Source organism: Otoolea muris, from assembly GCF_943193115.1.
Taxonomy (GTDB): Bacteria; Bacillota; Clostridia; order Lachnospirales; family Lachnospiraceae; genus Otoolea; species Otoolea muris.
In genome coordinates, this window is record NZ_CALPCY010000021.1 from 1 (window position 1) to 57,671 (window position 57,671).

General features: G+C 46.4%; 55 protein-coding genes and 1 pseudogene (1 of these 56 running past the window's edge). 54 read left to right on the top strand and 2 right to left on the bottom strand.

What is annotated here, in order from left to right; genetic code table 11:
* Positions 1 to 341 precede the first annotated feature (341 nt).
* The 20 genes from NFS31_RS13565 to pseG all read left to right on the top strand — a co-directional run bounded on the left by NFS31_RS13565 (position 342) and on the right by pseG (position 19,190).
* Positions 342 to 869 carry a transcription termination/antitermination NusG family protein gene (locus NFS31_RS13565; RefSeq protein WP_251495932.1) on the top strand — a complete coding sequence of 176 codons (528 nt, stop codon included), beginning with the start codon at positions 342 to 344 and terminating at the stop codon, positions 867 to 869.
* 459 nt (positions 870 to 1,328) lie between these two features.
* Entirely contained in the window at positions 1,329 to 1,895 is a 567-nt protein-coding gene (locus tag NFS31_RS13570) for a transcription termination/antitermination NusG family protein (protein WP_251495936.1), read from the top strand.
* Positions 1,896 to 2,164: 269 nt separating this feature from the next.
* Complete coding sequence (locus NFS31_RS13575; RefSeq protein WP_251495939.1) at positions 2,165 to 3,391, top strand: DegT/DnrJ/EryC1/StrS family aminotransferase; 1,227 nt, start codon at positions 2,165 to 2,167, stop codon at positions 3,389 to 3,391.
* On the top strand, positions 3,378 to 4,067 hold the full coding sequence (locus NFS31_RS13580; protein ID WP_251495941.1) for a sugar transferase: 690 nt from the start codon (positions 3,378 to 3,380) through the stop codon (positions 4,065 to 4,067). Before NFS31_RS13575 ends, NFS31_RS13580 begins: the two co-directional genes overlap by 14 nt.
* A gap of 50 nt (positions 4,068 to 4,117) precedes the next feature.
* A complete protein-coding gene (locus tag NFS31_RS13585; protein ID WP_251495943.1) occupies positions 4,118 to 5,104 on the top strand; it encodes a glycosyltransferase family 2 protein in 987 nt (328 codons plus the stop codon).
* Positions 5,105 to 5,116: 12 nt separating this feature from the next.
* Positions 5,117 to 6,208, top strand: coding sequence for a glycosyltransferase family 1 protein (locus tag NFS31_RS13590; protein ID WP_251495946.1), 1,092 nt, complete (start codon positions 5,117 to 5,119; stop codon positions 6,206 to 6,208).
* A 1-nt stretch (position 6,209) separates the two neighbouring features.
* Complete coding sequence (locus tag NFS31_RS13595) at positions 6,210 to 7,382, top strand: O-antigen ligase family protein (protein WP_251495948.1); 1,173 nt, start codon at positions 6,210 to 6,212, stop codon at positions 7,380 to 7,382.
* Positions 7,379 to 8,239, top strand: a complete 861-nt coding sequence (locus tag NFS31_RS13600) for a glycosyltransferase family 2 protein (protein ID WP_251495951.1) — start codon at positions 7,379 to 7,381, stop codon at positions 8,237 to 8,239. Before NFS31_RS13595 ends, NFS31_RS13600 begins: the two co-directional genes overlap by 4 nt.
* Positions 8,232 to 9,461, top strand: coding sequence for a CDP-glycerol glycerophosphotransferase family protein (locus tag NFS31_RS13605; protein WP_251495953.1), 1,230 nt, complete (start codon positions 8,232 to 8,234; stop codon positions 9,459 to 9,461). Before NFS31_RS13600 ends, NFS31_RS13605 begins: the two co-directional genes overlap by 8 nt.
* A gap of 7 nt (positions 9,462 to 9,468) precedes the next feature.
* Complete coding sequence (locus tag NFS31_RS13610) at positions 9,469 to 10,878, top strand: lipopolysaccharide biosynthesis protein (RefSeq protein WP_251495956.1); 1,410 nt, start codon at positions 9,469 to 9,471, stop codon at positions 10,876 to 10,878.
* Positions 10,879 to 10,924: 46 nt separating this feature from the next.
* Positions 10,925 to 11,926 (top strand): UDP-N-acetylglucosamine 4,6-dehydratase (inverting), encoded by a 1,002-nt coding sequence (pseB, locus tag NFS31_RS13615; protein WP_251495958.1) that lies wholly within the window; start codon positions 10,925 to 10,927, stop codon positions 11,924 to 11,926.
* Between the two features lie 47 nt (positions 11,927 to 11,973).
* Complete coding sequence (gene pseC / locus NFS31_RS13620) at positions 11,974 to 13,167, top strand: UDP-4-amino-4,6-dideoxy-N-acetyl-beta-L-altrosamine transaminase (protein ID WP_251495960.1); 1,194 nt, start codon at positions 11,974 to 11,976, stop codon at positions 13,165 to 13,167.
* A gap of 30 nt (positions 13,168 to 13,197) precedes the next feature.
* The gene (locus NFS31_RS13625; protein WP_251495963.1) at positions 13,198 to 13,866 is read left to right on the top strand and encodes an LbetaH domain-containing protein; all 669 of its coding nucleotides are present in this window, start codon (positions 13,198 to 13,200) and stop codon (positions 13,864 to 13,866) included.
* Entirely contained in the window at positions 13,866 to 14,564 is a 699-nt protein-coding gene (gene pseF, locus NFS31_RS13630) for a pseudaminic acid cytidylyltransferase (RefSeq protein WP_251495965.1), read from the top strand. The genes NFS31_RS13625 and pseF overlap by 1 nt, the downstream gene beginning before the upstream one ends.
* 1 nt (position 14,565) lies before the next feature.
* Positions 14,566 to 15,624 (top strand): pseudaminic acid synthase, encoded by a 1,059-nt coding sequence (gene pseI / locus NFS31_RS13635; protein WP_251495968.1) that lies wholly within the window; start codon positions 14,566 to 14,568, stop codon positions 15,622 to 15,624.
* Positions 15,621 to 16,109 (top strand): GNAT family N-acetyltransferase, encoded by a 489-nt coding sequence (locus NFS31_RS13640; RefSeq protein ID WP_251495970.1) that lies wholly within the window; start codon positions 15,621 to 15,623, stop codon positions 16,107 to 16,109. Before pseI ends, NFS31_RS13640 begins: the two co-directional genes overlap by 4 nt.
* 4 nt (positions 16,110 to 16,113) lie before the next feature.
* Positions 16,114 to 16,791, top strand: coding sequence for a formyl transferase (locus NFS31_RS13645; protein WP_251495972.1), 678 nt, complete (start codon positions 16,114 to 16,116; stop codon positions 16,789 to 16,791).
* Between the two features lie 43 nt (positions 16,792 to 16,834).
* The gene (locus tag NFS31_RS13650) at positions 16,835 to 17,539 is read left to right on the top strand and encodes a PIG-L deacetylase family protein (RefSeq protein WP_251495974.1); all 705 of its coding nucleotides are present in this window, start codon (positions 16,835 to 16,837) and stop codon (positions 17,537 to 17,539) included.
* A gap of 123 nt (positions 17,540 to 17,662) precedes the next feature.
* A complete protein-coding gene (locus tag NFS31_RS13655; protein WP_251495976.1) occupies positions 17,663 to 18,139 on the top strand; it encodes a formyltransferase family protein in 477 nt (158 codons plus the stop codon).
* Positions 18,117 to 19,190 carry a UDP-2,4-diacetamido-2,4,6-trideoxy-beta-L-altropyranose hydrolase gene (gene pseG / locus NFS31_RS13660; protein WP_275563892.1) on the top strand — a complete coding sequence of 358 codons (1,074 nt, stop codon included), beginning with the start codon at positions 18,117 to 18,119 and terminating at the stop codon, positions 19,188 to 19,190. Before NFS31_RS13655 ends, pseG begins: the two co-directional genes overlap by 23 nt.
* A 142-nt stretch (positions 19,191 to 19,332) precedes the next feature.
* Here pseG and NFS31_RS13665 read toward each other — a convergent pair whose 3' ends face one another.
* Positions 19,333 to 20,022, bottom strand: a complete 690-nt coding sequence (locus NFS31_RS13665; RefSeq protein ID WP_251495978.1) for a hypothetical protein — start codon at positions 20,020 to 20,022, stop codon at positions 19,333 to 19,335.
* Positions 20,023 to 20,284: 262 nt separating this feature from the next.
* On the opposite strand from NFS31_RS13665, the gene NFS31_RS26885 reads away from it, so the two are divergent.
* From NFS31_RS26885 to NFS31_RS13780, 23 genes and pseudogenes are all read left to right on the top strand, one after another.
* Entirely contained in the window at positions 20,285 to 20,410 is a 126-nt protein-coding gene (locus tag NFS31_RS26885; protein WP_275563893.1) for a hypothetical protein, read from the top strand.
* 698 nt (positions 20,411 to 21,108) lie between these two features.
* Positions 21,109 to 21,624, top strand: coding sequence for a transcription termination/antitermination NusG family protein (locus tag NFS31_RS13670; protein WP_251495980.1), 516 nt, complete (start codon positions 21,109 to 21,111; stop codon positions 21,622 to 21,624).
* Between the two features lie 173 nt (positions 21,625 to 21,797).
* On the top strand, positions 21,798 to 24,332 hold the full coding sequence (locus tag NFS31_RS13675) for a sugar transferase (protein WP_251495982.1): 2,535 nt from the start codon (positions 21,798 to 21,800) through the stop codon (positions 24,330 to 24,332).
* A 4-nt stretch (positions 24,333 to 24,336) separates the two neighbouring features.
* Entirely contained in the window at positions 24,337 to 25,815 is a 1,479-nt protein-coding gene (locus tag NFS31_RS13680; RefSeq protein WP_251495984.1) for a B12-binding domain-containing radical SAM protein, read from the top strand.
* A gap of 11 nt (positions 25,816 to 25,826) precedes the next feature.
* Entirely contained in the window at positions 25,827 to 26,987 is a 1,161-nt protein-coding gene (locus NFS31_RS13685) for a glycosyltransferase (protein WP_251495986.1), read from the top strand.
* A complete protein-coding gene (locus NFS31_RS13690; protein ID WP_331482646.1) occupies positions 26,972 to 28,201 on the top strand; it encodes a nucleotide sugar dehydrogenase in 1,230 nt (409 codons plus the stop codon). Before NFS31_RS13685 ends, NFS31_RS13690 begins: the two co-directional genes overlap by 16 nt.
* Positions 28,202 to 28,241: 40 nt before the next feature.
* The gene (locus NFS31_RS13695; protein WP_251495988.1) at positions 28,242 to 29,327 is read left to right on the top strand and encodes a glycosyltransferase family 4 protein; all 1,086 of its coding nucleotides are present in this window, start codon (positions 28,242 to 28,244) and stop codon (positions 29,325 to 29,327) included.
* A 13-nt stretch (positions 29,328 to 29,340) separates the two neighbouring features.
* Positions 29,341 to 30,507 (top strand): hypothetical protein, encoded by a 1,167-nt coding sequence (locus NFS31_RS13700; RefSeq protein WP_251495990.1) that lies wholly within the window; start codon positions 29,341 to 29,343, stop codon positions 30,505 to 30,507.
* On the top strand, positions 30,428 to 31,777 hold the full coding sequence (locus NFS31_RS13705) for a hypothetical protein (protein WP_251495993.1): 1,350 nt from the start codon (positions 30,428 to 30,430) through the stop codon (positions 31,775 to 31,777). The genes NFS31_RS13700 and NFS31_RS13705 overlap by 80 nt, the downstream gene beginning before the upstream one ends.
* Positions 31,778 to 31,805: 28 nt before the next feature.
* Positions 31,806 to 32,666 carry a glycosyltransferase family 2 protein gene (locus NFS31_RS13710; RefSeq protein ID WP_251495995.1) on the top strand — a complete coding sequence of 287 codons (861 nt, stop codon included), beginning with the start codon at positions 31,806 to 31,808 and terminating at the stop codon, positions 32,664 to 32,666.
* Complete coding sequence (locus NFS31_RS13715) at positions 32,663 to 33,301, top strand: PIG-L deacetylase family protein (RefSeq protein ID WP_251495997.1); 639 nt, start codon at positions 32,663 to 32,665, stop codon at positions 33,299 to 33,301. The genes NFS31_RS13710 and NFS31_RS13715 overlap by 4 nt, the downstream gene beginning before the upstream one ends.
* A gap of 56 nt (positions 33,302 to 33,357) precedes the next feature.
* Positions 33,358 to 34,638 (top strand): oligosaccharide flippase family protein, encoded by a 1,281-nt coding sequence (locus NFS31_RS13720; protein ID WP_251495999.1) that lies wholly within the window; start codon positions 33,358 to 33,360, stop codon positions 34,636 to 34,638.
* A 203-nt stretch (positions 34,639 to 34,841) separates the two neighbouring features.
* A complete protein-coding gene (locus NFS31_RS13725) occupies positions 34,842 to 35,597 on the top strand; it encodes an FkbM family methyltransferase (protein WP_251496001.1) in 756 nt (251 codons plus the stop codon).
* Positions 35,598 to 35,643: 46 nt separating this feature from the next.
* Positions 35,644 to 36,687 carry a polysaccharide biosynthesis protein gene (locus NFS31_RS13730; protein ID WP_251496003.1) on the top strand — a complete coding sequence of 348 codons (1,044 nt, stop codon included), beginning with the start codon at positions 35,644 to 35,646 and terminating at the stop codon, positions 36,685 to 36,687.
* A pseudogene (locus NFS31_RS27755) lies at positions 36,684 to 37,951 on the top strand (polysaccharide biosynthesis C-terminal domain-containing protein). Before NFS31_RS13730 ends, NFS31_RS27755 begins: the two are co-directional and overlap by 4 nt.
* The gene (locus NFS31_RS13740; RefSeq protein ID WP_251496005.1) at positions 37,948 to 39,144 is read left to right on the top strand and encodes a UDP-N-acetyl glucosamine 2-epimerase; all 1,197 of its coding nucleotides are present in this window, start codon (positions 37,948 to 37,950) and stop codon (positions 39,142 to 39,144) included. The pseudogene NFS31_RS27755 and the gene NFS31_RS13740 overlap by 4 nt, the downstream one beginning before the upstream one ends.
* Positions 39,145 to 39,146: 2 nt before the next feature.
* Positions 39,147 to 40,217, top strand: coding sequence for a hypothetical protein (locus NFS31_RS13745; protein WP_251496007.1), 1,071 nt, complete (start codon positions 39,147 to 39,149; stop codon positions 40,215 to 40,217).
* A 147-nt stretch (positions 40,218 to 40,364) separates the two neighbouring features.
* Positions 40,365 to 41,030, top strand: a complete 666-nt coding sequence (locus tag NFS31_RS13750) for a hypothetical protein (RefSeq protein ID WP_334303090.1) — start codon at positions 40,365 to 40,367, stop codon at positions 41,028 to 41,030.
* 54 nt (positions 41,031 to 41,084) lie between these two features.
* Positions 41,085 to 42,296, top strand: a complete 1,212-nt coding sequence (locus NFS31_RS27105; RefSeq protein WP_334303091.1) for a hypothetical protein — start codon at positions 41,085 to 41,087, stop codon at positions 42,294 to 42,296.
* A complete protein-coding gene (locus NFS31_RS13765) occupies positions 42,235 to 42,483 on the top strand; it encodes an acyl carrier protein (protein ID WP_331482651.1) in 249 nt (82 codons plus the stop codon). The genes NFS31_RS27105 and NFS31_RS13765 overlap by 62 nt, the downstream gene beginning before the upstream one ends.
* Positions 42,480 to 42,905, top strand: a complete 426-nt coding sequence (locus NFS31_RS13770; RefSeq protein ID WP_251496011.1) for a MaoC family dehydratase — start codon at positions 42,480 to 42,482, stop codon at positions 42,903 to 42,905. Before NFS31_RS13765 ends, NFS31_RS13770 begins: the two co-directional genes overlap by 4 nt.
* Entirely contained in the window at positions 42,898 to 43,650 is a 753-nt protein-coding gene (locus NFS31_RS13775; protein ID WP_251496013.1) for an SDR family NAD(P)-dependent oxidoreductase, read from the top strand. Before NFS31_RS13770 ends, NFS31_RS13775 begins: the two co-directional genes overlap by 8 nt.
* Positions 43,619 to 45,184, top strand: coding sequence for an MBOAT family O-acyltransferase (locus NFS31_RS13780; RefSeq protein ID WP_251496015.1), 1,566 nt, complete (start codon positions 43,619 to 43,621; stop codon positions 45,182 to 45,184). Before NFS31_RS13775 ends, NFS31_RS13780 begins: the two co-directional genes overlap by 32 nt.
* 72 nt (positions 45,185 to 45,256) lie before the next feature.
* On the opposite strand, the gene NFS31_RS13785 is transcribed toward NFS31_RS13780, so the two are convergent.
* Positions 45,257 to 45,985, bottom strand: a complete 729-nt coding sequence (locus tag NFS31_RS13785; protein WP_251496018.1) for an LptM family lipoprotein — start codon at positions 45,983 to 45,985, stop codon at positions 45,257 to 45,259.
* 335 nt (positions 45,986 to 46,320) lie between these two features.
* Here NFS31_RS13785 and NFS31_RS13790 point away from each other — a divergent pair, with 335 nt between their 5' ends.
* From NFS31_RS13790 to NFS31_RS13840, 11 genes are all read left to right on the top strand, one after another.
* Positions 46,321 to 46,572 (top strand): hypothetical protein, encoded by a 252-nt coding sequence (locus NFS31_RS13790; RefSeq protein ID WP_251496020.1) that lies wholly within the window; start codon positions 46,321 to 46,323, stop codon positions 46,570 to 46,572.
* A gap of 1,111 nt (positions 46,573 to 47,683) precedes the next feature.
* Positions 47,684 to 48,193, top strand: a complete 510-nt coding sequence (locus NFS31_RS13795) for a transcription termination/antitermination NusG family protein (RefSeq protein ID WP_251496023.1) — start codon at positions 47,684 to 47,686, stop codon at positions 48,191 to 48,193.
* Between the two features lie 172 nt (positions 48,194 to 48,365).
* Positions 48,366 to 50,111, top strand: coding sequence for an aldo/keto reductase (locus NFS31_RS13800; protein ID WP_251496025.1), 1,746 nt, complete (start codon positions 48,366 to 48,368; stop codon positions 50,109 to 50,111).
* A gap of 54 nt (positions 50,112 to 50,165) precedes the next feature.
* The gene (locus tag NFS31_RS13805) at positions 50,166 to 51,008 is read left to right on the top strand and encodes an NAD-dependent epimerase/dehydratase family protein (RefSeq protein ID WP_251496028.1); all 843 of its coding nucleotides are present in this window, start codon (positions 50,166 to 50,168) and stop codon (positions 51,006 to 51,008) included.
* Positions 51,001 to 52,056, top strand: coding sequence for a WaaS/CpsH family glycosyltransferase (locus NFS31_RS13810; RefSeq protein WP_251496030.1), 1,056 nt, complete (start codon positions 51,001 to 51,003; stop codon positions 52,054 to 52,056). The genes NFS31_RS13805 and NFS31_RS13810 overlap by 8 nt, the downstream gene beginning before the upstream one ends.
* Positions 52,057 to 52,079: 23 nt before the next feature.
* Entirely contained in the window at positions 52,080 to 52,664 is a 585-nt protein-coding gene (locus NFS31_RS13815; protein ID WP_251496033.1) for a DapH/DapD/GlmU-related protein, read from the top strand.
* Positions 52,665 to 52,673: 9 nt separating this feature from the next.
* Positions 52,674 to 53,867 carry a hypothetical protein gene (locus tag NFS31_RS13820; RefSeq protein ID WP_251496035.1) on the top strand — a complete coding sequence of 398 codons (1,194 nt, stop codon included), beginning with the start codon at positions 52,674 to 52,676 and terminating at the stop codon, positions 53,865 to 53,867.
* Positions 53,833 to 54,990, top strand: a complete 1,158-nt coding sequence (locus tag NFS31_RS13825; protein WP_251496037.1) for a glycosyltransferase — start codon at positions 53,833 to 53,835, stop codon at positions 54,988 to 54,990. The genes NFS31_RS13820 and NFS31_RS13825 overlap by 35 nt, the downstream gene beginning before the upstream one ends.
* A 37-nt stretch (positions 54,991 to 55,027) precedes the next feature.
* Entirely contained in the window at positions 55,028 to 55,939 is a 912-nt protein-coding gene (locus tag NFS31_RS13830; RefSeq protein ID WP_251496039.1) for a glycosyltransferase, read from the top strand.
* Positions 55,940 to 55,943: 4 nt separating this feature from the next.
* Positions 55,944 to 57,023 (top strand): glycosyltransferase family 2 protein, encoded by a 1,080-nt coding sequence (locus NFS31_RS13835; RefSeq protein WP_251496041.1) that lies wholly within the window; start codon positions 55,944 to 55,946, stop codon positions 57,021 to 57,023.
* On the top strand, positions 57,010 to 57,671 hold the 5' portion of the coding sequence (locus NFS31_RS13840) for a glycosyltransferase family 2 protein (RefSeq protein WP_251496044.1). It continues 265 nt past the right edge of the window; only the first 662 of its 927 coding nucleotides appear in the window; it begins with the start codon at positions 57,010 to 57,012; the stop codon falls past the right edge of the window. Before NFS31_RS13835 ends, NFS31_RS13840 begins: the two co-directional genes overlap by 14 nt.

Genomic DNA, 57,671 nt, shown 5'->3' on the forward strand with positions numbered 1-57,671 from the left:
AAGCCCAATGACAAGCTTGCTACTTTATGCTCTTTTTCCTAGAGTCAAACGGAAAGAATTAACGTCATTTACTATAAAAAACAGGGGCGGGCTCATTTCGTGGAATACGTGATTCTAAGAAATTTTTATCCATTATACTACGCTTTCCCGGTTATTTCAATGGGATTTTCTATCATAAATGTTTAAAAATATCAATTCATATCTTTATGAATTTCTTAATTTCTATTTCCAGATCAAAATATCAGATTTTAATTGAAATTTTCAAACTTCTTTTTTCGTAGAATCACGTATTCTACGAAATCCCCGGTCAGGGATAGTATGGGGGAAAGGAGTGGGTTCTGATGTGGTATGTGCTTCAGTGCCAAAGCGGGAAGGAGGAAACGGTTCTTCGCGCCTGCCGCAGGGCTGTGTCCCCGAAGGCGATGGAGGATGCCTTTTTGTTCCGCTGCGAGCGACTGTGGCGTTCGGGCGGGGCCTGGAAGCCGGTGATACGCATGATGTTTCCTGGCTATGTCTTTTTAGAAAGCAGCCGGCCGGAGCTTTTGTCGGCTGAGCTTGGGCGGTATGCGGGAACGGGACTTTACAGGCCCATGGAGGAGCCGGGCTGGCTGATTCCGGTTTATGGGGAAGAGGAAGAACGCCTGAGGGAGCTTTGCGGGCAGCGGCGCATCCTGCCGATATCCTATGGCTACCGGGACCGGAAGAGCGGGAGGGATCGGTTTGTGCGCGGGCCGTTAAAGGACAGGGCGGAACAGATTCTTAAGATCGACTGGCACAGGCGGTTTGCCAGGCTGGAGGTTCCCCTGGCGCGCAGGAAGGCTGTCATCTGGGCCGGGATTGCGGTACAGGAAGTTCATATAAATGAATGATTGTGCCTTTAATTATGAAATGAAACATTGATATAAGACAACGAAATCATGCAAGAAATACGACAGGGATAGGGAAACAGGCTGTACAGCTATGGAGGCATGCAGGCTGGCCGTATCCACATATGAAGGGGACGTTTGAGCGCTGCGTCTTACAACCCCGTATTTCCATTCCATACTGAAACAGGGCGCGGGAATGGGAATACAGGGAGGCAGTCGCAAAGATTTCCGGGCAGGCTTTGGAGACGTTTTGTTCTGCAAAGATGGCGAAGCCTGAGCTTTTTTGTGCGGCTCCCCATTTTGTGGCAGTTCAGACAGGTCTGCGCACCTGTTCCGCTGACTGTGCGAAAACGCGGCAAGCAGACGTCCGCCCCGCCGCGAAGAGCTTTTTATGGGCAGATGCCGTAGCAGTTTAAGTTGTCTGAGCTGTCACCCAATTGCAAAAGGAGTGTGGGAAACGCTATGTGGTATGTCATCCAGACCATGACTGGAAAAGAGGAGGATCTGCGCCTCCGGTTAAACTCTCTTCCGGGCAGGGATCGCTTTTACGACTGCTTTATTATCAGGGCCGAATGGCTTAAGCGGCTGGGAGGGAAATGGGAGACGCAGGTGAGGTCGCTTTTCCCGGGCTATGTGTTTGTAGAAACCATGCAGCCGGAGGAACTGTTTCTGAAGCTGAAGGAAACGCCGGGCTATGCCAGGCTTTTAGGGAACGGGCGGTATGAATTTACGGCAGTGGAGGAAGGGGAAGAAGATTTCCTGAAAACCATCTGCCGGATGGAACAGGAGGAAGACGCTTCCCCGGATCCCGGGAAGCGCTGGCTGGTGAGGCTGAGCTCAGTGCAGCCCGGGGATACAGGGGATGGCTGGAGGATCCGGGGTCCCCTGAAGGCGTTTGAGAAGCAGATAGAGAGGATCAACCTCCATAAGCGTTATGCGGTGGTGCGTGTGACCATGGGCCGCCGGGAACAGACTGTACTGTTTGGACTTGAGAGGAATGGCGGGACTGCGGATGGAGGGGGACAGTGAGGTTAAGGTTGTCATGGTGAGAAGGAAGGCAGAGACCGCGCTTCTGGAGATACGGCTGGCAGGAGACAAAGAGAAGGTGTTTCAATGATTAAGAAATAACGTTCGGAACCTGCTTGAACCGTAACATTCCGGGCGGGTCTGAGGCATTACGGTTCAGACAGGATAAACAATACGGTTAGGGAGCAACAAAACAGGGGATAAAAGGTAATGGTTCAGTTTGTCTGAACTGTTACGGAAAAAGAGGCTATTTTTAAAAGAGGAGGATTCACATGTTAAAGGTTCCATTTTCACCGCCGGATATTACAGAGGCAGAAATTTATGAGGTTCAGGAAGCGCTTCTCTCAGGATGGATTACAACAGGACCAAAGACTAAAGAGTTTGAGCGAAATATCGCGTCCTTTGTCCATGCGCCCAGAGCGGTATGCTTAAATTCCGCTACGGCCTGTATGGAGCTGGCTCTCCATTTTCTGGGAATTGGCCCTGGGGACGAGGTGATAACCAGCGCTTATACGTATTCAGCCAGCGCCAGCGTGATATACCATGTGGGAGCTAAGCCGGTGCTGATCGATACGGCCCCGGGTTCATATGAAATGGATTATGATAAGCTGGAGGCAGCGGTTACGGAAAGAACGAAGGCAATTATTCCGGTGGACATCGGAGGCGTGATGTGTGATTATGATCGGATTTTTGAGATCGTCAAAAATAAAAAGCATAAGTTTCATGCAGGCAATGAGCTCCAGGGCGCGTTCGGGCGCGTTATAGTGATTGCCGATGCGGCCCATGCTTTTGGCGCAACGAGAATGGGGAAAAATTGCGGCGAGGCGGCGGATTTTACGAGCTTTTCTTTTCATGCGGTTAAAAATCTGACGACGGCAGAAGGCGGCGCATTGGTGTGGAGAGAGATTCCGGGAGTTGATAATGATTGGATGTATCATCAGTTTATGCTGTTGTCCTTACATGGTCAGAGCAAGGATGCGCTCGCAAAAATAAAACCGGGAGACTGGGAATATGATATTGTTTCACTTGCGTATAAATGCAATATGACAGATATTGCCGCGGGGATCGGTATGGCTCAGCTAAAGCGTTATACAGAAATGCTGGGGAGGAGAAAGGAGATTCTGACACACTATGAACAGGCCCTGTCAGATTTGCCGGTGGAGATCCTGAAGCACGATGCGGATCATTATCATTCCAGCCGGCATCTGTGTATGGTCCGTCTTTTGGGAAAGGGACAGGAATTCCGCAACAGCCTGATCACGGATATGGCGGAGATGGGCGTGGCGGCCAATGTCCATTACAAACCGCTTCCCATGCATACAGCATATAAGAATTTGGGATTTGACATTCAGGATTATCCGAACGCATACCATCAGTTTGAAAATGAAATTACGCTGCCTCTTCACACCTGTTTATCAGACGAACAGGCCGGATGGGTAACCAATGTGTTTCAGAAATGTTATTTTAAGCTGGCCGGAGGAGCGCATGATACTTTGTAAATGGGAGGAACTGCCGGAGTTTATGCGGACAGAGGAAATCCGGCATTACTATCTTTTGCTGGGCAGACGCCAGCCGGAACTTGTGTTAAAACGGATATTTGATTTTACAGTTTCTTCTGTTATGCTGGCGCTTTTTGCGCCGCTTTTTTTATGTCTGGCGGTTATGGTCAAATGCGATTCCAAAGGCCCGGTTTTTTATACACAGGAGAGAGTAACACAGTACGGGAGGAGATTTTGCATTTATAAGTTTCGGACCATGGTTCAGAGCGCTGATAAAAAAGGCGGATTGATTACAGTCAGGGGGGACAGGCGGATTACACGAATAGGAAGAACACTCCGGAGATACAGACTGGATGAGATACCGCAGCTAATTAACATCTGGAAAGGTGAAATGACCTTTGTCGGAACGCGCCCGGAAGCGACGGAATATGTAAAACATTATAAGAAGGAGATGTTTGCAACGCTTCTCCTCCCGGCAGGCGTGACATCAGAGGCAAGTATCTGCTACAGGGATGAGAGCAGGCTGCTTGGCGCAGGCGGCAATACGGATAAGATTTATATTGAGCAGATCCTGCCGGAAAAAATGAAATATAATTTACGGGCAATTGAAAATTTCAGCTTTTGGAAGGATACGGGAATTATGCTTAAGACTGTGGCAGCGGTCCTGGCGAAGTAGCTGTGCGCACAGTTGGTGGCGCATACATAAACATGCAGAGAGGGGAAGAATTGGATTATTTAGAGGTATCAATAATTATCATAGCGTTAAATGAGGAGCGATCCCTCCCTGTGCTTCTGAAAAATCTGGAAGATCAGCTCTATGATCATAAGAAAACAGAAGTCATTCTGGTTGACGGAATCAGCACAGATAAAACCAGGCTTGTGATGCGGGAATTCGCCTCTGCAAGTGATTTTAAGAGGGTCGTATGTCTGGATAATCCTAAGATGATTCAGGCGAGCGGATGGAATGTCGCTTTATCAGAGGCTAGGGGCGATGTCATCATACGTTTGGATGCGCATGCGTCGGTTCCTCCGGATTTTATAGAAAAGAATATACAGTGTATTCTCAGCGGCTGTGATATCTGCGGCGGGAAAGTGAAAAACTATATTCCGGATGAGACACCGTGGAGCGCTGTCCTGAATGCAGCGGAAAATTCGATGTTTGGGGGAAGTATTGCGGCATTCAGGCATCAGGACAGACCGGGATTCGTGGATACATTAGCATTTGGGGCATACCGCCGCGAGGTATTTGAAAAGACAGGTGGTTTTAATGAACAGCTTTACAGGACAGAAGATAATGAAATGCATTACAGGATGCGGAAAGAAGGATACAGGTTTTATTATAATCCGGATATCGTATCATACAGGGAGACAAGGCCCAGTTTCAAAAAGCTGAGCGCCCAGAAGAACAGGAACGGCTATTGGATCGGAAAAACAGTAAAAATATGTCCGGGATGTATTTCGTGGTATCATATGATCCCATTCCTTTTTGTTTTTGCAGTTATGGCGACCTCTGCGCTGGCTTTTTTTGGAGTCTGGCAGATAGCGGCTGTAATGTGGGGATGCTATGTGCTGGTTACGCTTTTGATGACGGCAGCGGCTTGTGTAAAGGAAGAAAAAAGAACGGTTTTGTTTTTGGCGCTGCCTTTGTTATTTTTTGTTTTACATTTGAGTTATGGGATTGGAACATTGGGAGGCTTGGTATCTGCAGAATAAGGGGGGATTTTATTGAGAATATTGCAAATTGGAGTTTCGTTTTTGCCGGGAGGGATAGAAAGCTTTGTGATGAATTATTATAGGATATTGAAGCCTTTTGGAATACAATATGACTTTGTTTGTATGTATGAGCACCTTGCATATGAAGATGAGATAAAAAAAATGGGTGGAAACATATTTTACCTTCCGGACATCAAAAAAAATGCTGTCGGCTTTATCATAAAACTGTATAAGCTACTATGTAAGAATCATTATCAAACAGTTCATATTAATATGCTTTCTGCCGCGAATATTTTGCCATTGGTAGTTTGTAAAATATGTGGAGTAAAAAAAATAATAGCTCATTCTCATAATTCTAAAACAGAAGGGCTTACAAGAGAAATATTACATAAAATGAACAGAAGGCTTATTCTATATTTAGCTACTGATTTTCTGGCATGCAGTACACTTGCAGCCAAATGGATGTATCCTGAAGAGGTAATAAATCAGAACAGATTTAAACTAATACACAATGCAGTAGATACAGAAAAATATAAATACAATCAGGATATAAGAGACAATATACGAAAGGAATTAAGGTTGGAGAATAAATTTGTAATTGGAAACGTGGGACGGCTCACGGAGCAAAAAAATTTATTTTTTTTAATTGATGTATTCTTTATTATTGCAAGTAGATGCGAAAACGCTTTTTTGATTATTGCCGGTACAGGAGAATTGAAAGAAAAATTGAGAAAATATGTTTATCAATTAGGTTTAAAGTCCAAAATTTTGTTTTTAGGACAAAGAGAGGATGTAGAAAAATGGTATTCTGTATTTGATGTATTTTGTATGACGTCTTTTTATGAGGGATTGAGTTTTACAGCTATAGAAGCTCAGGCGTCAGGTGTTAAATGCGTTTTCTCTGATAAGATGTCTCCAGAAACAAAAGTTATTGAGGATGTAAAATTTTTGCCAGTTGATCATCCGAAACAATGGGCTGATGAAATTATGAAATGTAATATGACAGATAGAAGAGAAGAAGGCTTTATCAGACATGCTTTTGCAGCAAGAGGCTATGAGTTAAACAGACAGGCGGATATATTATTGGATGTGTACAGGGGATAAGATGAAAAGAACGGCTCATATTGATTTGCAGACAGTTATTTTTTCCATCTCTTTTTTTGGAATTCTTTTTAATCCTTTTGGCTGGTATATAATTGGGCATATGGCTCCTTTATATTGTATATTTTCTCTTTGGGCATTGATAAGAGGAAAAACAAATGGAAACCATTATAAAAGCGTATATATTTTATGTTTATTATTTCTTATATATGTGATTGTGAGCTATATTTTTATAGCACAGTATACAGGAACATTAAAAATATTTTTCTATTTTGTAGTGGCGGTATTGGTTTTTATAATATTTTCCAGCTATAAATTTAAACCCTTTGAGCTTCGGTTTATATTAAAGATGTATGTTGTATCCAGTTACTTTATCGTCTTACAGATGGCGGTACAGAGATTTAATCTGGAAAAGGATCCAAACAGATATACTGTTACATTTGCGGGTCAACAAATGGATCCTAATTTTTTAGCGGCCTCTCTTATAGTTCCATTAATAATCAATTTCTATCACTGTGAGTTAAACAGATTTAAATGCCGGGATATATTTTTTTGTTTAATTCCTTTGGCAGGCATATTGTTTACGGGCTCTCGCGGAGCATTTATTTCATCAGTTATAGCTTGCTTTATTATTCATTTTTATGAAAACAGACTAAAAAAAACAAGATATTTTGTGGTATTAAACATTTTACTTTGTCTTTTTATAATAAGCTTTGTTGTATTTTTACCCGATTTTATAACATCGAGATTTAATGTTAGAAATTTTTATGATGGAAGTAATAGCTTAAGGTTGAATTTATGGTTTACAGCAGTAAAGATATTTCTTACAAGCCCTATTACAGGACGTGGGACAAATAGTATGCTGGCCTTGGGAATGGAGTATGGGGCGCGTATTAATTTACAGTCACATAATGCCTTTTTAGATATATTAAGTGACTATGGTATCATAGGATTATTAACAATTGGAACGTCATTATTAATGCCGTTTTTTTTATCATGGAAAAAAAGATGTTCAATTGGACTGGCAATTTCTTTAGCCACTTTATGTTGCGCTTTTTTTCTTCCTTCTCTGTATAGTATTTTTTTATGGCAAAATATGATGATTGTTTTTGCATTATTAAAACTTCATTTAGAAACAATAGATAATGAAATAATAGGATATAGAGGTAAAAAATGAATAAAGTATCTATCATTATACCAATATATTTTGGAAAGAAATATTTATCTGATTTATATAGAATGTTAAATGAATCTATACAATGTTGTTTAAAGCATTTTAATGTATATTTTGAAATTATTATTATAAATGACAGCCCTGAAGAATCAGTAATAATTGATAAGAAAAGCAGCTCTTCCAATATTGAAGTGATTTATATTAAAAATGATAAAAACAGAGGAATACATTATTCGAGATGCAGAGGTTTGAAGGCGTCAACAGGAAATTATATCGTATTTTTAGATCAGGATGACAGCATAGCAGTAGAGTACTTTTATTCACAATTAACATTGATTAAAGATAATGGAGTTGTTGTGTGCAACGGGATCGATAATAGTTTTAAAAGAAAACTTCCCATTTATACATCTGCAAAAGCATTAGAGATGACAGGGAATATTAAGAGTTATGCTTTGTGGAATGAAATAATTTCACCTGGACAATGCATAATAAGGAGAGATTGTATTCCTTCATTCTGGATTAGTAATATCGTTAGAACGAATGGGGCAGATGACTATTTTCTTTGGGTACTTTTATTATCAGATAATATCAAATTTGTTTTCAATTATGAAAAATTATATTCACATAACAGAAATTATAAAAGTACATCAAATAATATTGCATTAATGAGAAATTCGTCACTGGAGGTAAATAAGTATTTAAAAACATATAACGATAAAAGCAAGGATATTGCTATAAAGAATGAGCGTTTTGTAAGGGAATACTTTAATAATACATTTAAAATATTAACTCCATCCCTGTATAAAGTAGTATTTAGAAAGATATTGAAAAAATATTGGGAGCTTAAAGAACATGGATAGTAAATATGTAGATTTATTGAATGGATATTATTTCTGGAAGATGGATAGAATCAAGATTGGTTCAGCTCTTGTCTTGGAAATAATTAGTAATAATAAGATAACTATAAAGGAATGTATAAAAAATTTATGCGCTGTAATGTTCAATTTTAAATACACAGTGACAGGGGAAAGTGCGGATATAGTTTTCTTGTTTGACAGTCATATGTGTAAAAGGAAAGATCATATACAGGCTTTTTTTCATATTACTGAATCATTTGCGAATAAAAAAATAATAATATGTCCTTCTAAAAAGAATAAACGAATTCAGGCCGGAAATGTATATTTTTATTTTTATATAATAGTATGGATTTGGCAGATAAGAAGTTTAAAGATGCCACTACTTTTCAAAATTGATTTGCTCGCCAGGTTGGCAAGGGGCGCTTCAGAAGCAGCACGTTTAGAAAAAATCATAGATATGGAAAGGGCCTCTCTATTAGTTGTATATTTTGATCTTCCGGTTCATAATTCGATTTTAATACAAAGATCGAAAAAGAAAATTCATACAGCAACATTTCAGCACGGATATTTTCCAAAAGGGAGTATTTGTTTTGAGGAGCTGCAAGCTGAGTATTTTTTGGCTAACAGTAAATGGAGCAAAAAAATCGCAACAGAATCCGGTGTTCCGCCAGAAAAAATAGTAGTGGTAGGAATGCCGCAGACGATTGGGAAAAATGCAGAAACAAAGAATAATTGTGATAAAAAAATATTTGCAGTTATTTTGGATGGTCCGGTTGAGAAATCATTTAATGATGAATTGATTGGGCTTTCTAATGAGATATGTGAGAAATGGTCTATGAAATTTATTATAAGATATCATCCGACATCAGGCATGAAAAGAAAATATAAAGGCAGATATATTTTGGAGATTTCAAAAGAAAGTGAAACTATTGATGAATTGTTACATAGGGTGGATTTTATTTTGACATGCTATTCTACGGTATTTTTAGAAGCAATATACTATTTAAAACCTTGTTTCCGGTATACAGAAGGCCGTGATAATTATAAAGGTATAGAAGCATGTTATATATCAAATATAGATCAGTTTCAACAAATATATGATTGTATGATCAAAAAACCAGATGATTTTCAAAAATTTCTTCAAGAAACCAGGGAAAAAATACTGGGCGATGTATCAAAAGAAAATATGGTAAAGAAGATTCAGGAGTTGGCATACAGGGAATAAAGGAAAAGTGAATAAAAAATATTATAGAAGTACAATCTTATATATTTTGTCGATGTTAATCCCTAAAATATGTGCAATGCTTATTATACCGGTCTATGCATATCATTTATCTCCTGCTGAACAGGGAATATATGCTATTACATTAAGCATAACAACGGTAATGTCTATAGGCTCAGCAATGGGATTAAACGCATACTATTTACGCTTTTATGGAGAGGCACACGATAAGGGAGAATTCAATGGAACGATATATTGGTTTTTGGTGATTTGGAATTTCTTTTTCTCTTTTATAGTGTACTTTGGCGGGGAAAGAATATGGAAATTATTTGAAAAGTCAATTCCATATTATCCATATATGTTTTTTGCAGTGGCCGCTCAGTTTTTTAATAGTTTGGAAATTATTCCAATGCGGACATTCCGTGTAAAAGGCGAAAGTATATATTATTTGTTATTGGTTTTTGTTAAAACAGTTTTAATATATGGATGTGGATTATATTTTGTGATTTATAAAAATACCGGGATAATGGGAAGATATTATTCTGATCTGATTGCTTCATTTATAACAGGTATGATTTTTATTATATATATGTTAAAGAATTCTAAATGGAAAATAAGGAGAATCAGGCTTATTTCAGCGTTAAAGTTTTCGCTTCCTATTATGCCGGCAGATTTAACTCAGGTTTCAGAACCTATGATTATGAATATTATTATTAATAAGATGCTGTCATTATCCCAGGTAGGAGTTTACTCATTAGGAACATCTGTTTCTAGTGCAATTGGAATGGTTACACAATCCATTTCTCTATCGTTGGAACCGGAAATATATGGGAGAACAGGAGATATAGAATATCCATTGTTTTGTAAAAAAATCAAGAATTATATGATGGTTATTGGCGGTTTTTTTTGTTTTGGATGTGGATTATTTATCAGGGAATTAACACTTTTGTTTTTACCGCAAGAATACTGGGGTATATGGAAAATAGTTCAGGTATTATCGATTGGCTATCTCGTCTCAGTTTTAAAAGGCCAGATTGTAAATTTGATTATTGTTGAAAATAAAACCCATGTTTTATTTCCATCAAATTTAATGGGATTGGCAACAGAAGTTGTATTTACATGTATATTGATAAAATTTTTAGGAGAGGGGGGACTGGGATGGGCTGTTTTTTCAGGCCAACTGTTTGTTGTCGGGTTATTGTATAATCAGATTGATAAAAGAAAGTATAACAGATATTACATAAAAAAAGATATAATTTACATTATGGCAGTGCTATTGCTCTTGTTCATCAGCAGAGTGATCCATAACATCAGCTTTACTTATTGTATTACATTAAAAATTATATTACTTAGCTGTGTGATATATGCCAGCGTTCGATATTATGGGCTTGATTTTAGAAATATAATAATTAAAAAATAATGTGAAAGAACCGTATTAAAATATTAGAAAAAACGGAGGATACAATATGTTAAACAACAAAACCATACTGATTACAGGAGGCACAGGATCCTTTGGACATCATTTCACAGACTATGCCTTAAAACACTATAAGCCAAAGAAAATCATCATTTATTCCAGGGATGAATTCAAGCAGTTTCATATGAACAACCGGTATCGGGAGCATGCGGATGCGCTCCGTTTTTTTATTGGCGACGTCCGCGACGGGAGCCGGCTTGCAAGGGCCATGGCGGATGTGGATTATGTGATCCATGCCGCGGCCTTAAAGCAGGTGCCGGCCTGCGAGTATAACCCGAATGAGGCCATCAAGACCAACGTAAACGGAGCCATGAATGTGATCAACGCCGCCCTGGACGCCGGGGTGAAAAAGGTGGTCGCCCTGTCTACGGACAAGGCGGTGAACCCAATCAACCTCTACGGCGGCACGAAGCTGGTTTCAGACAAGCTGTTTACAGCGGCAAATGCCTATTCCGGGAAGGACGGGACGTGTTTTGCCGTGATCCGTTACGGCAATGTGGCCGGGAGCAGGGGATCTGTGATCCCGTTTTTCCAAAATATCATTGATCATGGGGGAAATGAACTCCCGATTACGGATTACCGTATGACACGTTTCTGGATCAGCTTGGAGGAAGGCGTGAAGCTGGTGCTGAAGGCGCTTGGAGAAGCCAGGGGAGGCGAGACCTTCATCTCCAAAATCCCTTCCTTTAAAATCACGGATCTGGCGCAGGCCATGCTGCCGGGTTGCCGGATGCCGGAGGTCGGGATCCGGGAGGGGGAGAAGCTGCATGAGATCATGGTGACACGGGAGGATTCCCTTCACACCTATGAGTACGACAGGCACTATATCGTCTATCCGCATTATGACTGGTGGGGGATGAAGGATATCATCCCGGGAGGAAAACCGGCAGAGCCGGAGTTTGAGTACAGCTCCGGGACGAATACACAGTGGCTGGACGTGGAAGCGATCAGGAAGCTGTTAAAAACAGATCTGGACAGGCATGAATCATAAGAATACTGCGCTCCCAGGAGTATATAATAAAAAACAGGAGGAAAACGATGGAGAAGCTGGCATTATTCGGCGGAAAACCGGAATTGGGAAAGAAAATCAGCTATGGCCGCCAGTATATCGACGAGGCGGATATTCAGGCGGTCGCAGAGGTACTGAAGGGGGACTTTTTAACATGCGGGCCAAAGGTCGGGGAGACGGAAAGCCGGCTGTGCGGATTAACGGGCGCGAGGCATGCTGTACTTCTCAGCAACGGGACGGCGGCCCTGCACGCGGCGTGTATAGCGGCCGGGATTGGAGAGGGGGACGAGGTGATCACCACGCCAATCACCTTTGCGGCCTCGGCAAACTGCGCGCTGTATTGCGGCGCGAAGCCGGTGTTTGCTGATATCGGCCCGGAAACGTGGAATATTTCCCCAAAGGAAATAGAGAGAAACATCACGCCCCGTACAAAGGCTGTGGTTGCGGTTGATTTTACAGGACAGGCGGTGAAGCTTAAGGAAATCCGGGAGATTTGCAGGGCTCACAGCCTAGTATTGATTGAGGACGCGGCGCATTCCATTGGGACAGTATACAGCGGGCAGCCGGTGGGCGGGATTGCGGATCTGACGACCTTCAGCTTCCACCCGGTAAAGACTGTGACCGCGGGCGAGGGCGGGGCGGTGATGACAGACAATGAGGAATATTATAAAAAGCTGCTCCTGTTCCGGGCGCATGGGATTACGAGAAATCAGGAGTGGATGGAGCGCGCGCCGGAGGGCGGCTGGTATTATGAGCAGATTGATCTGGGACTGAATTACCGTATGACCGATATCCAGGCCGCGCTCCTTTTGAGCCAGTTAGACAAAATCGGGCGTTTTGCGGAGAGGCGCAGGGAGATTGCAGCGCGCTATGATCAGGCGTTTGGGGAGATGGAGGAGATTACCGTACAGAAGGAGATACCGGAGTCTGACACAGTGCGGCACTTATATCTGCTGAACGTAAACCTGGATTTTCTCAAAACGGACCGGAAGACAGTATACGACGCCCTGGAGGCTGAAAATGTTGGCTGTAATGTGCATTACATACCTGTGTATTATTTTCCCCATTATCAGAGGCTGGGGTATAAAAAGGGGCTGTGCCCGAATGCGGAGGCGCTTTATGAGCGGCTGATCACGATCCCGCTGTATTATGGGATGTCGGATGAGGATGTGGAAGGCGTGATCCGGGCGGTCAGGAAGGTGATGCGCTATTTTCGGAAATAAAGGATAAGAATTATGGAGGGAGGCCGGTTTATGGGACTGGAGCTGGCGGTTTCAAGGGATGGACTATGTGTGCTGGCAAACAGGCAGCTTTCTTTATTTAACTGCGCAGAACTGGTGGATCCGTATATGGAGAGAGTATTGGGAAAACTGGAATATTGTTTCTTAAGGATTACCAATAAATATTACCGCGGATGCTCGGGGGGGGGGTATTTTTCCCCATTCCAGAGCGCGCAGTATGCCCAGTTCCTTTATGTTCTTTCAAGGCTTGCATTTCTGGATGGGAACAGGGAGCTGGCGGAAAAAAGCTATTATCTGAATAAGATGCTTCATTCGGTGGACTGGTTTTACGAAGTGGAGCTGCCGGATATCTTTTTTGCGGATCATCCGCTGGGGTCTGTGTTAGGGCGCGCAGTATATTCGGATCGGCTTGTGGTCTCACAGGGGTGTACAGTTGGGAACAACCATGGGATTTATCCGTCCATCGGCCGGAATGTTGCGCTGCACCCCATGTCGAGTGTGATCGGGAACAGCCGGATTGGAAATAATGTGGAAATTTCGGCTTATGCATTCATAAGGGATGCGGTGATTCCGGATAACTGTATCGTATTTGGGCACAGCCCGGATCTGATTATAAAAAAAGAGACGGAACATGAAATGAAAACCCGTCTGAATCAGTTTGTATATGAAGAGGAAGTGTAATGAAATCAATCGCCATAATAACAGCCAGGGGCGGCAGCAGACGGATTCCTGGGAAAAATATCCGGGATTTTTGCGGAAAACCGATTATTGCATATAGTATAGAAGCCGCTCTCGGGAGCGGGATTTTTGAGAAGGTCATGGTTTCTACAGACAGCCGGGAGATAGCGGATATTGCCATGTCATACGGCGCTGAGGTTCCGTTTTTCAGGAGCGCCGCGGCAAGCGATGACTATGCCACGACGGCGGATGTCCTGGCCGAGGTTCTGGAAAGCTATGAGAAGGAGGGCAGGAGCTTCGGGCGGCTGTGCTGCCTGTATCCGACAGCCCCGTTTGTTACAGGAGACAAGCTGCGGCGCGCGATGCGGGAACTGGAGGAGAGGGGGGCTGATGCGCTTATGCCGGTTGTGCGCTTCGGATACCCGCCGCAGAGAGCGGTTGTCATCCACGGCGGAAAGCTGAAATATCAGTATCCGGAATATGAACGCGCGCGCAGCCAGGATCTGGAGCCGCTTTACCATGACTGCGGGCAGTTTTACATCTGCGAAACGGATGCGTTCCGCAGGTGCGGTTCACTGATTACGCCCGGGACGATCCCGTTTATTGTTCCGGAGGAAGAGGTCCAGGACATTGATACACTGTCGGACTGGAAGCTTGCGGAAATCAAATACAGGGCTGTTCTGGAAAAGGGGAGAATGTGAAATGTTTCATTTATATGAAAAAATCGGCCAGGGAGAGGTGTACTTTATTGCAGAAATGAGTGCCAACCATGGAGGAAAGCTGGAATATGCGCTGGAGATCGTCCGCCGGGCCGCAAAAGCCGGCGCGGATTGTGTGAAGATACAGACGTATACGGCGGATTCCATGACAATTGACTGCGATAACGAATATTTCCGTATCCACGGCGGGCTGTGGGACGGGTATAATCTTTATAACCTGTACCAACATGCCGGAACGCCGTACGAGTGGCAGAATACGATTAAAGAGGAATGTGAGCGGTGCGGCGTGGATTTTCTGTCCACGCCGTTTGACAGGAAGGCAGTTGATTTCCTGGAGGGGCTCGGTGTGGGGGCTTTTAAGATTGCGAGCTTTGAGCTGGTGGATATCCCGCTTATTGAGTATGCGGCTTCTATGGGAAAGCCCATGATTCTTTCCTGCGGAATGGGCAGCCCGGAGGAGATCCGGGAGGCAGTGGATGCATGCCGGCGCATGGGTAACAGCCGGGTTGTGCTTTTAAAATGCTGCAGCGAATACCCGGCGAAATGGGAGGATATGCATCTGGGGGACATCCCGGATCTGAGGGCGCGTTTTGGCGTGCCGGTCGGGCTTTCGGATCACAGCATGGGAAGCCTGGGAGCGGTGGTCGGCGCGTCGTTAGGGGCCTGTGTGGTGGAAAAGCATGTGAAGCTGCCGGGCACAGACAGCGCGGATTCGGAGTTCAGTATGGAAATGGACGGCTTTGCAGAGATGGTCCGGGAAGTAACCTGCGCAAAGATGATTGCCAGGCAGGGAGATTACACCCTCACAGAGGAAGAGAGGAGCTCCCTTGTGTTCCGGCGGAGCGTGTTTGCCGTAAAGGATATCCGGAAAGGAGAAGAATTTACAGAGGAAAATATACGTGTGATCCGGCCGGGATATGGCATGAAGCCGAAGTATTATAAAGAGCTCATCGGAAAGAAATCCCCATGTGATATAGGAAGGGGAGAACCGGTTGAGGAAGAGGTTTCCGGTAAAGTAAGGCTGCGGGGCGGGGAAAAATGAAGAAGGAATGGTATTTTGAATCGGAGCGCCTCCAGTACCGTTCGATTCAGTTAGGAGATACAGAAACGCTTGTCTCCTGGAGGAGCCGGCCGGATAGGATCCGATATTATTGTAATCCGGTTCCCATTACCAGAGAGGCTCACATGGAATGGTTCAGAAACAGCTATTTAAAGGATCCTTCAAGAGCTGATTTTCTTGTGTCAGACAGAGATACAGCCGTTGGATTTGTAGCGCTTCTTCACATGGATCAGGCAGCAGGCCGCTCGGAAATCAGCTATACCATCGGGAATACGGACTATACGGGCCGCCGCCTCAGTATGGAAATGATCCGCGCCCTGTGCTTATTTGGCAAAGAAACCTTTAAGCTTAAAGTGTTTACTGCAAGGATCCACAGAGATAATATCAGCTCCAGAAAAGCGGCGGTGTCAGCCGGCTTTTCTCTAAAAGATTCCAGTGAAATATTCTGGGAATACAGAAAGGGGTAAAAGAATGTCCTGTTACCTGGTTGCCGCTGCGAAGTCATGGAACATCAGAAACTCAGAAAAGCTGATTTCCAAATATCCGGAACACCGGTTTGAGGTGATTACCAATCCGTATGGATTAACGGAGGCGTTCGTTAGGGAAGCGTATCCGGAATATATTTTCTTTCCGCACTGGTCATGGATGATCCCAGCCAATATTTATGAAAATTTTAAGTGCATCGTATTCCACATGACGGATCTGCCTTTTGGGCGAGGGGGAAGCCCCCTGCAAAACCTGCTTGCCAGGGGAATCTACCACACAAAGATTTCCGCAATCAGGGCTGTGAAAGGGCTCGATCAGGGGGATATTTATCTGAAGGAACCGCTTGATTTAAGTTCCGGAAATGCGGATGAAATTTTACAAAGGGGGTCTGAAATTATATACACTAAAATGATCCCGCGTTTTATAGAGGAGACGCTGATTCCGGAAAAACAGAGCGGGAAAGCGGTAACATTTAAGCGCCGTACGCCAAAGCAGAGCGAGATTCCGGACGGCCTGACACAAAGGCAGTTATATGACTATATCCGGATGCTGGACGGGGAGGGGTATCCGGCGGCTTATAAACTGTTTGGGGATAGGCGGGTTTATTTCCGGAATGCGAGATTCTGCGGCGGTACCGTATATGCAGATGCGGAATTTGTGTAACTGTCCAGAGGTTATCTGAAGGGTTGCCAGAGAGGGAGCTTATATGGAGAATGTTTTGGTAGTAGCGGCACATCCGGACGATGAGCTGTTAGGAGTGGGAGGCACGGCGCGCCGTCTTGCAGATGAAAAAGCATGCGTGCGCGCGCTGATTCTGGCGGAGGGGCTGACCTCCCGGGGAGAAAAGAGGGAAGATACCTGCGCGCAGGAACTTGAGAGCCTGAGGGAGGACGCCTGCGCGGCTGCCAGGGAGATTGGATACGCCAGCATTGATTTTTGCGGCTTTCCCGATAACCGGATGGATGGAATGGAGCTTTTGGATATCGTTAAAACAGTCGGCCGCTTTATTGAAAAATACGGTCCGGATACGATCTTTACACATCATCATGGGGATTTGAATATTGATCACCAGCTCACCTGTGAGGCAGTTCTGACAGCCAGCCGTCCTGTCGGGGGATGCTGCGTACAGAGGATTTACGCTTTTGAAACGCCGTCGTCCACGGAGTGGAACTATACATACAGGGAGCCTTTTGTCCCAAATGTATTTTTTGACGTGACGGCCACGCTGGAAGCAAAAATCAGGGGAATGGCGCGCTATCGCAGCGAGAGCGCTTTGTACCCTCATCCAAGGAGCCCCAAAGCGCTGCGGGCCCTGGCGGCCCTGCGCGGCAGCAGCGCAGGCTTTCAGATGGCAGAAGGGTTTATGCTCCTTCGGGAAATGGTTCCAGCTGCGGGGGAGGGTATAGAGTAAGCCTGTGCCGTCCTGGCGGCAGACGCCGGGTGTATGCCGCATGAGGATCCTGTGCCTGTATCAGAATGATTGTGCGGCAGAATTGTTTGCATGGCTTAAATGGATGGGGCATGAGACGGTCCTGTGGAAAAAGAGCTGGATATGGAATGGCTCCGGACAAACCGGTTTGATTTGACAGTCAGTTACATGTATAGATATATCCTTACGGAAGAGATTCTTAACGCGCTGGGGAATAATGCGGTAAATATCCACAACTCATACCTGCCCTGGAACAGGGGCGCGGATCCGAATATCTGGAGTTTTATTGTTCAGACGCCGCGCGGTGTAACGCTTCACTATATGAACGCGGGGCTGGACAGGGCGGCGAAAGAGCTGCTTAAAAATGCGTTCCGGTATTATTCCTGCTGGGAGGGGATTCGCAAAACGCCGACAGGGCAGGGCAGCTACCATGCAGTAAAGGACAGGATGTACTTTAAAGAAATTCTTTACAGGGGATATGATATAAAGGTAAGCGATTTTTTGGAAATGCTGGAGCATTCTCCAGACACGCTCCAAAGCAAATGTATACAGAAAGCGGGTGTTCAGCATAAGAAAAGATAAAAGACGGATTTTTTTCCGTGCGGACGGAAATGCAGAGATTGGAAGCGGGCATGTGATGCGCTGCCTGTCTTTGGCGGCTGTGTTTAAAAATAAGGGGTATGAATGTATCTTTCTTACAGCCGACCGTTCAATGGAGGCTTTGATCACACGGTCAGGATACGGAAATCTCTGCCTGGATGCGCAGTGGAGGAATCCGGAGGGAGAAATGGCGCAGCTGCTCCGGCTGATAAAAGAATACAAGCCGGATTTTCTGGTGGCGGACAGTTATTTTGTCACAATCCCTTACCTGGAGGAACTGAAGCGGCATGTATATCTGGTATGCTTTGATGATTTAAAGCCGTTTCGGTATCCGGCCCATGCAGTTATCAATTACAACCTGTTTTCAGCAGATATGGGGTATAACGGCCTTTATAAGGGAACAGGGACGGTTGTGATGCTGGGTCCTGCCTATGCGCCGCTGCGTGAGGAATTCAGGCATATGCCTTCAAGGCATATCACGGGCATAAAGAATATACTCCTGTCATCCGGAGGCGCGGATCCGGCGGGCATGACGCTGTTTTTCCTTAAGTTGGCTGAAAAAGAGAACCGGCGGGATATCCTGTTCCACATAGTGATCGGGCCGCTGAACCCGGCTCAGGAAGAGATTAAAAGACGGGCCTGTCTGCTTCCAAACCTGCGGGTTTATAAAAATGTGAAGAGAATGAGCGCGCTGATGGCAGGCTGCGATCTGGCTGTGTCAGCAGGCGGTTCGACCCTTTATGAGATATGCGCATGCGGCACGCCGGCGATTACGTATGCCCTGGCGGATAATCAGATTGAGAATGCAGTGAAATTTGAAAGCGCCGGGTATATGATGTATGCGGGGGACTGCCGTGCGGGAGATTCTTTTAAAAAGAACCTGGCTGGCAGGATAAACGAGATGTTATACCTGGATGCAGGGAAATTAAATGAAATAAGCCGCAGGGAGCAGGCGCTGGTGGACGGGAGAGGCGGGGAGAGGATAGCTGAGGAGATGATGAAAAGAATCTGCAGCCGTTCAGATCGCCTCTGAACGGCTGCAGGATTTCAAACTATTATTCTGGGAGTATGGCGTAACATATGAACAAAAGGGCGGATTTATTCCCGCGAGCAACGAGCCAAGTGGGCATGCCTGCATGCATATTTGGCGACTGCCGCGAAGGTCAAATACCCCGCTACTCTGTAGCGCTGCAAGTTTGACGCCCCGTTGCTTGCAGCGGGGATGTTGACTTACCGGCATTTTTAGGTAAGGAAGGGAGGTTCCCGGGCTTTTGCCTGTTCCGATCCGCATACAGAACCTCATACACCCTGTTTTCATAGTGCGAGAGGGGCCTCAGACGCCTTTGTATCGGATCAAAACAGAGATACGAGCCGTTTTCCGCACCGATGATCAGGACATAGTGAAAGGCGCCCAGGCCGCCTTCGCGCACCCGGGCGATTGGGTAGCGGCCGGCCTGGAGCTGGCGCATCATATCATTTCCATCCACACTGCCGTAAAGCTCTAATGAGACATGCAGCCTGGCTGCGATCAGTGTGTTCCATTGGACTGTGGATCCTTTGACGGAGAGGAGCGTAAACCCCAGGTATGGCGCGTCGGGTTCGGTTTTCTGCAGCCGCAGGGAACGCCTGATACAGCAGGTAAGATAGCGGGATTCCTTTTCCTGCCCGAGGCTGCACTGGCAGGACGGTATTTCCTCGGGGAACGGAACGTCAGCAGACGGGAGCATCTCCACGCCCCCGTAAAGCCGCTGGAAGATCATGCAGGCTGTTAAAAGCAGAATTCCTGCCAACACAGATAAAAGTTTCTTTGTTTCAATCGCCGGGGGATCCGGCAGAAGCGGTTTTTTCTGCTGTATGTCGTCCATTTGTGCGTGTGCCTCCCCAATTTAACGACGGTTCCTCATTGGCCTGCTTCCTGTGAATCGTGATGAAGGAAAAGGATAGTTTATTGCCTGAATGAAAAAACCATACTGTCTCTTTCTTAAAGTATAGCTGATTTTGTCCGGATGTACAATGCTCTGCAGAAAGAAATGCAAAAGTTATCCGGCGCGGCTGGCTGCCGGAAAAGGAAAAAGAGCGGCGGCAGGAGTCACAGGCCATTGATTAAAGGCTGCAGGTCTGCTATACTTGAGTTATCCAACAGAGGTTTTGTGTAAATTAAGGATGGCAGAGGAAAAATGGAAAGAGGCAGAAGAAGAGCTGGCGGACGCGGCTGCTCTTTCCGGCCTGAAAGAACTTTGTTTCTGCAGATGAAAACATTCTGGGCGAAAATGGAAAGATTGACCCAGCAAAGCTGGAACCCATTGTGTTTGATCCGGTAAACAATGCCTATCTGAAGCTGGGCGAAAAGGTGGGGAACGCCTTTCAGGACGGAATGAAACTGAAATAACGGCAGAAAAACAATAACAACAATAACAACGCAGAACAGGGCGCTGGCAGAATGGAAGTAAAAACCATTTTGCCGGCGCTTTTTCTGCCTGCGGGGAGGTTACGGACAGACAAACAGCATGAGACGCCGTCCTGTGCCTGGTTCCTGTGATTTTTGCTGTCGTGAAAGTAATATGCGATAATAACATTGCCGGATGCAGTTGATGAACTGATCAGATAAATGGGGAAATAAGCCTGCTTTATGGTTCGCGCGCTTATTTTCAACAGGAAGTAATGATTTGTCAGGCCGGCATCAGTCTTTGATGACTGGAAATTACCGCCGGGTTTCGTAGAATACCTTAATCTAAGAAATTTTTCTTTATTATACTACGCTTCTTCCGTTATTTCAATGGGATTTTCTATCAGATATGTTTAAAAATTTCAATTAATTTCTTTATATATCTTAATTTTATTTTCCAGACAAAACAATCAGATTTCAATCAAAGTTTTCACATGTCATATTTCGTGGAATAAGGTATTCTACGAAATTCAGGTATGGCTGCAATGCCGGAAGGGGTATGCCAATGGAACAATGGTATGTTTTAAAAACGTTTCCGGGAAGGGAAGAGAAGGCCGCGGATCTGCTAAAGCGGAATATTACGCCTGCTCTCTGGGAGCAGTGTCGGGTTCTAAAGAAGGTAAAGGTATTTCGTTCCGGCGGGGCGTTGCATTTTCCAGAGGAGGTGTTGTTTCCTGGGTATTTATTTATTCGGACAGCCTGCCCCAAATCTCTGGAAAAAGAGCTGAAGCGGTCCAGGGATTTTCCGCAGTTTCCATCCGTCACTCCTGTGGAGCCGGCTGATCTGACATTTTTAAAAGATGTATGCGGCGAGGCTTTGGAGCAGCCTATGGGTATCACCAGGCTGACGCTGGATAGGGAAAAACAGATTATCCGGGCGGAGGGGATTCTGAGCGGGTATCTGGATCGGATTATTAAACTGAACCTGCACAAGCGGTTTGCCCTGGTGGAAACCGCCCTGTTTAACCGGATTCAGCCGATACTGTTTGGCGTAACGCTGGAGCAGGATGTTCCAACATGAAAGGATAAAAGCAGTTAAGAAAACAGGGGAGTGCAGAGGGGCTGCCGTAAAACGATTGTAATAACTGCCAGAACGGCTTAGGCAGTCTGAACCGTTATTATTCCGCAGCGGATATAAAAAAGGTATGGGAGATACAGATTTTCATGGGAAATAACAGAGGAAAACGAAAAAAAATGGCAATTGGCTTAATGGGACTTTCCTGTCTTTATGCCTGTTTGTCTGTAATAGCGGAAAAACACAATGAGTCTGTGGGAACTGTCGGTGGAAATCAATCTCGTTCTGGAGCTGAAACGGATTTTCCCTTACGTTCGTTATCCGGCGCGGAGCGCGGATCATTCTATGAGACGATTGTGAAGCCTCTCCTTGATAAAATGCTGTCCTTTGCCGGCCTCATTGCGCTTGCGCCGTTTGGCGCAGTCATCGCTGCCGTGATATACCTTCATGATCCGGGGCCCGTATTTTTTACACAAAAACGAGTGGGTAAAGATAAGAAATTGTTTTATCTGCATAAGTTCCGCACCATGCGGATGGATACGCCCCATGACGTCCCGACCCATCAGTTGGAGCATCCGGAGCAATATATCACAAAGCCCGGACGTTTTCTGCGAAAACACAGCCTGGATGAGCTGCCGCAGATTTGGGATATATTCAGAGGAAAAATGAGCGTTGTCGGTCCCAGGCCGGCTTTGTGGAATCAAACGGATCTGATAGAAGAGAGGGAAGCATATGGCGCGAACAGCGTCATGCCGGGCCTGACCGGATGGGCGCAGCTAAACGGCAGGGATGAGCTGACAATCCCTGACAAGGCAGAGCTGGACGGGGTGTACTGCAGGATGCTGCGTAAAGGGGGAATCAAGGCATTTTTATTTGACGCCCGGTGCTTTGCGCGGACCTTTCAATCCGTTGCGGACGGCCGCGGCGTGGCAGAGGGAGATACAAAATTCCGTGTAAACCAGTCCGAGGCCGGGTTTGAGGAATACGGGCATTTAAAGAGCTTCCACATTGATAAACATGTCCCCAGACGCGTCCTGATAACAGGAGCCGGATCGTATGTCGGAGAAGCGTTTCGGAACTATGCTTCGAGCCATTATCCGTCTCTGACCGTCGATACGGCGGACATGTTGGATCCTGCCTGGCGCCAATCCCATTTTTCTGAGTATGACACGGTCTTTCATGTCGCCGGGATCGCGCATGCAGATATCGGAAAGGCAGATGAAAAAACCAGACAAAATTACTATGCTGTCAACCGGGATTTGGCGGTTGAGGCCGCGAAAGCCGCGAAGGCGTCCGGCGTCCGGCAGTTTGTATTCATGTCCTCTATGATTATTTATGGAGAGTCATACCCGTACAAAAGACAGAGGATGATCGATGAATACACGCTTCCCTGCCCCGCCAATTTTTATGGGGATTCCAAATGGCAGGCAGATAAAGAAATCAGAAAGCTGGGGAGCAAAGACTTTGCGGTTGCGGTTCTGCGCCCTCCGATGATTTATGGATGCGGATGCAAGGGCAACTATCCGGCGCTTCGCAGGCTGGCCCGGGCTCTGCCGGTTTTCCCGGACGCGGATAACTGCCGTTCCATGCTTTATATTGATAATCTGTGTGAATTTCTCTGCCTGCTGATATTGAGCGGGGAGAGCGGCGTGTATTTTCCGCAGAACGAGGAATACAGCAGTACGGCAAAACTGGCCAGGGCGATAAAAAGGGAGGCGGGAAGAGAGCTTACGCTTTCCTCCCTGCTTACTGCGGCAGTGGCGATTGGCTCACATATTCCGGGGAAAACAGGCAGGCTGGTGAAGAAAGCGTTTGGAAACAATGCGTATTCTCAGACGCTGTCGGTTTACAGGGGACTGGAGTACCGTGTCTGCAGCCTGGAGGATTCCATCCGGGCTTCGGAAGGGAAAGAGATATGTAAGGGGCAGCAGGCGGGGCCGGGCCTTGTGTCCGTTATTACGCCTGCCTATAACTGCGCCGGCACAATCGGGGAAACGATTGAGAGCGTAAGAAAACAGACGTATCAGAATTGGGAAATGCTGATTGTGGACGACGCTTCGACGGATCATACGGCGGAGGTTGTGGGAGAGTATGCGCGGCTTGATCCCAGAATACGGCTGTTTTCGTTAGAACATAATTCCGGTTCGGCAGCGGCGCGGAACCTGGCTATCGCGAATGCAGGCGGCAGATGGATTGCGTTTCTCGATTCAGATGATCTGTGGAAGCCGCAGAAGCTGGAAAAACAGACGGAGTTTATGATGAAACATGGGTTTGCGTTTACATTCACTTCGTATGAGACATTTAAAAGCTCCGCGGATTTGAAGCGAAGAGTGTTTCGCGCGCCATACAGCGTCCGGTACAGGCAGTATTTAAGAAACACGATTATCGGCAATCTGACGGTGATGATGGATCGCTCGAAAATCGGAGAGATTCATGTGGAATCCGGGTATCTTGAAGATGTGCTGACATGGATGCATTATCTGAAGCTGGGATATACGGCATACGGCCTGGATGAAAATCTGGCCAGCTACCGCGTGGCCGGGAATTCCAAATCCGGAAATAAGTTAAATAATGCCAAGAGATATTACCACTGTCTGAGAGAGGTTCAAAAGCTGTCAGCAGCCGAAAGCCTCATTTATGAAGCGTGTTATCTGGCAAATGCCATAAAAAAGAGGATGTTTGGCAGCAGCGCGGTATACAAAGAGGAGGAATAACCAGATGAAGATCAAAGTGTTACTTTTAAACCCGCCGTTTTTGGACCGGTATTCCAAAAGCTCAAGAAGCCCTGCGGTCACAAAGAGCGCGACGGTATATTATCCTCTCTGGCTGTCCTATGCCGCCGGCGTCCTGGATCAGAAGGGGTATGAGCTGAAAATCATCGACGCGCCTGCCAGGCGGCTGAAACGGCAGGAGACGCTTGAAATGATAGAGGAGTTTCAGCCGGGGCTCGTCGTGATCGATACTTCGACGGGTTCGATCAACAGTGATCTCGCATTTACAAAGAAGATAAAAGAAGCGATGCCGGAGGTAAAGACATGCCTTGTAGGCACGCACGTGTCTGCAACCGTTCCGGAGATACTCCCCAGGCGCGCTGATTTCGTGGATTTTATTGCAAGGCATGAATATGATTACACGCTTCCGGAACTGGCAGAGGCGATCGGGGGAAGCAGGGAGCTTTCCGACGTGCAGGGCATCAGTTATTGTGAAAATGGGGTTCTGAAGGAAAACGGCGACAGGCCATATATCGAAAATCTGGATGAGCTCCCGTTTGTGACAAGGGTATATGAAAAATACCTGGATTACAGGGATTATTTTTATGCGCATGTCAGTTACCCGACCGTCAGCTTTTTTTCAAGCCGGGGATGCCCCTCAAGATGCATGTACTGTATGTATTCACAGGTCATGTTTGGAAAGAAGTACCGGAAACGAAGCGCAAAAAACATATTTGACGAGGTGCGGTATGTTGCGGCGCATTTTCCGGATGTAAAGGAAATCCTGATAGATGACGACAATTTTTCGGTGGATCAGAACAATGTGCAGGAATTTTGCAGGCTCATGATCCAGAACAGGGTGAAACTGAAATGGGTCGCGGAGTGCAGGGTGACGCTGACCTATGAAACGATGGTTCTGATGCGCAGGGCCGGATGCCGCCTGATCGTCACCGGCTATGAGAGCGGAAGCCAGAAGATCCTTGATAATATGCATAAAGGCATCACGCTCGAACAGTCCAGGAAATTTAACGATGCAGCCAAAAAAGCCAGGATGCGGATCCACGGGTGTTTTATGGTTGGAAATCCGGGTGAGACGAAAGAGACGCTTTATGAGACTCTGAGATTTGCAAAAACCCTGAAAATGGATACGGTTCAGTTTTTCCCGCTAATGGTGTATCCGGGGACAGAAGCCTATGAATGGGCGAAATCGAACCATTATATTAAGGCAAAGTCATACAGGGACTGGCTGCAGAAGAACGGGGAGCACAACTGCGTCATTGAGACAGAGGAGCTGTCAGCGCAGGATTTGGTTGATTTCTGTAATATTGCAAGAAAGCAGTTTTACTTAAGGCCGGGATATATACTGATGAAGGCCGGGCAATGCCTGACAAGCAAAGATGACCTGGTCAGGACAGCGAAGGCATTTGCAAAGTTCTGGAGGTATCTGTTTGCCCCGGCGGGAGGACAGAAGCGGCTGAACCGATAAAAGAGGGAAAAATGAAGATATGTCATATGACATCCACACACAGGGAAAAAGATCAGCGTATTTTTGAGAAGGAATGCGTATCCCTGGCAAAGCGTGGATATGAAGTTTATTTGGTGGAACAGGGTATCACGGAGGATGCAAAGGGCGTGCATATCCTTGGGACAGGGGAGACAAAAAAAGGCAGATATTACCGTTTGCTGGCGCGGCCTGTGAATGTATGGCGCATAGCCAGGCGTATTGATGCGGATCTCTATCATTTCCATGATATGGAACTGCTGCCGTATGGAAATCTTCTGAAAATGTGCGGGAAAAAGGTGATTTTTGACTGCCATGAGGATTTTGCCTCCAGATTTGCGCGCAGCGATGCGATTTTGGCGCCCGGATGTGTGAAGAAGCTGCTGCAGATTCTGTACCAATGGTACGAGTATCATTCGGTAAGGAAATATGATGCGGTCATTTCCGTGACACCCCATATCTGCAGGCGCTTAAAGAGGATGAATCCGGAAACCTATATGATCACGAATTATCCGCTTTCCGACGCGGAGGAATGGAACCGGGAGGAGCAAAAGGACAGTCCGGAAAATGCCATCGTATATGCCGGCCAGATTGACGATACGTACAGGCTTACGTTCATCACGGAGGCGATTCAGGAAATTCCGGATATCCGATTCCGGATATGCGGCCATGAAAGAAAAGAGGGCGATATAGACGCTATAAAAGCCGTGGATCGGAATCACAAGGCGGAGTTTGCAGGGAGACGGCCGTTTATGGAGATTCCCGCTTTTCTGAAAACCGGCTGCATGGCCATCGTTTTAACGTCCTATTGTGAGAATTCCGGGTGGAAGGCAGGGAATATCGGTTCCAATAAGCTGTTTGAGGCAATGCTCTGCGGGCTCCCGGTGATATGTACCGATTACGATTATTTTAAGAGAATCGTTGAACAGAACAGGTGCGGGCTTTGTATTAACCCTTACAAAAAGAGCGAGCTGATAAACGCTGTCACATACCTGCTGGAGCATCCCGGAGAGGCCAGGGAAATGGGAAAAAGGGGGAAACGGCTAATCGAACGGAAATATAACTGGAAGACGCAGGAGCAGGTTCTTTTTCATATCTATGAACGTATGGCGGCTTCGGTAAAAGAGGAGGAGGATTTAAATTGCTCTCACAGGTGAATGTGATCGGACTTGGATATATTGGATTGCCGACTGCTTTAATGCTTGCGTCGCACGGCATAAATGTGGTTGGCACAGATAAGGACAAAAGGCGGATTGAAACATTAAATCAGGGCAGAACCACCTTTAGGGAAGCGGATTTGGAAGGGCTGTTCCAGGAAGCCTTATCTGCCGGCATCCGTTTTACGACAGAGTATCAGGCCGCGGATACATATATTGTTTCCGTGCCCACCCCATATGATAAGTTCAGCAAAAAGGTGGACGCAGGGTTCGTAGTGGACGCGGTAAAGGAGATTCTGAACGTATGCCCTCCCGGCGCGGTGATCGTGATTGAATCCACGGTTTCCCCCGGGACGATTGATAAATATGTGCGGCCGGAGATTGAACGAAAGGGTTTTCGGATCGGGAGAGATCTGCATCTGGCGCATGCGCCGGAGCGCATCATACCTGGAAATATGGTTTATGAGCTGATCCATAACAGCCGCACGATCGGGGCGGACGAAAGGGAGACAGGAGAGGAGATAAAGAGGCTGTACGCTTCCTTCTGTCAGGGAAACATTGTCGTGACCGATATCCGCACCGCGGAAATGACCAAGGTGGTGGAAAATACCTTCCGCGCGGTGAATATTGCGTTTGCGAATGAGCTGGCCAAAATATGCAGGCATGATGATATGGATGTATATGAAATTATCAGGATCTGTAATATGCATCCAAGGGTAAATATCCTGCAGCCGGGGCCAGGAGTGGGCGGTCACTGCATCAGCGTGGATCCATGGTTTCTGGTGGGCGATTATCCGTCGCTGGCAAAGGTCATCGATGAATCCATGAAGACCAATGACCAGATGCCGGATTTTGTCCTGAACCGGATCTATGAGATTATGAAGGAAAACGGGATGGAGGACATCAGCCGTGTGGGCCTTTACGGACTGACTTACAAGGAAAATGTGGACGATATGCGGGAGAGCCCGACCCTGCAGCTCTTAGAATCGCAGGAGCGCCATCTGGCGGCGGGCTTAAAGGTTTACGATCCGCTGATACCGCAGGACGCGGCGCCAAACCAGTATCACGATCTGGATGCGTTTTTAGATTCCGTTGATTTGGTAGTGATCATGGTCGGGCACGATGAAATCAGGGAAAATATGGAAAAACTGGCGGGAAAAACCGTGCTGGACTGCCAAAACATCTGTACTCTTAAAGGGGTATACCATTTATAAGGCAAAATCAGACCCGCACGGCAAAAGAGAGGGGAGCGGCTTGAATATCCTATATGTGACGGGAAATTATGAATCGGTTCAGAAGCACCTTGCAGAAGCGTTTATGAGATCCGGGAATGATATAAAGGTATTTTATTACCGGATAAGAAATAAAAAGGAAAAACCAGATCTTTTGGAGCATGTGCTGTATTATAATTCGCCATTCCATATGCGCGGGCCGGTATTGCTTCTGTTCCGCTTAAAAGCGGCGGCTCTGTGGTGTGCAAAAAGGATGGAAAAAAAGCCGGATATCCTGCACGGAAATATGTGCTTTCTGGACGGATGCATCTGCAGATATCTGTCACATATCTGGCATGTTCCCTATGTTCTTTCGGTTCGGGACACGGATATGAATTCGTCTTATCTGTGGGCTGTCCCGTGGCTGCGCCGCGCCGGCATTCGGAATTTAGAGCAGGCGAAAAGAATCCTGTTCCTGAGCGAGGGCTATCGCGAAATGCTGCTTGAAAGGCTTCCGAAAGCGGCGGGGGATAAGATAAAAGCCAAATCAGGCGTCATACCGAACGGAATCGATCCGTATTTTCTGAATCACAGATACGTCCGGAGGAAGGCCCCGGAGCAGATACGAATTATTTTTGTCGGTAAGATAGGAAAAAGAAAGAACCTGGAACTTACGACAGAAGCGGTGAGGATTCTCCGAAAAAGAGGGATGCAGGTTTCTCTGACGGCAGTCGGCGAGATAGAGGATGACGCATACCGGGATATGATTCATGACCATGCGTTCATAACTTATATCCCGAAATGTCCGATGGAGGACGTCGCCGCGCACATGAGAGCCGCCGATCTGTTTGTCATGCCGTCCCATACGGAGTCGTTCGGATTGGTCTATGCCGAGGCCATGAGCCAGGGGCTGCCGGTAATTTATACGCGCGGGCAGGGGTTTGACAGGCAGTTTCCGGACGGAACCGTCGGATATGCCGTCTCTGATACAGACAGCGCGGAGCTGGCGGAAAAAATTTTGCTGGCAATGGAACATTATACAGAGAGATCGAACCGGTGTACAGAGCTGGCGGGGATATTTGACTGGGATCGCATCGCGAACGAAATCTTAAAAACCTACAGGGAGTGAAAACAGGGTATATATGACAGATTATGACGGAAAATACAGGGAGATCGGGAACCGGCTGATCATGCAGTATCAAAAGGAGGGGACGGTTCCGGCAGGGGTGAACGGGCCCTATGATGATAAGGAAAGCATCGTCCGGAATTTATCGCACCTGATTATTATGACAGCGATCGAAATACGCACGTTTGGGAGAAAAGAGCTGGCCGGGGATCTGGAACGGATGGGCGCTCATCTTTTGTCCCTGCGGCAGCCGTCGGGCCTCTATATTTTAAGGGAGAATACTCAAAAGGACGCCTGCAACGGCGTCATCGGGCATGCATGGGTGGTGGAAAGCCTGGTTTATCTGTATGAGCTTACCGGGAAAGACCGGTATCTGGAGGCGGCCGGGGACATCGTTTCCAGGCATTGCTTTGATAAAAAGCAGCGCTTGTGGCATCGGCCGGATTACGGCGGCCAGGCAAAAGCCGGTACATCCATTGATTATACCTTAAACCACCAGCTATGGTTTGCGGCGTCGCTGGCGGAGCTTAACAGGACGGCGGGAAAGCACGGTTATGATTCCGAACTGGGGGCGTTTCTGGACGGGCTAAAGCGAACTATGGCCATACACAAAAACGGTCTGATTTGCCATACGATCTATCTGTCCCGCGACTTCCGGCACAGCGTGAAGGGGTTCATAAAATACGGCGCGGATCAGTTTTACAGGATGCTGAAACGGCCCTCGTATGAATACCGGGAACAGGGATATCATGTGTTTAACCTGATGGCTGTCGCAAGGCTAAAGGAGGCGGTGGGTGAACATGCATTCTTCCATTCAGAGAAAGCGGGGAATATAGCAGGATATGTCAGCCAGGCCGCCTTCCTGGAGGGCTTAAGCCGTTCTGACTGGACATCGGATCCGACGCTCAGTTACACGAATATAACGGAAGAGGAAAAGTGTGTGAATGTGTATGGTTATCCCTATAATGTGCCGGGGCTTGAGCTGCCCTATATCAGCCTGGTATTGAAGCCGCTCATAGAGGAGGAGGCCGTGAAGCGGTGCTTTCTGGAGCAGCATGCGAGAACCTTTGATGAGAAGCGGCGCGAGATGGGGAAAATCAGCCATGATAAGACAGTTATCAATTACAGGGTATACGAATATTACAGATACCTGGAGAAAAAAGGCCGCGCTCAGGGGCATTGAGGCAGAGATAAGATATTGTGGGGAATTGATTGTGAGAGACGTAACGCGAAAATTGTACATCCTGACCATACTGACACTGGGGACACAGGCGATTGAAATACCGGGGATTCCATTTTCACTATTTCAAATCATGATTATGCTTACGGGTTTCATGTCCGTTCTGGCCGTATTAAAAGAGAGGTATTACGGTTTGCACCAAAACCTCGCCTTTGCAGTTGTGGAGTTGCTGAGCTGTGGGGCGGCCTTTTCGTTATCGACCTTCCCTTCATGGGCAAAAAGCAGCCTTTTAGTTGGGATTATGACGTCCATGATGATTGTGTTTATCCCGCATTTTTTTGGCAGGGAGGATCTGGCCCGGTTAGAACGCGCTTTAATCCGCTCCCAATATATTGCAGTCCCTTTTTCGGTTTATACATACTATATGTTTTATTACAGGGGAGGGCTGCCGGAACGGATCCGCCTGTTCCTGGGCATGTATATCACTCTGGACAGCGACTTTATACGCCGCGCGCAGGCTTCCGGGCACGTCAGGCTGGCGCTTCCGTTTGCGACGCCTCCGGTTCTGTCGGTTGTCATGGGGATCTGTCTGGTTCTTCTGCTGATGAACCGGAATTTATTCCGTCAGGAAATCAGGATTTCCCTGATGGGGATATTTGCAGTGATTTTAGGCTTTACCGGAAGCCGCGCCGGGGTAATGGCCGTGGCGATCACCCTGCTGCTTTTTGCGCCAAAGCGCTTAAAGAGGAGCCGGCTAAAGAGGATTCATGTTTCATGGATATTTATAACAGGTCTGCTGGGATTGGGGATACTGTATGTGGCGGCGCACAATTTTGCGTATATAGCAAAGTTTAGCTCCAGATATTCCATTTCGTTTCTGCTTCAGGATCGGCACCTGCTTTTGCTGATAGAGTGCGTGAGGATCTGGTTTCGTTCTCTGGAGAATTTCCTGTTTGGGATCGGGTTTGGCTCCAGTATCCATATGCAGGGGAGTTTGACGAACCTTGGCCCCTATTTTTTCAACAGCTATCTGACGCTGGCGGTAGAGCGGGGCATTCTGGGGATGTACCTGGCATTTTCTCTTATAAAGATGGGGCTGCATGCGTTAAAGCAAAGAAAATCACGCTCTGCGGATGAATTTGCAATGGCTGCCGCGGCGGTTGCCGCGTTGGCGAGCTGTCTGTTCTATGAAGTATTTCATTGTTATTTCTTTGTTATTGTGATAGCGGTTTACTACGTCATTTATAATGAACGGACTGGTAAAGCACAGTAAAGAGCCGTGAGGAAGCAGAGGAAAAGATATGCTGTACATAATCGTACCAACCTTTAACAGGCTGGAAATATTCAGAAAATTCATAGAACAGATGGATGCGCAGAAAAACCGGAATTTTAGGCTGGTGGTAGTGGATCATGGAAAAAACCGGACCAATTATCGGGATCCGGGAGTGATCGTAGTTGAAAGCGATGTAAATGGATGGAGCCTGGCAATGAATATCGGACTGCAGTATCTGTTCAATACCATGCATGTCAGGGAAGATGATCATATTATGTTTTTGAATGATGATGTATGGATAGACAAGGAATTTATCGATACAGCATATAAAGCGATAGAACAGAAGCCTGACGCCTGTATAGGCTCTGTATGCTATGCCTGCGGTACAGATCTGACATTGCATGTAAACATGAAGCTGCATAAGATGAAAGCGCATTTTCAATATCTGAATATCAACCGCCCCTTGGGCTCCATGGAAGATACATTCTACGACAGTGATGTGCTGAAAGGGCGGGGGACGATTTATCCGGTTCGTGTGATTCAGACAATCGGGCTGCTTAATGAAAAGAAGCTTCCAATGTACCGCGCCGATCATGAGATGGCATACAGGGCAAAAAAATGCGGCTGCGAGGTTTGCGTATATGGAAAATGGCATGTGGGAGCGGCGCTCGATTCGCCCCATCAGGTGGACGGGAAGCTGTCATTTCTGCAAAATTACAGAAATATATTTCTGCATATGATTTCGGTTCAGAATATAAGGGATTTGTGGAATTTTTCCTGGTGCTGTTTTGAGCCGTTTTATGCCAGCTATTATTTTTTCGTAAATCTGATACGCTCACATTATATTTTTTTATGTACGTATTTTAAAGCCAGGAGGCATGACAGATGAAACATATGAATAATATTTTGATTGCAGGGGCGCATTTTGACGATGCGGAGCTTGGGGCCGGGGCAACGGCGGCAAAAATGGTGGATGAGGGAAAAAACGTTTATAAAATAACGTTGACGGATAATGTCACACATTTTTCTGAAAAAGGGATTGAGGTAGATTATGAATCAAGTATGCTTCAGAGCAGGGCGGCATGCAGGATTTTAGGGGTGAAGGAGCTCGATTTTGAAACCGAGGCATGCAGCCATCTGACATATTCTACGGATGTCATGCAGAGAATCGAAGCAATCGTGTTTCAATATCATATAGATACCTTTTTTATGCATTTTAGTTCGGATATGAATCAGGATCATATCGCTGCAAATAAATTGTGCCTGACAGCAGCCCGGCACTGCAGAAATATAATACAGTTTCAGAGCAATGGATATGTTTTGGATAATGTATACTATCCGTCGTATTTCGTTGATGTAACAGATTATATTGAAAAGAAGAGAGAAGCCTTAAGCTGTTACAGTGATGCGCATAACCGGTTTAACCGTTTGTTTGAGACAAGTATTGACCGGTGCAGGGTATGGGGATATGCGAATGAAGTGGAATATGCGGAGGGATTTAATGTAATTAAGATGCTGGATTAAACCAGGAGTGAATTTGTGGAGAAACAGAGAGGGGCCTGAAAGAGAGAATGGATTTTATGAATTTCAGGAAAGTAAAAGACGGGACAGGCGCTGCCTTTGACAAGATCAGGAAAAATGATTTTATAAAAAATGTTTTAAGGGTGCTGATTAACGGAGGTTACCTGTATGTGCTTACATTCATCAATTCGGTTCTGATTGCCAGAACGATCGGCCCAAAAGGGCAGGGGATTGTCAGCTATGCCAATACACTGGGCGGAATGGCGGTTCATCTGATTGGCGGCGGCCTTGACCTTGCCGACCGATATTATGTTGCCAGAAATAAAAACGATCTTCCCGGTATACTGGGAAATACGATGGCGCTGTTTGGATTATATATGGCGGCAGGCGGATTGTTTTTTTTAGTGACATTTGCTTTTAATGTGACATTTGATATATCCGGATTCCTCTTGATTTTATTGATTGCGCGCGTACCATTAGAGACGATTGGCCTTCAAATGCAGGGAATGCTTTTGGGACTAACGGAGGTTTCATTATACAACCGATCAAAGCGGATAACAGGCTTCCTCTATTCCATGTTTGTGTTTATCTTCTGGATTTCAGGAGTTATTTCTCCTGTTTTAGTATTATTAAGCGCGTTTATTGCGTACCTGGCTTCATTTGGGATGATGTTATTTGCATTGTGCAAACGATGTGCGATCCGCATGAATTTGAATGCCGGGCTGTTCAGGAGTATGCTGCCATATGGATTTAAGTCTTATATTGGGGTGCTGTTTAATTATTTTTTGCTGCGGAGCGATGTCCTGATGGTGGATTATTTCATGGGGAAATATCAGACGGGCCTGTACTCCACGGCTTCCAGCCTGGCCAATATACTGCTTACGCTCACCTCATCGGTTGCATTGCTGCTCACCACAAGACTTATCGAGCTGCCGTCAGAAGAGGCCAGATTCAAATTTGAAAACAGAATTATCTGTACCGTATCAGTGCTGATGGCATTTGTAGTATTGGCGGTAACTGTTTTCAGCGGATGGGCGATTCAGGTATTTTATGGCATGCAGTATAAAGATTCCGCATTCGTATTTCGGGTGTTGATGCCAGGTATTTTTTGCTGGGGATTGAATTCGATCATTTCCAGTTATTTAGCTGCTGTCAATCAATTAAATATTACCATTGTGGCATCAGCGGCGGCCTTCTTTTTTAATCTTGTACTCAACTATTATCTGATCAGGAGGTTTGGAATTGTCGGGGCCGGGATTGCATCCTCGCTTGCCTATCTGACAGACGTTGCTATAAGGGGAATTTATTATTTTAAATTGTACAAAGGATGTAAAAAATGACGGGATTTAAAAAGTAAAATTTTACGAAAGAATGGAGATTTACAATGAAAAGAGATCGTTTTACTGTATGGTGTAAAAAACGAATTTGTTCCGTTTTTCCAAAAGCCTCACCGAAGCTTCGCAGAAAAATCAATAGCTATCGCCGCTTTCTCATATACGGGCAGAAAGGATACGAAAAGGAAACGGATTTTCTGAGAAAAAATATGCCAAGGCTTAAAAACCCCAATGCGGTTCCTCTGATTCCATATGAGTGGATAGAAGAATATACGGAAAATGAGAATATAAATAAGCTGTGCCGGAAAGATACGGGGACAAAAAGTTTTTATTTGGAGCATAAAGGAAAACGCCTCTATTTTCCGCAAACATTTGGCGGGAAAGAGGCTGTTAATGCGTATAAGCAGCTCTTAATTGAGCAGGATAGCAGGAGTCCGCATAAATATTACAGTGAAACATGCAATATGGAGGATGCAGACGTATTCGTGGATGTAGGATGCGCGGAAGCGATCATGTCCCTTGAGGCTGTAAATCAGGCAGAGACAATAATTGTAGTGGAAGGTATGCAGGTGTGGTTCGATGCGCTTAAGAATACATTTCGTCCATATAAAAATGTGGATTTTATCTTTAAATTTGCCGGAGGGAATGGAAGTGATGACAGTTTTATAAGCCTTGATGCAATTTTGCATCCATATATGGAGCAGGGAAAGCGGATTTTGATCAAAATGGACGTGGAAGGCTCAGAAATGTCTGTATTAAACGGCGCGCGCAAAGCTCTTTCCTATAGCGGGTCACGATGGATCTGTGCAGCATATCATAAATATGGCGATTTCGAGCGAATAAGCGGGTTGTTCAGAAAACATGGTTATTCGATCGAGAAAAGCGATCACTATATGTTCAGATATAATCCGGAACAGGGGGATTACTTTTTTACACCTGGTATTATAAGGGCCTGGAAAGAATGAGGAGGTAATTCCGGCAGCTTTAGAACAAGTGGAGGAGAGCAGATAAATGTCGTTATTTAAGGATTCAACACTATTAATCACAGGGGGAACCGGTTCGTTTGGGCATACGGTACTCAAACAGTTTCTCAGTACCGATATTGGCGAAATACGTATCTTTTCCAGAGATGAAAAAAAGCAGGATGATATGAGGCATGAGCTGCAGGCTCTGTATCCGGACAGGGCCTCGAAGGTTACATTTTACATAGGAGATGTCCGTAACCCACAGTCTGTGCATGACGCTATGCCGGGAGTAGACTTTATCTTCCACGCGGCGGCCCTGAAACAGGTGCCGTCCTGTCAATTTTTTCCTATGGAGGCAGTCAGGACGAATGTGGAAGGCACGGACCATGTGCTTCATGCCGCAATTGAGGCCGGGGTGAAGAGGGTAGTATGCCTCAGTACGGACAAGGCGGCTTACCCGATTAACGCAATGGGCACATCAAAGGCAATGATGGAGCATGTTGTGACAGCCAATGCAAGGACTGCAGCCGAACGGGGAAATACCGTTATCTGCTGTACAAGATATGGGAATGTGATGTGCAGCAGGGGCAGCGTAATCCCGCTGTTTATTTCACAGATTAAATCCGGTAAGCCGCTGACAGTTACCAACCCGCATATGACCCGCTTTCTCATGAACCTGGACGAGGCGGTAGAACTGGTTACATTTGCCTTTGAGCATGCGAACCCGGGAGATTTATTTATTCAGAAAGCGGACGCAAGTACAATAGGCACATTGGCAGAAGCGGTACAAAGAATGTTTGGACGTACAGGAATACAGATGATTGGCACACGCCATGGTGAAAAGCTGTATGAGACACTGATGACGAGAGAAGAGAGGCTGCGTTCAGACGATATGGGAGATTATTACCGTGTGTCTGCCGATAACCGGGATCTGAATTATGATAAGTATTTCATTAACGGGAAGATAGAGACAGAGAGCGAAGAGGCATACACGAGCCACAATACAAGGCGTCTTTCCGTTGAAGAAACAATAGATAAACTGCAAAGGACAGGCTATGTGCAGGAACAACTGAGGGCGGTGGGCGTATGAATATACTGATAACAGGAGCCGGGGGCTTTGTCGGCCGTAATCTGGCAGAGAATTTAAAGAATATAAGAGACGGCAAAAACAGAACCAGGCCGGGAATTTTAATTGAGAATCTTTATGAATACGATATCGGCACAGAGGAGACAGTGCTGGAAGATGCCTGCAGGAGTGCGGATTTTGTGTTCCATTTAGCCGGTGTCAACCGTTCTGCGGATCCATCGGATTTTATGAACGGCAATGTTGGGTTTGGGTCGCTGCTTCTTGAAACACTGAAAAAATATCATAACTCCTGTCCGGTGATGCTTTCTAGCTCAGTTCAGGCGGCGCTTAGCGGGCGGTATGAGGGATCAGAGTATGGAATGAGCAAGCTTGCAGCGGAAAAATTATTTTTTGAATATGCAAAGCAGACAGGCAGCCGTGTCCTTGTGTACCGTTTCCCTAATTTGTTTGGTAAATGGTGCAGGCCGGATTATAATTCAGCGGTAGCGACATTCTGTAACGCGGCAGCGAGGGACAAGCCGTATAGGTTGCAGACAGAAGCACACAGATCGAGCTGTTATACATTGATGATCTGATGGAAGAGATGCTTGATGCGCTGGAAGGCCGGGAACACAGGTGCGAATACCCGGCCGGGGGCTCTTTAAGCGGCCTGCGGCCAAAGGCAGAGGAACAGGGACGGTTTTGCTATGTCCCGGTTACGTATCCGGTTACGCTCGGGGAGATTGCGGATTTGCTGGAACAATTCAGGCAAATGCCTGCGAAACAAACGGTTCCGGAGCTGTCTGAGCCCTTTGTAAAGAAACTCTATTCCACCTATATGTCGTATTTACCGGAATCGAAGATAGCGTATCCCCTCCAATCGGCCGTTGACGAGCGGGGGAACTTTACAGAGCTGATGCGGACTTTATCCTTTGGGCAGATATCCGTGAATATCGCCAGGCCGGGCGCCGTCCGCGGCCAGCATTGGCATAACAGTAAATGTGAAATTTTCATGGTCGTTTCAGGCCATGGGATGATTCAGCAAAGAAGGATCGGGATTGATCCGGCGACAGGAAATGCGTATCCGGTTATGGAATTTGAAGTAACGGGCGATGAGATACGAGCTGTCCAGATCCTGCCCGGATATACGCACAATATAATAAATTTGAGCGATACGAAAGACCTTGTGACAGTGATGTGGGCAAACGAGGAATTCGTTCCGGAGCATCCTGATACATACGCGGAATTGGTAAACGGCAGTCATATACACAGGAGCGTGGATGGATGAAAACAGATTTTCAAAAGCTTAACTGGAAAGAAAATGGGAGATTGAAATTATTGATAATCATAGGGACAAGGCCGGAAATTATCAGGCTTTCAGAGATTATCAAATGCTGCCGCGCCTGTTTCGACACGATTCTGTGCCATACAGGGCAGAATTATGACTACAGCCTGAATGGAATTTTCTTTCAGGATCTGGGCCTGGAGGCCCCGGAAGTATGCCTGTCTGCAGCTGGCGATGATCTTGGCTCTACAATCGGCAATATTATCCACGCTTCGTATAAACTGATGCGGCATCTCCTTCCGGACGCCCTTCTTATTCTTGGAGATACAAACAGTTGCCTTTCGGCAATATCGGCAAAACGCCTTCATATCCCGATATTCCATATGGAGGCCGGAAACCGATGTAAAGATGAGCGTCTTCCGGAAGAGACGAACCGGAGAATTGTGGATATCATTTCGGATGTGAATCTTGCTTATTCGGAGCATGCAAGGAGATACCTTGCTGACTGTGGACTGCCGAGAGAACGGACCTATGTGACGGGAAGCCCGATGACTGAAGTATTGGGGAATAATCTGCAGTCCATCCTTCACTCGGATGTGCATTCCAGGCTGTCACACGAACTTGGCATTCAGATAGAAACGGGGAAATACATTCTCCTTTCTGCACACCGTGAAGAGAACATCGATACAGAGCAAAGCTTTACATCCCTTTTTCAGGCGGTTAATGCAATGGCAGAGAAATATGACATGCCAATCCTGTATTCATGCCATCCAAGAAGCCGGAAACAATTGGAAAAAAGAGGATTTAAACTGGATGCCAGAGTGATCGCGCATGAGCCGCTGGGCTTTCATGACTATAATTGTCTGCAAATCTATGCGTACGCAGTGGTCAGCGACAGCGGCACGCTTCCGGAAGAATCCGCTTATTTTACATCAATAGGCATGCCGTTCCCGGCTGTGTGCATACGAACCAGTACAGAACGGCCGGAAGCGCTGGATAAAGGCGGCTTTATACTATCCGGTATTGACTCCAGAGGACTGATTCAGTCCGTAGAACTGGCGATCCAAATGCATCAGGCTGGAGCTTATGGTATTCCTGTACCAGACTACAGGGATACAAATGTCAGTGCAAAGGTAGTAAAGATTATTCAAAGCTATACGGGAATCGTGGAGAAAACCGTTTGGGGAAAATTATGAAAATGCAGGATGAGGATAGCATCAGGAAAAACATCAGGGATTTAAAGCAGATTGAAATGAAGGGAGCGATAATCAAGATAATCTGTTTCATAGGCATAGGGCTGTTTTTGTTACGGAGTATTTCATATTGCCTGCGGACAGATACGCTGGAAAAGAGATGCTTTGCCGGATACTATGCGCTTCATAAGGGTGAGGAGAACGTAGTATTCATTGGATCCAGTAAAACGCGTTCCTCCATGATTCCGGCCATGATGGGGGAGCAGTATGGATTTACATCCTATGTTCTGGCTACATCCGCGCAGGATCCGAGAGCGCTGATCCATCTGTTAAGAGAGGCGGCAAAAACGCAGCCCCAAGCCGTTTTTGTTTTCGATCTCGCCCAGTTTTCAAGGGATGATGAGGTTTGGGATCATTCAAGCGCAGCGTACACACGGCTGACTACCGACAGCTTACGGTATTCTGTGAATAGAATTATGATGATTCAGGATATCGTAAAAGAGGACAGGGTTTCTTACTATTTCGACATTTGCAAATACCATACATTGTGGAAATTCGGGTGGCAATGGGATTTCTGGAATTTAAAGGAAGAATGCGCCGGCAGAGGGTATGCATTATTGTCAAAAACAGAAGAGATGGAGTATCCATCGGGAAAATATACAACTGAAAAAGCACCGGTTACGGACAGGGCACAGGCAGTTCTGGTAGATTTATTAAAGGAATGCAGGGATAAACATTTAAAAACCGAGTTTATCTGCCCGCCGGATCCCGGAGGAGATTACAGGCGCATGAATTATCTGGAAGAAGCGGTCAAATCCTATGGATTTGATTGTATAAATTTCAATAATAAAAGCTTTGAACATATGTATGAGTTTAAATATGATTTTTATGATGGAGGACATACAAATGTATCAGGCGCGCTAAAAACAAGCCGATATTATGGGAGCTATCTTCACGGCAAATATCATTGGAGGTTTAGCCGGAATGAAGAATTTCTTCAGACATGTAAAGAACAGATGAATCAAATTTATGAAACGATCAACACAAAAGTAAAGGAAGGAACTTACGATGAATGAATTAAACTACCCATTCGATCCCGATTTCATTCTCAAAAAGCGCAAATCCTTCAAAAGGGCCCTGAAAGCGCCGGGGGGGGGACAAACCGGATCTGCAGACGCATCGCCGTCCTTGGCGGCTCTACCACGCATGACATTATAGAAATTCTGGAGCTTTTTCTTCTGGACAACAGCATTCAGCCCGAATTCTACGAATCCGGTTACGCCCAGTATTTCCAGGATGTCATGTTTGACAGCCCGGAGCTGGCGGCGTTTTGCCCGGATCTGATCTACATTCACACAAGCACAAGAAATATAAACGCATTCCTCTCCGTAAAAAATACGGAAGAGGAAATTGACGCCCTTCTGGAGGAGACATACGCGCCCTTTGAGGCGATGTGGAGGAAGATCGAAGCAGTCTATCACTGCCCCGTGATCCAGAACAACTTTGAGCCGCCCCATTACCGCCTGCTGGGAAACCGCGATGCATGGGATCCGCACGGCAGGCTGAACTTTGTAAACCGCTTAAACGCCCGGTTCTGCGCCTATGCTGCGGCCCATGAAAACTTCTACATCCATGATATCAGCTACCTTGCCTCCTGCTGCGGGCTGGATCAGTGGTCGGATCCCTTTTACTGGCATATGTACAAATACGCCTGCGCGGTTCCGGCCATCCCGGCGCTGTGTTTTAACCTGGCGAACATCGTGAAGTCCATATTCGGAAAGAATAAAAAGGCGCTCGTCCTGGATCTGGACAACACGCTCTGGGGCGGCGTGGTCGGCGACGACGGGCCGGAGGGGATCGAGATCGGGCAGGAGACGTCTGAGGGGTAGCTCTACAGCGAGTTTCAGGCGTACATAAAGGCGCATAAGGACATCGGGATCCTCCTGGCCGTTGATTCCAAAAACGAGGAGGAGAACGCCCTGGCGGGCCTGCGGCGGCCGGACAGCGTTTTAAAGCCGGAGGATTTCCTGGTTATCCGGGCCAACTGGGAGCCCAAGGATGAGAACCTGCGCCGGATTGCGGAAGAGCTGAATATCGGGACAGACAGCCTTGTCTTCGTGGATGATAACCCGGCGGAACGCCACCGGGTGAAGACGGGGGCCCCGGAGGCCGCGGTTCCGGAGCTGGGCCCGCCGGAGACGTACATCCGCATTCTGGACCGCAGCGGCTTTTTTGAGGTCACTGGGTTTTCAGAGGATGATGTAAAAAGGAATACAATGTATGAGGCCAACGCGGCCCGGAAAAAGCAGGAGGCCGGGTTTGACAACTATGAGGAATACTTGCGCTCCCTTGAGATGCGGGCGGAGATCGGGCCTTTTTCGCCGCTCTATATGGCGCGGATCGCGCAGCTCACGAATAAGAGCAACCAGTTTAACCTGACCACCCGGAGGCACAGCCAGGCAGAGCTGGAGGAGAAGGAGGCGGATCCAAGGCGCATCACGCTGTACGGCAAGCTGGAGGATCGGTTCGGGGATAACGGCGTGGTGTCCGTGGTATACGGACATATGGGGGAAGGAGAACCAGAGGATGCCAGGCCGGCGTCAGGCAGAGCGGCCGCGGTGGAAGGAGACGGCGGCACAGCCGCAGGGAAAGGAAATGACGGCACAGCCGCGGTGGAAGGAAACAACGGCACAGCCACAGGGGAAGGAAATAACGGCGCGGCCACAGGGAAAGGAAATGACAGCACAGCTACAGGGAAAGGAAATGACGGCACAGCCGCGGGAGATGGAAATCCGCACGGTGGCGCAGGAGCGTTCCACATTGACCTGTGGCTCATGAGCTGCCGGGTGCTGAAGCGCGGTATGGAGTCTGCCATGATGGACGCCCTTGTCAAAGAATGCCTGGCGCGGGGCGTGCAGGAGATATTCGGGTATTATTACCCCACAGCCAAAAACCGGATGGTAAAGGATTTTTACGCCCTCCAGGGCTTTGATAAGATATCAGAGGATGATACAGGAAATTCGGTCTGGCGGCTTGATTTGTGCGGCGGGTATGAAACCAAAAATCATGTGATAAAAGTGGAGGAAAAACAGGATGAAGATGACAAGAGAAGACGTATACGAAAAACTGAACGAAATATTCCGGGATGTATTTGACGATGAGGACATCACTGTAAACGATGCCACTACGGCGGACGATATCGAGGACTGGGATTCCCTGGAGCACATCAACCTGGTGGTGGCGGTGGAGAAATGCTTTGGCATCAAGTTCACCATGGGGGAAGTGACAGGCATGAAAAATGTGGGGGAGATGGCGGATATCATCCTGGGGCGCGCCGGATGAGCGGGAATGCGTACGGCTATGGGGAGATAAGGGAAGGGCAGACGGAATGCTTCCGGGTGGAGGTGACCGCGGAAAAGATGGAACTTTTCGAGGCGATCACCGGCGACCAAAACCCGCTGCACCTGGACGACGGCTTTGCAAGGCAGATGGGCTATGACGGGCGGGTGGCGTACGGGATGCTGACCGCATCCTTTTACTCGACCCTGGCAGGGATGTACCTCCCGGGCCGGTGGAGCCTGATCCACAGCGTGGAGGCAAAATTCCTGCGGCCCGTCTGCCCGGGGGATGAGCTGACCGTAGCGGGGACGGTCCGTGAGAAAAACGATACGTTCCGCCTTCTGACCATAAAAGCGGAAATCCGCAACCAGAAGGGGGAGAAGGTTTCCGGCGCCAGGATGAAAGTAGGTGTTCTGCATGAGTAAATGTATTCTCATAACCGGGGCTTCCTCTGCGGTTGGGATGGGATTTATCCGCAGGGAGGCGCAAAAGTATGACCGTATCCTGGCCCACTGCCGCTGCCGCGCCGGGGAGCTGGAGGCGCTGAAAGAGGAGCTGGAAAAGAGGGAAAGCGGGCTGGGAAGCCGGATCCGGGTTTTGCAGGCGGATTTTACCTCGCATGAGAGCACGCTTGCCATGATCCGGCAGATCCGGGAGGAGGAAATCCAGCCCTCTTACATCCTCCATCTGCCCTCCGGGAAATACAGGAACGCGAAATTCCACAGGCTGGGCTGGGAGGCTTACCAGGAGGGATTGGAGATTCAGCTCCGCTCCATCGTCCTCCTTTTGCGGGAATGCCTCCCGCGCATGGCAAAGGAGCGGTTCGGGCGGGTGGCGTTCCTTTTGTCCTCCTGCGTGGACGGGGCCGCGCCGAAATACCTGCCGGATTATGTGACAGTAAAATATGCCCTGCTCGGCCTGATGCGCGCCCTGGCATCGGAATATGCGGGTAAGGGGATCACCGTGAACGCGCTTTCCCCGGGGATGATGGAAACCGCGCTTTTAAGCGAGGTCCCGGAGCTTGTCGTGCAGCAGAATGCGGCGGCGAACCCGTATAAGAGAAATGTAAGGGTGGAGGACATCCTGCCCGCCCTGTCCCTGCTCCTGGAGCCGGGGGAAATGATGACGGGGCAGAATCTTGTCATTACAGGGGGGAGGCAGGGGACATGAGCTTAACATCCTTTCACTTTCTGTTTTTTTCGCCGTCCTTCTCTGCCTGTACTACCTCGCGCCGGATCGCCTGCGCACCGCGCTTCTTGCCGCGGCCAGCCTCGTGTTCTGTTATTTTGCCGGCGGAAAACGGATGCTGGCCTCCCTCGTATTTGCCACTCTGACCACCTGGTATGCGGCGGCGCGCATGGAGGCCAGCGGGACAAAACGGGGCAGGGACGCCTGGTTTTACGGGGCGCTTCTTTTAAATCTGGGAGTTCTGGCAGTGTGCAAATATCTCAATTTTTTTATTTACACCGGGCGGGCCGCGGGAGAGCTCCTGAAAAGGGAGTTTCCCTTTGATGAACTATCCATTGCAGCGCCCCTGGGCCTGTCTTTTTATACGCTGCAGGTCCTTGGCTACCTGATGGACGTCTCCAGGGGGACATGTAAAGCAGAGAAAAGCCTGGCGCGCTATACGGCCTTTTCCTGTTTCTTCCCCCAGCTTGTGACCGGGCCGATTAACCGCTATGGGGACATGGAAAAGACGCTGTACGCAAAAAAGCATTTTGATTATAAACAGGTAACCTTCGGGCTCCAGCGGATAGCCTGGGGATTTTTCAAGAAGCTGGTTATCTCTGAGCGGATGGCGGTGCTGGTGAATACGGTATACGGCGATTATCAGACGTATTCCGGGCTTTATATCGGCTTTGCAACCGTGTGCTTTGCGTTCCAGCTCTACACGGATTTTTCCGGGGCCATGGATATCGCGCTGGGCGTTTCGCAGGCCCTTGGGATCCGCATGGCGGAGAATTTTGACACGCCTTTCTTTGCGTCCTCCGTGTCCGAATACTGGAGGCGGTGGCACATTACGCTTGGGACGTGGATGAAGGATTATGTGTTTTATCCTCTTTTGAAATCAGAACGGTGGATCCGGATCGGGGAAAGGGCCAGGAAACGCCTGGGAAAGAAGAGGGGGAAAAAGATTCCCACGTATCTGGGGATGGTCGTTCTCTGGTTTACAGTGGGCATGTGGCACGGAGGGGCGTGGAAATATATCGTGGGATCTGGTTTACTGCACTGTTTTTATATCATTTTTGGGCAGATGATGGAGCCTGTATTTCAGAAAATGAAAGAAATATTTCATATCAGGACGGAATGCTTTAGCTACCGGCTGTTCCAGAGCCTGCGCACGTTTTTCCTGGTCTGTATCGGCTTTGTGTTCTTCCGCGCGCCGAGCCTGCGCGCGGCGCTTGCCATGCTGAAAGCGGGGCTGTACCCGAATGTATGGATTTTTACGGACGGATCGCTTTTGAAGCTGGGTCTGGATGCGCCGGATTTTACGGCAGGGATACTGGGACTGGCGGTTCTGCTTCTGGTATCATCGCTGCAGCTTAAGTTTCGCGCAGAGGGGAGCGGGGTGAGGGAAAAGCTGGCAGGGCAGAACCTTGTGTTCCGGTGGATTTTGTATTACGGGCTTTTGTTTGCGGTGATTCTGTTCGGGTTTTATGGGCCGGGGTATGACGCGGGCGAATTTATTTATCAGAATTTTTAGGTAAGGGAGGCGGGCGGCCTGGAACTGGGACATCCTGTGATTTCCATCCATGCTGCCGCAACCCTCCCCGGTTTAGCGGCGGTTCTTTATTCCCGCGAGCAACGAGCCAAGTGGGCATGCTTGCATGCACATTTGGCGACTGCCGCGAGGGTCAACAACCCCGCTGCTCTGCAGCGGGGTTGTTGACTTGCTATCCGTGTGATTTTCCAGAAAGCCGATTTGTTCCCGGCGGTTCATCTGGGAATCGATCACTTCCCCATCCTTTGTAATAAAGGAGGTTTCTGTATGGCTCGATAGCTGGTAGCGCCCTTCTGAGGATATATAATGAATCCCTGTGAAAAAATACTGCTCCGGTTCTTCCGGCCCGTCATGCTGCTTGGGATACATATAGTAAATCTCGATATAGTCATACTCCTGAAACGTTTGGGCACACGGCTCCTCAATCAATGCGTCGGCCTGGTTCTCTGCGATTTTAATAAGCCTGCCGCCGTTTTCCTTTTTTTCGGAGTAAGGCATTCCCGATGCCTCGATAAAGGAGATGGCCTCCTGATAAGCGGCTGTTTGTGGAAAATCAATATACAGCCTGCGCAGTGGATCCGGCTCACTTGAGAGTGTCTGATTCTCAGGCGGCGAGGCGGGCGGTGTTTCTGATTCTGCGCCATCTACAGACTGGCGGTCTGCCTCTTCTTTCTTAAACGCCTGTTTTTCTTGCGCAGGCTCTGTAAAGTCTGCTTTCTGTGCGCATCCTGTTAAAAATAAAACGGTCGTTATAAATAAAATGAAATTTCGGATACTCCTCATTAGCCTGCCTCCTGTGAATCGTGATGTATGGAAATGGATCATTCATTATCTGAATGAAAACCCCATACGGCCTGTTTCTGAAAGTATAGCTGATATTACGCGGATGGTCAATGTTTTGCAGAAAAAATGCGGATTAGCTTCGTCTGTTTTCTGTTCGGATAGTCAAAGCAACGGTTTTTACATTGGGAAGTAATGATTGACAGCGTATCTGCCGCTTTATATACTAAAGACAATATATCTGCTGCGCGCGGTCTGCAGTTGGATTGTAGACCCGTTTGTAAATGAAGGAACTTGTGCCGGTTGCGGGGGGATTTGTTTAGGGGGGGGGCAGGAGAGTGAAAGGACAGCACAGAATCATCGTTTCCACCAGGCGCCTGCGGTATGATTTTATAGTAAGGCGGAATCTTACTGTGATCCGCAGCGACAGCGCCACTGGAAAAACGACGCATGTAGATATGATACAGGAGCATTCAAATCATCCTTGCGGGAGCCCGGTGGAGCTGATTTGTGATAAAACATGTTTTGTATTGACCGGCCCGTTGTGGAGGGAGCAGTTGTCCGGCATGCCGGACTGGAACAGAGGATAATACAGCCTGTTAATGAAAGCGTCTGAGTCATAAACCGTTCAGGCGCTTTTTCAGCAAGGAGGCGGAATGAATTGAAAAAGCAAAAGTTTTTTGTCAGTTACCGGAATACGATGACAGATGGAACATATAAAAATTTTGATTTACTGCTTCAGTTAGTATCAGAATTGAAATCAAAAAATCCCTTATATGAGTTTTCCTTCCTGCCTCCGGAACGGATTCCCAGAGGCACATTGCTCTCACCATATGATATGGCCGCTTTTTATGGGATACATTCAAGCTGATCGACCCATGCGATACGTTTATCATTTTGGATAAAGACTATTATGGCAGCAATGGAGAATTGACAAGCATCTGGATTGAAGCAGAGTATTATATATGGAGTTATTATGATCGTAAGATGTTTCTCAGCAGGTATAGAAAGAAGGATCCGTTCTACACCCTTATGACGCCGTCAGCGTCCGGATTTGATGTCTCACAAATCCCTCTGTGCGGCTTATCATCTCAGGAGCGGCCGTTTAATACAGCGGCGGCTTTATTCCCGCGAGCAACGAGCCAAGTGGGCATGTTTGCATGCACATTTGGCGACTGCCGCGAGGGTCAAATACCCCGCTGCTCTGCAGCGCTGCAAGTTTGACGCCCGTTGCTTGCAGCGGGGTTGTTGACTCATATCATGTGCTTTCATTTCCAGCAAAAACAGCCCGCCGGATTGCTTTGGCGGGCTGTAACATATATTATACAGGCTATTCTGACAGAGTGGTTTTGTACGTCTGGCTTTTCTGTTTTCTGATAACCATTTAGATAACCTGAACGGCTGTCTTTTCTGCATAGTTCCGGGATCTGGAAACAAGTACAGTTTCGTATCACAGGCGCTTCGTAGAATAACGTATTCTAAGAAATTTCATTCATTATACTACGGTTTTCCCCTGATTTCAATAGCAGTTTCTCTCAAAAATGTTTTAAAATTCTATAAATATTCTTTGTGAATTTCTTAATTAATACTCATCAAAAAATAAATCAGATAATTATATAAATTTTAACACAATATCCTTTCGTAGATTACGTTATTCTACGAAATCCATAGATGGATGTAATACCGGAAGGAGTGTGCCAGATGGAGCAATGGTATGTGTTAAAGACCGTCCCGGGAAGGGAACAGAAGGCGGCTGATCTTATAAAGAGGGCCGTAACGCCCGGCCTCTTTAAGGAGTGCCGGGTTCTCAGGAAGATAAAGGTATTCCGTTCCGGCGGGGCGCTGCATTTTCCGGAGGATGTGCTGTTTCCAGGGTATGTGTTTATCCGGACAGCTTTCCCCGAAGCGCTGGAAAAAGAGCTGAAACGATCCAGGGATTTCCCGCAGTTTCCATCCGTCACTCCCGTGGAGCCGGCCGATTTGGCGTTTTTGAAGCATGTATGCGGCAGGGATCTGAACCAGCCGATGGGAGTAACCAGGCTTACTCTGGACGGGGACAAACGGATTATACGGGCAGACGGGATTCTGAACCGGTATCTGGATCGGATCGTTAAGCTGAACCTGCACAGGCGATTTGCGCTGGTGGAAACGGCTCTGTTTAACCGGAGACAGTCCGTGCTGTTTGGCGTGGCTCTGGAGGGGGATGGATAAAATGTACTCTCGGAATCTCTCTGCGCCTGCTTTTGCGGCTGATTTTCCACCGGATGCACCCAAATTTAATCAACGTACGCTCCACGTACGCCTCATAAATTTGTGCACATCTGACAAAAAATCATCTCACAAAATCAGGCACAGCGAGATTCCGAGAGTACATATAAAAGGAATGGGAGAAAATACAAAGAAGGAATTCGGATTGGGAAACGCATGGGCAGCAGCCCTGGCTTTGGGCGGTGTGTATGTTTTGATGGATATAGCGGCCAAAAAGGAAAACAGGGCGGAATGTACGGACGACGCTCATCCCTGTATCGGCGGCTGGCAGAACGGGGATGAAAAGAAAGGAAATCAGCCGGCATACAAGACAGCCGTTAAACCAGTCATCGATAAAGCCCTGTCATTTGGCGGGCTCATTATTCTGAGCCCATTGCATGGGCTCATCAGCCTTGCCGTTTACCTTGATGATCCAGGGCCTGTTCTGTTTAAACAGAAGCGGGTTGGAAAGGACAGACATTTGTTTTATCTGCATAAATACCGTTCCATGCGTATGGATACGCCTCATGATGTGCCAACGCACCTGCTGGATAACCCGGATCGCTATATAACAAAGGTTGGCCGGGTGCTTCGTCGGACGAGCTTGGAGGAGCTTCCGCAGATATGGGATATATTCAGGGGAAAAATGAGCGTGATAGGCCCCAGGCCTGCGCTGTGGAACCAGAAAGACCTGATTGAAGAGAGGGAGAAGTATGGCGCAAACGGCGTTATGCCGGGATTGACGGGACTGGCCCAGATCAATGGCAGGGATGAGCTGGAAATAGCGGAGAAAGCAAAATGGGACGGTATCTATGCCAGGCAGCTTGCTCGGGGCGGCTGGAAGGCATTTATGAGGGATGTGGGATGTTTCTTTGGCACTCTGTACCGTGTGGCCCGTCAGGATGGCCTGGTTGAAGGCGGGACAGGAAAGATGAAAAGAAAGGGTTTTGAACCGGGGAAAAAGAATCAAAGAGGAGAAAAGAGACCCCTTGGCAGGACGGGAATTGATGTCACCCCATTGGGATTTGGCTGCGCAGGCGTGTGGGGGAAGAAAATGATCACGGATCAGCAGGCGCAGGAATTATTTGAAAAAGCATATGAATCAGGAGTCCGGTATTTTGATACAGGGCACAGCTATGGAAACGCGGAAGAGCGAATTGGAAAAATACTGAGATCATCCGATATTGTAAGGCGCGAAGAGCTTGTGATCGCAACGAAATTTGGGACGCGCCTGCGGGGCCGCAGGCTGGTTCATGATGTTTCGCCGGAATGGATAAGACGTAGCGTCCATATGAGCCTGCAGCGCATGGGGATCGGCTATATTGACTGCCTGCTAATCCACGGCCCGCAGATTTGTGATTTTACTGAAGGGCTGTATGAGACGCTGGGTGAGCTGAAGGAAAAGGGCATTGTTAAGGCAATTGGGGCCAATTCATTTGACACAGAGGTTCTGGAGTATATCTGCGGGGAAAAACGGCTTGACTTTGTAATGCTTGACTACAATCTGATGCGCCAGGATCGGGAAGGGCTGATTGAGAGGCTGTATAACAACGGGATCGGCGTAATTGCAGGCGCGCCGCTGGCGGAATCACTTTATTCTAACCGCGTGCTGAAGATAAAGGGCGCGAAGGATCTGTGGTACCTGGCGAGAGCTGTAAAAAATTTCCGCGGGCAGTTCATCAAAGGAAGGAAATACAGGTTCATCAACGAGGCAGAAGGGATGACCGGCTCACAGATCGCCCTGAAATATGTGCTGGATAACCCGTTTGTGTCTTCTGCTGTTTTCGGCACAACTACGATGAACCATTTGGAGGAAAATGTGCAGGCAGTGGATATAGAGATCCCTCCGGAGATATTGAGGAGAATCCGGTCTGTGCGATAAGCGGCCCAAATCCTTTTGGCGGCCTTAGCAAGAATAAGATTGAGGTGAGAAAATTTGAAGATTTTAGTTACAGGCGCAAACGGATACCTGGGAAAGGGAGCCGTGAAACAGCTTCTGGATGACGGGACAGAGGTAGTCGCCACGGATTTACATACGGATTTGATTGACAGGAGGGCGGATATCAAATGCGCGGATCTGTACAGCATTGAAGATCCGTACCGCTACTTTGGATTTCCGGATGTTTTGCTCCACATGGCCTGGAGAGACGGGTTTGTCCACAGCTCGGAGACTCATATCAACGATCTGCCAAAGCACAGCAAATTTTTAAATGATATGATGGAAGGCGGCGTAAAGCGTGTGGCAGTTATGGGCTCCATGCATGAGGTCGGTTTTTTTGAGGGAAGTATCAATGAATCGACGCCCTGCAATCCGCAGAGCCTCTATGGTATCAGCAAAAATGCATTAAGACGGCTTGTCCAGCTTAAATGCAGGGAAAAAGGGTGCGTTTGCCAGTGGCTGCGCGGCTTCTATATTGTGGGGAACACGGCGGATGGGAGCTCTGTTTTCTCAAAAATCGTACAGGCCAGCCGCAGCGGCCAGTCGGAGTTCCCGTTTACAATGGGATTAAACCAGTTTGATTTTCTTGATTACGATCGGTTCTGCCAATATGTGGCGGATACCGTGGAGCAGGAGGAGATAGACGGAATCATCAATATCTGTTCAGGAAGGCCGGAGAAGCTTTCAGACCGCGTGGAACGCTTTATCAGGGAGAACAGGTTTGACATTACCCTCCGTTACGGCGCATTTCCGGACAGGCTCTATGATTCAAAGGCGATATGGGGAAATGATTTTAAGATACGGATGATAGAAAGGCAGAAGGAAAACAGCCATGTCTGATGTAAAAGGAAGAAGCCCGATTGACGGAAAAAAAATTTTATTTTTCTCACCGGCCTTTTTTGGATATGAGAATAAAATTAAAACGAAAATGACAGAGATGGGAGCAAGCGTGGACGCTTTTGACGCGCGGTCCGTGACAGGGGCTTTTGAGCGTGCGCTGTTAAAGCTCGGCCCGGCGTTGTTTGACAAAAAGACCGAAGGCTATTATGCGCACATTTTTTCACAGGTAAAAAGGGTTCCATACGATTACGTGCTGATCGTGAAATGCGATATGCCGACAGAACGCGTGCTTAAGGCATATAGAAAACAGTTTAAAAAGGCAAAATTGTGCCTGCACATGTGGGATTCCGTAAAGAATATCCCGAATGTGGAAAAGAAATTCCAATACTTTGACTATATCAGCAGCTTTGACCGGTTTGACTGCCTGAATAACCGGCTCATCCATTTTAGGCCGCTGTATTATTGCGATGAGTATAAGAAAGAACAGAAGGCGGGCGCCTCATACGACTACGATCTGTGCTTTATCGGAACCATCCATTCTGATCGCTGGAAAATACTGAAGGATATAAAAAAACAGGCCGTCCGGAGGGGATTGCGGATGTTCTGCTATCCATACCTCCAGAGCCCGTTTATCTATTGGTTTTACAAGCTGACAAAACCGGAGTTCTGGGACACGGATCGGAAAGAATTCCGGTTTGGCAAGATATCCGGTGAGGAAGCCGCCTGGCAGGTAGCGCGGTCAAAGGCGGTGATTGACATCCAGCACCCCGGGCAGACAGGGCTGACCATACGGACCATTGAAATGCTCGGCATGCATAAGAAGCTGATAACAACGAATGCGGATATACAGAATTATGACTTCTACCGTCCGGAAAATATTCAGGTGATTGACCGGAAGCGCCCCAGGCTTGCCGGGGAGCTTAAGGCGGATTATGCCGCGTTAGATGAAAAGACGTATGAAGCCTATTCCCTTGAGTCCTGGATCTATGGGGTTTTGGGGATTGGGGCGGAAGCGCCCTGCTCTGGATGCAGAGCCGCGGATAAGTGATGTAGAAAGATGGAAGAAACGAAATGAATAATCAATATTCCTTTTCGGAATTTATAAAAACAGTATATTCGCTTGCGATGACGAGGCTTACCATTCCACAGGCCAGGCTGATAAGGCGCCCTGTGTATGTGAGAGGCGCCAAATCTTTAGCCGGATGCAAAAGACTGACGACAGGGCGTTTCTGCCGCTTTGATTTGGAGGGAAGGAAGAAAACGCTGTGGATTGGCGACGATTGTGAATTCGGGGATATGGCGCATATCGTGGCACATGAGAGGGTTGAGATTGGCGATCACGCGCTGCTGGCGTCCAAAGTGTTTATCAGCGACACAAGCCATGGGAATTATAAAAGCGGGGATCAGAGTTATGCAGAGGAACCGCCAAAGAAACGCAGGCTGGTTACGGAACCGGTAAAAATCGGCCGGAATGTGTGGATAGGAGAAAATGTTGTGGTTCTGGCAGGGGCAAGGATCGGAGACGGGTGTGTCATTGGCGCAAACAGTGTGGTGGCCGGGGAGATTTTGCCAGGCAGGATGGCGGCCGGCACGCCGGCCAGGGTGATTAAAAGGTATGATTCAAAGGCCGGACTTTGGGTAACAGATAATAAATAGGAGTATGCTATGTTGAATTTTTTTTATTTATATGCAGCCATATGGTCCGCCGTTATTTTTCTGTATCAGCTTGGATGGTCAGATTTATGCCATCCGTTGTCTCCGGAATTGATTGTCTTTTTTGTTATAACAATTGGAAGTTCGTTCTTTGCAGGAAAGGTATTTGAAAAATATTTTGAATTTAGAAAGCCAGCAGAAATATCAAATGTAAACGATGCCATGACCTGTATAATTGTATGTTTTACTATAATTGAATTGGTTTATGGCAGACAGATTCCCGTGCTGGCTATTTTGACAAAAAAGGCGGGATATACGGAGACCTTTTCAGGAATACCAACATTCCATGTTTTATTAACTACATTTGGGAGGTTTTACGCGCAGTATCTAATCTATTTATTTGTTTCATTTCCGCGCAGAAAAAAATATATCATAGAATACATAATCGTTGTTTTTTGTGTCGATATTATATGGTTCAGCCGGATGGGATTAATACTCAGCCTTTTTATGTCATCTTGTATTGCTATCGCATCACTTAAGGAACGCATTCGGCTGAAGCATATGCTTATGTTTATAGCTGCTGGCATAGTTGGCTTATATTTATTTGGGGTATCAGGAAATTTAAGGCAATGGTATGCCGCCGGTGATAATTCCATGATCCGCCTGTATGGTTCTATGAATAACAGATATCCTGCATGGCTGCCGGAACAGTTTATATGGGCATATAGTTATATGATAGCGCCGCTTGCAAATCTAAATATAAATATAGCGCAGAGTACAGCGAACGGCAGCCTGGAAGGATTCCTGTCGGTTTTTGTCCCGGACTTTATTGCAAGGAGGTTATTTTCAGGCCGTGTCCAATCAAACCTGATCAGCGCTTCTACAACAATGACGGTTATTGCCGGAGTTGGGGATGCATATGGATATGGAGGAATAATCGGTATGTATATCATGCATATGTATATGATGTCAGGGCAGGTTGCTATACTGCGCTGTATATCATCTAAAAAGAAATTTTTAGTGCCCATGATGGCAATTATGTGCGCTGTTGTATCCTTTACAGTTTATGTAAATACATTATGGTATTCAGCGATTAGTTTTCCATTATTTTATCCGCTGGTTGCCAGTTTGCCAAACAAACGGATTCGCATCCGCAGAGGAGAAAAATGTATTGTCAGAGGAGCGTATTCCGCTTATGAAAAATAGTTTAAGGCCTCCTGGGCCTTTGAAAGGAAAAACAATTGTTATATCAGGGATTAACCTGTATCAGGCGGGCCCGCTATCTGTCTATTTTGATTTCTTAAATGTGTTAAAAGAAACAGGAATATTAGAGGATAACCATGTTACAGTTTTTGTACACCGAAAGGAGCTGTTTGACAAATATGAAGCTTTACTGGAAATAAGGGAATTACCGCGTTCAAGGGACAGTTATTTATATAGATTGTACTATGAATGGATTTATTTTTTTAACTACAGTAAAAAGAGAAAAGTGGATTATTGGATATCGCTTCATGATATTACCCCAATAGTTCAAGCAGAATATTTATGTACATATTGCCATAATCCATCGCCATTTTATAAACCGGGAAGGCTTGACTGGAAGTTTAGTAAAAAAATATGTTTGTTTGCGTATTTTTATAAATTTTTATATGGGATTAATATAAAGAAAAATGATTATGTCATTGTCCAGCAAAATTGGATCCGTGACGCATTTAAGGAAAAATATAAAATCAATAACATAATTGTTGCCAATCCGGAGAACAAGTGGAACTTCCATTCGCACAAAAGCAGAGATGCGAAAAATAAAAGCAGGGAATATCGGTTTATTTATGCAGCGTTCCCGAGAGTTTTTAAAAATTTTGAGGTGATTTGCGAAGCATGCAGACATTTAGAAGATCACCTGAACTATCGGGTTATTCTTACAATTGATGGAAATGAAAATCAATACAGCGCGTGGTTAAAGAAAACGTATGGGAATAACAGGCATATTCAATGGATTGGGTTACAGGAAAGAGAGCATTTATTTAAATGGTATATGAAAACGGACTGCATGATTTTTCCTTCAAAATTAGAAACATGGGGCCTTCCGATAAGCGAATACATGCAAACCGGGAAACCGATTTTGCTGGCGGATTTGCCGTATGCGCATGAGGCGGCAAATAATTATGACAGAATAGGTTTCTTTAATGTGAATCATTCGCCTGAGCTGGCGGAAAAGATGAGGCGCGCGATAAAGGGGGAGCCTGTATTCGGCCGTTATGCAGATATAAATATTCCTGAGCCGTTTGCCAAAGACTGGTATGAATTATGTGATATGCTCTTTCATTGATCTGAGAAATGAATAATAAAAATATGGGGGAAACGGAATGGGCAATAAACTGGCAATACTTATGGCTGTATACAATGGGGAAGATTTTTTGAAAGAACAAATAGACAGTATATTAAAACAGAGCTACAGAGAATTTGATTTGCTTATAAGGGATGACGGCTCACAGGACGGATCCTGCCAGATTATTGCTGATTACTGTTTGCTGGACAGCCGTATTACCTGGATAAAACAAGAAAGCCCTGTACACAGTGCGATACATAATTTCTCAATTTTATTTGATTATGCAAAAGAACAGTATGATTATATTATGTTTTCGGATCAGGATGATATCTGGCATGAAGATAAAATCAGAAAGGAGCTACGCGCGGCAAGCGCATATTCAGATACCGCTGTTCTTGTATATTCTAATTTTGAATTATGGAAATATAAGAGGAATCTGTGCCGCCCAATGTATACAAAGAATATTGAGGTTTCCTTTGAACAATGTACTGTGCAGAACGCCATGTATGGATGTACGATGCTGCTTAATAAAAAAATGATTGAAATGGTTGATACAATTCCGGCAGGGCTGGATAATCATGACCATTGGATTGCGCTGGTTGCTGCCCTGAACAGGGTAAAGATACTCTATCTTCCGGAATGCCTGTTACTGCATAGGCTGCATGAAAAGAATGTAACGGGGCGGGCCGATGTGCGCACGGCCGCCGGAAGGCTTTGCGCCGTACTGAAAGGCCCATTGTCAGGAAGATCGGAAAGCCGTTTTATCATGTGGAAGAAAATGTATAAGGAGCTTAGTTCAAGGTTTAATGATTATAATAAACTTGACAAACTAAAGAAATTATATCATGCAAAAGGGCTCTATGACGCATTAAAAATGGTCCATATTGGCTTTAAGGGATTGTCTGCCCGGGGAACCTTTTATTTTATGTTGTTTATTATATTCAGGTGAAAAAATGCAGAATATAAAATTTAGTATAATTGTACCGGTATACAATATCAGTGAATATATAGAACGATGTGTAAAATCAATATTCATGCAGGCCTATAAAAATATTGAAATGATACTTGTAAATGACGGCTCCACAGATGAAAGCGGAGAGATACTGGAAAAGCTGGAAAAAGAAAACCCTGAATGTATTAAGGTGGTTCGGCAGGAAAACAGGGGGGCAGGAGCTGCAAGAAATCATGGAGTCAGGCATGCAACCGGAGATTTTTTTATGTTTGTAGATGGCGATGATTATCTGTTGCCCGGCTGCATTCCAAGGCTGTATGATTGCCTGAATAAAAAGCAGTATGATATTGTCTTGTTTAACTTGTTTACAGCAAAAGAAAAAGGCAGGATAAACACGGTCCAGGAAATAAATGGAAAGATGAGGGGAGAACAATTTCCCGGCAAAAATAAAACCCTGCTACGTATTCCTACGCTGCCTGTGTGCAAATTATACCGGAGGGAATGGTATCTGAATAACCAAATACAATTCCCTGAAAAGATAATTTATGAGGATGTGCCGATCGTCCCGTTTGCTATATCAAGAGCGGGGCGCATATTTATTCTGGATGAAGCATTTTATGTGTATATACAAAGAAAAGGTTCTACCATGCACCGTAAACCCGATAAGAAATGTTTGGATATTATCGCGTCCATTCGGTATTTGATTGAATTGTTTGAAGAAGCAGGGGAATATGAAAGGTACAGGGATGAGATAGAGAATATAGTGATACATACTGCTTTTTTTCAGGTATTGGAGAATATTAATATGTCAGATTACAAAAGCATATTTCAGGAGATATTAGTTGATTCAATACAGGGGATATTTCCCGGTATTCTTGAAAATGTTTTTTTAACTGAACCGGAAAAACAAAGGCTTAGATTACTTTTGGACAGAAGCTTTAAAGAATATTATTATAAATATGGATTCAGAAAAAAATTAAGGAATTGGATAAGGGAACATTTGCCATGTACATTATATTACTGGCTGTGCCTCTCTAAAAGAACAAAGCGCAGTTTGGAGAAAACTTATGAAATTACGTGAATATGTATTAAAGATCCTCAGTAAAGCTGTTATGTACAAGAAAATAAAATTTCCAGTCGTCTATATGACCCTTCTGGTAAAAAATGAAGAGGATATATTGGAAGAAAATCTTTTATTTCACAAATATATGGGCATAGACGGTTTTATTATCACAGATAACGGTTCTTCTGACAGGACGGGGGATATTATAAAAAAATATGTTTTAAAGGGATGGATTAAAGAAGTAATTTATGATGATTCTCCGGGTTATCTTCAAACTATGCATGTTGACCGGATGATAAGGATAGCAAGAGATAAATTTCACTGTGACTGGATTATTAATTGTGATGCAGATGAATTTTGGTACTGCACGAAAAGAAAATACAGGCGCATACTATGTGATACAGGGCATAATGTTTTATTATGTAGGATTTACAATATGCTTCCAAGTGAAAATGAGGCGTTCTGGAAATCTCCATGGCGTATTGTAAAAAGCGCTGATAAAGAGAAATATGGCCTTTTAGATTACAACCTGTATACAGAACAAATAAGCAAAGTGATTCATAGGGGAAAAGGATATAAGCAGATTGCAGCGGGAAACCACAATGTAAAAATGCTTGTAAAATCAATTGGATATACAGAAGATATAGTGATATATCATTATAATGT

Excerpts from the sequence above, each read along its gene's own strand:
- NFS31_RS13565 (WP_251495932.1), top strand. The coding sequence starts at position 342 with ATGTGGTATGTGCTTCAGTGCCAAAGCGGGAAGGAGGAAACGGTTCTT.
- NFS31_RS13570 (WP_251495936.1), top strand. The coding sequence starts at position 1,329 with ATGTGGTATGTCATCCAGACCATGACTGGAAAAGAGGAGGATCTGCGC.
- NFS31_RS13575 (WP_251495939.1), top strand. The coding sequence starts at position 2,165 with ATGTTAAAGGTTCCATTTTCACCGCCGGATATTACAGAGGCAGAAATT.
- NFS31_RS13580 (WP_251495941.1), top strand. The coding sequence starts at position 3,378 with ATGATACTTTGTAAATGGGAGGAACTGCCGGAGTTTATGCGGACAGAG.
- NFS31_RS13595 (WP_251495948.1), top strand. The coding sequence starts at position 6,210 with ATGAAAAGAACGGCTCATATTGATTTGCAGACAGTTATTTTTTCCATC.
- NFS31_RS13600 (WP_251495951.1), top strand. The coding sequence starts at position 7,379 with ATGAATAAAGTATCTATCATTATACCAATATATTTTGGAAAGAAATAT.
- NFS31_RS13605 (WP_251495953.1), top strand. The coding sequence starts at position 8,232 with ATGGATAGTAAATATGTAGATTTATTGAATGGATATTATTTCTGGAAG.
- pseB (WP_251495958.1), top strand. The coding sequence starts at position 10,925 with ATGTTAAACAACAAAACCATACTGATTACAGGAGGCACAGGATCCTTT.
- pseC (WP_251495960.1), top strand. The coding sequence starts at position 11,974 with ATGGAGAAGCTGGCATTATTCGGCGGAAAACCGGAATTGGGAAAGAAA.
- NFS31_RS13625 (WP_251495963.1), top strand. The coding sequence starts at position 13,198 with ATGGGACTGGAGCTGGCGGTTTCAAGGGATGGACTATGTGTGCTGGCA.
- pseF (WP_251495965.1), top strand. The coding sequence starts at position 13,866 with ATGAAATCAATCGCCATAATAACAGCCAGGGGCGGCAGCAGACGGATT.
- pseI (WP_251495968.1), top strand. The coding sequence starts at position 14,566 with ATGTTTCATTTATATGAAAAAATCGGCCAGGGAGAGGTGTACTTTATT.
- NFS31_RS13640 (WP_251495970.1), top strand. The coding sequence starts at position 15,621 with ATGAAGAAGGAATGGTATTTTGAATCGGAGCGCCTCCAGTACCGTTCG.
- NFS31_RS13645 (WP_251495972.1), top strand. The coding sequence starts at position 16,114 with ATGTCCTGTTACCTGGTTGCCGCTGCGAAGTCATGGAACATCAGAAAC.
- NFS31_RS13650 (WP_251495974.1), top strand. The coding sequence starts at position 16,835 with ATGGAGAATGTTTTGGTAGTAGCGGCACATCCGGACGATGAGCTGTTA.
- NFS31_RS13665 (WP_251495978.1), bottom strand. The coding sequence starts at position 20,022 with ATGGACGACATACAGCAGAAAAAACCGCTTCTGCCGGATCCCCCGGCG.
- NFS31_RS13670 (WP_251495980.1), top strand. The coding sequence starts at position 21,109 with ATGGAACAATGGTATGTTTTAAAAACGTTTCCGGGAAGGGAAGAGAAG.
- NFS31_RS13675 (WP_251495982.1), top strand. The coding sequence starts at position 21,798 with ATGGCAATTGGCTTAATGGGACTTTCCTGTCTTTATGCCTGTTTGTCT.
- NFS31_RS13680 (WP_251495984.1), top strand. The coding sequence starts at position 24,337 with ATGAAGATCAAAGTGTTACTTTTAAACCCGCCGTTTTTGGACCGGTAT.
- NFS31_RS13685 (WP_251495986.1), top strand. The coding sequence starts at position 25,827 with ATGAAGATATGTCATATGACATCCACACACAGGGAAAAAGATCAGCGT.
- NFS31_RS13700 (WP_251495990.1), top strand. The coding sequence starts at position 29,341 with ATGACAGATTATGACGGAAAATACAGGGAGATCGGGAACCGGCTGATC.
- NFS31_RS13705 (WP_251495993.1), top strand. The coding sequence starts at position 30,428 with ATGATAAGACAGTTATCAATTACAGGGTATACGAATATTACAGATACC.
- NFS31_RS13710 (WP_251495995.1), top strand. The coding sequence starts at position 31,806 with ATGCTGTACATAATCGTACCAACCTTTAACAGGCTGGAAATATTCAGA.
- NFS31_RS13715 (WP_251495997.1), top strand. The coding sequence starts at position 32,663 with ATGAAACATATGAATAATATTTTGATTGCAGGGGCGCATTTTGACGAT.
- NFS31_RS13720 (WP_251495999.1), top strand. The coding sequence starts at position 33,358 with ATGAATTTCAGGAAAGTAAAAGACGGGACAGGCGCTGCCTTTGACAAG.
- NFS31_RS13725 (WP_251496001.1), top strand. The coding sequence starts at position 34,842 with ATGCCAAGGCTTAAAAACCCCAATGCGGTTCCTCTGATTCCATATGAG.
- NFS31_RS13730 (WP_251496003.1), top strand. The coding sequence starts at position 35,644 with ATGTCGTTATTTAAGGATTCAACACTATTAATCACAGGGGGAACCGGT.
- NFS31_RS13740 (WP_251496005.1), top strand. The coding sequence starts at position 37,948 with ATGAAAACAGATTTTCAAAAGCTTAACTGGAAAGAAAATGGGAGATTG.
- NFS31_RS13745 (WP_251496007.1), top strand. The coding sequence starts at position 39,147 with ATGCAGGATGAGGATAGCATCAGGAAAAACATCAGGGATTTAAAGCAG.
- NFS31_RS13765 (WP_331482651.1), top strand. The coding sequence starts at position 42,235 with ATGAAGATGACAAGAGAAGACGTATACGAAAAACTGAACGAAATATTC.
- NFS31_RS13770 (WP_251496011.1), top strand. The coding sequence starts at position 42,480 with ATGAGCGGGAATGCGTACGGCTATGGGGAGATAAGGGAAGGGCAGACG.
- NFS31_RS13775 (WP_251496013.1), top strand. The coding sequence starts at position 42,898 with ATGAGTAAATGTATTCTCATAACCGGGGCTTCCTCTGCGGTTGGGATG.
- NFS31_RS13785 (WP_251496018.1), bottom strand. The coding sequence starts at position 45,985 with ATGAGGAGTATCCGAAATTTCATTTTATTTATAACGACCGTTTTATTT.
- NFS31_RS13795 (WP_251496023.1), top strand. The coding sequence starts at position 47,684 with ATGGAGCAATGGTATGTGTTAAAGACCGTCCCGGGAAGGGAACAGAAG.
- NFS31_RS13800 (WP_251496025.1), top strand. The coding sequence starts at position 48,366 with ATGGGAGAAAATACAAAGAAGGAATTCGGATTGGGAAACGCATGGGCA.
- NFS31_RS13810 (WP_251496030.1), top strand. The coding sequence starts at position 51,001 with ATGTCTGATGTAAAAGGAAGAAGCCCGATTGACGGAAAAAAAATTTTA.
- NFS31_RS13815 (WP_251496033.1), top strand. The coding sequence starts at position 52,080 with ATGAATAATCAATATTCCTTTTCGGAATTTATAAAAACAGTATATTCG.
- NFS31_RS13820 (WP_251496035.1), top strand. The coding sequence starts at position 52,674 with ATGTTGAATTTTTTTTATTTATATGCAGCCATATGGTCCGCCGTTATT.
- NFS31_RS13830 (WP_251496039.1), top strand. The coding sequence starts at position 55,028 with ATGGGCAATAAACTGGCAATACTTATGGCTGTATACAATGGGGAAGAT.
- NFS31_RS13835 (WP_251496041.1), top strand. The coding sequence starts at position 55,944 with ATGCAGAATATAAAATTTAGTATAATTGTACCGGTATACAATATCAGT.